Annotated in this window: 50 protein-coding genes and 3 tRNA genes (2 of these 53 cut by a window edge); 39 read left to right on the forward strand and 14 right to left on the reverse strand. The window is 63.2% G+C overall.

The annotated features are described in order from the left end of the window. The 13 genes from P272_RS0105155 to P272_RS0105215 all read left to right on the forward strand — a co-directional run. A protein-coding gene (locus P272_RS0105155) for an NAD(P)H-dependent oxidoreductase (RefSeq protein ID WP_029678480.1) crosses the window boundary here: on the forward strand, positions 1-409 show its 3' portion. The gene continues 224 nt to the left of window position 1, outside the view; only the last 409 of its 633 coding nucleotides appear in the window; its start codon lies beyond the left edge, outside the window; it ends in the stop codon at positions 407-409. Beyond that, complete coding sequence (locus P272_RS0105160) at positions 406-1569, forward strand: glycosyltransferase family 4 protein (RefSeq protein ID WP_029678481.1); 1164 nt, start codon at positions 406-408, stop codon at positions 1567-1569. Before P272_RS0105155 ends, P272_RS0105160 begins: the two co-directional genes overlap by 4 nt. Positions 1570-1578: 9 nt before the next feature. Then, the gene (locus P272_RS0105165; protein ID WP_029678482.1) at positions 1579-4785 is read left to right on the forward strand and encodes a UPF0182 family membrane protein; all 3207 of its coding nucleotides are present in this window, start codon (positions 1579-1581) and stop codon (positions 4783-4785) included. Continuing rightward, positions 4782-5312, forward strand: a complete 531-nt coding sequence (locus tag P272_RS0105170) for a GNAT family N-acetyltransferase (protein ID WP_052323206.1) — start codon at positions 4782-4784, stop codon at positions 5310-5312. The genes P272_RS0105165 and P272_RS0105170 overlap by 4 nt, the downstream gene beginning before the upstream one ends. Positions 5313-5352: 40 nt before the next feature. Then, a complete protein-coding gene (pth, locus tag P272_RS0105175; RefSeq protein ID WP_029678484.1) occupies positions 5353-5952 on the forward strand; it encodes an aminoacyl-tRNA hydrolase in 600 nt (199 codons plus the stop codon). Then, positions 5942-9544, forward strand: a complete 3603-nt coding sequence (gene mfd, locus P272_RS0105180) for a transcription-repair coupling factor (RefSeq protein WP_029678485.1) — start codon at positions 5942-5944, stop codon at positions 9542-9544. Before pth ends, mfd begins: the two co-directional genes overlap by 11 nt. A 43-nt stretch (positions 9545-9587) precedes the next feature. Next, positions 9588-10883, forward strand: coding sequence for a phosphopyruvate hydratase (gene eno / locus P272_RS0105185; protein ID WP_029678486.1), 1296 nt, complete (start codon positions 9588-9590; stop codon positions 10881-10883). A gap of 95 nt (positions 10884-10978) precedes the next feature. Beyond that, entirely contained in the window at positions 10979-11563 is a 585-nt protein-coding gene (locus tag P272_RS08680) for an FtsB family cell division protein (RefSeq protein WP_052323207.1), read from the forward strand. A gap of 166 nt (positions 11564-11729) precedes the next feature. Then, complete coding sequence (locus tag P272_RS0105195; protein WP_044097827.1) at positions 11730-12335, forward strand: DUF501 domain-containing protein; 606 nt, start codon at positions 11730-11732, stop codon at positions 12333-12335. A gap of 11 nt (positions 12336-12346) precedes the next feature. Further along, on the forward strand, positions 12347-13348 hold the full coding sequence (locus tag P272_RS0105200) for a Ppx/GppA phosphatase family protein (protein ID WP_029678489.1): 1002 nt from the start codon (positions 12347-12349) through the stop codon (positions 13346-13348). Between the two features lie 24 nt (positions 13349-13372). Further along, positions 13373-13458: transfer RNA gene (locus tag P272_RS0105205), tRNA-Leu, on the forward strand. Between the two features lie 90 nt (positions 13459-13548). Then, positions 13549-13956: an FKBP-type peptidyl-prolyl cis-trans isomerase gene (locus P272_RS0105210; protein WP_024627330.1), complete on the forward strand. Its 408-nt coding sequence runs from the start codon at positions 13549-13551 to the stop codon at positions 13954-13956. A 104-nt stretch (positions 13957-14060) separates the two neighbouring features. After that, on the forward strand, positions 14061-14540 hold the full coding sequence (locus tag P272_RS0105215) for a GreA/GreB family elongation factor (protein WP_024627331.1): 480 nt from the start codon (positions 14061-14063) through the stop codon (positions 14538-14540). 181 nt (positions 14541-14721) lie between these two features. On the opposite strand, the gene trhA is transcribed toward P272_RS0105215, so the two are convergent. Then, positions 14722-15642 (reverse strand): PAQR family membrane homeostasis protein TrhA, encoded by a 921-nt coding sequence (trhA, locus tag P272_RS0105220; RefSeq protein ID WP_155805017.1) that lies wholly within the window; start codon positions 15640-15642, stop codon positions 14722-14724. Between the two features lie 166 nt (positions 15643-15808). Between trhA and P272_RS0105225 the strand changes: the two genes are divergently transcribed. After that, the gene (locus tag P272_RS0105225) at positions 15809-17296 is read left to right on the forward strand and encodes a sensor histidine kinase (RefSeq protein WP_029678491.1); all 1488 of its coding nucleotides are present in this window, start codon (positions 15809-15811) and stop codon (positions 17294-17296) included. A 98-nt stretch (positions 17297-17394) separates the two neighbouring features. Here P272_RS0105225 and P272_RS0105230 read toward each other — a convergent pair whose 3' ends face one another. The 4 genes from P272_RS0105230 to P272_RS0105245 all read right to left on the reverse strand — a co-directional run bounded on the left by P272_RS0105230 (position 17395) and on the right by P272_RS0105245 (position 22569). Further along, positions 17395-17673 (reverse strand): WhiB family transcriptional regulator, encoded by a 279-nt coding sequence (locus P272_RS0105230; RefSeq protein ID WP_015021978.1) that lies wholly within the window; start codon positions 17671-17673, stop codon positions 17395-17397. 77 nt (positions 17674-17750) lie between these two features. Then, positions 17751-19703, reverse strand: coding sequence for an FtsK/SpoIIIE domain-containing protein (locus P272_RS08685; RefSeq protein ID WP_052323208.1), 1953 nt, complete (start codon positions 19701-19703; stop codon positions 17751-17753). A gap of 87 nt (positions 19704-19790) precedes the next feature. Then, on the reverse strand, positions 19791-21065 hold the full coding sequence (locus tag P272_RS0105240) for an LCP family protein (protein WP_029678493.1): 1275 nt from the start codon (positions 21063-21065) through the stop codon (positions 19791-19793). Between the two features lie 73 nt (positions 21066-21138). Continuing rightward, positions 21139-22569, reverse strand: coding sequence for an LCP family protein (locus P272_RS0105245; RefSeq protein WP_253269674.1), 1431 nt, complete (start codon positions 22567-22569; stop codon positions 21139-21141). A gap of 328 nt (positions 22570-22897) precedes the next feature. Here P272_RS0105245 and P272_RS0105250 point away from each other — a divergent pair, with 328 nt between their 5' ends. The 4 genes from P272_RS0105250 to P272_RS0105265 are packed head-to-tail and all read left to right on the forward strand — an operon-like array spanning position 22898 to position 27875. Next, the gene (locus P272_RS0105250; RefSeq protein WP_029678496.1) at positions 22898-23155 is read left to right on the forward strand and encodes a WhiB family transcriptional regulator; all 258 of its coding nucleotides are present in this window, start codon (positions 22898-22900) and stop codon (positions 23153-23155) included. Positions 23156-23213: 58 nt separating this feature from the next. Further along, the gene (locus P272_RS0105255; RefSeq protein WP_029678497.1) at positions 23214-26354 is read left to right on the forward strand and encodes a glycosyltransferase; all 3141 of its coding nucleotides are present in this window, start codon (positions 23214-23216) and stop codon (positions 26352-26354) included. Next, on the forward strand, positions 26351-26686 hold the full coding sequence (locus P272_RS0105260; RefSeq protein ID WP_029678498.1) for a hypothetical protein: 336 nt from the start codon (positions 26351-26353) through the stop codon (positions 26684-26686). The genes P272_RS0105255 and P272_RS0105260 overlap by 4 nt, the downstream gene beginning before the upstream one ends. Next, positions 26679-27875 (forward strand): DUF5719 family protein, encoded by a 1197-nt coding sequence (locus tag P272_RS0105265; protein ID WP_029678499.1) that lies wholly within the window; start codon positions 26679-26681, stop codon positions 27873-27875. The genes P272_RS0105260 and P272_RS0105265 overlap by 8 nt, the downstream gene beginning before the upstream one ends. A gap of 10 nt (positions 27876-27885) precedes the next feature. Here the strand turns inward: P272_RS0105265 and P272_RS0105270 are convergent, their stop codons facing one another. Beyond that, positions 27886-28320 carry a metallopeptidase family protein gene (locus P272_RS0105270; RefSeq protein ID WP_029678500.1) on the reverse strand — a complete coding sequence of 145 codons (435 nt, stop codon included), beginning with the start codon at positions 28318-28320 and terminating at the stop codon, positions 27886-27888. 65 nt (positions 28321-28385) lie between these two features. Here P272_RS0105270 and P272_RS0105275 point away from each other — a divergent pair, with 65 nt between their 5' ends. Together P272_RS0105275 and P272_RS0105280 are read left to right on the forward strand one after the other, a co-directional pair. Next, positions 28386-29225: an HAD-IIB family hydrolase gene (locus P272_RS0105275; protein ID WP_044097806.1), complete on the forward strand. Its 840-nt coding sequence runs from the start codon at positions 28386-28388 to the stop codon at positions 29223-29225. Between the two features lie 171 nt (positions 29226-29396). Further along, positions 29397-30101, forward strand: coding sequence for a ComF family protein (locus P272_RS0105280; RefSeq protein WP_029678502.1), 705 nt, complete (start codon positions 29397-29399; stop codon positions 30099-30101). On the opposite strand, the gene P272_RS0105285 is transcribed toward P272_RS0105280, so the two are convergent. The 4 genes from P272_RS0105285 to P272_RS0105300 form a co-directional block, all read right to left on the reverse strand. Beyond that, positions 30098-31450, reverse strand: a complete 1353-nt coding sequence (locus P272_RS0105285; RefSeq protein ID WP_044097807.1) for a Y-family DNA polymerase — start codon at positions 31448-31450, stop codon at positions 30098-30100. The two genes, P272_RS0105280 and P272_RS0105285, sit on opposite strands and share 4 nt — an antisense overlap. Continuing rightward, positions 31447-32064, reverse strand: coding sequence for a LexA family protein (locus tag P272_RS08690; protein WP_029678504.1), 618 nt, complete (start codon positions 32062-32064; stop codon positions 31447-31449). The genes P272_RS0105285 and P272_RS08690 overlap by 4 nt, the downstream gene beginning before the upstream one ends. A 70-nt stretch (positions 32065-32134) precedes the next feature. Next, positions 32135-33265: a sensor histidine kinase gene (locus tag P272_RS0105295; RefSeq protein ID WP_044097831.1), complete on the reverse strand. Its 1131-nt coding sequence runs from the start codon at positions 33263-33265 to the stop codon at positions 32135-32137. Positions 33266-33283: 18 nt separating this feature from the next. Then, positions 33284-34027, reverse strand: a complete 744-nt coding sequence (locus P272_RS0105300; RefSeq protein WP_029678506.1) for a response regulator transcription factor — start codon at positions 34025-34027, stop codon at positions 33284-33286. Between the two features lie 223 nt (positions 34028-34250). Between P272_RS0105300 and P272_RS0105305 the strand changes: the two genes are divergently transcribed. Both P272_RS0105305 and P272_RS0105310 read left to right on the forward strand, forming a co-directional pair. Further along, positions 34251-34871: a CarD family transcriptional regulator gene (locus P272_RS0105305; RefSeq protein ID WP_029678507.1), complete on the forward strand. Its 621-nt coding sequence runs from the start codon at positions 34251-34253 to the stop codon at positions 34869-34871. Between the two features lie 14 nt (positions 34872-34885). Further along, positions 34886-35365, forward strand: coding sequence for a 2-C-methyl-D-erythritol 2,4-cyclodiphosphate synthase (locus P272_RS0105310; RefSeq protein ID WP_029678508.1), 480 nt, complete (start codon positions 34886-34888; stop codon positions 35363-35365). Between the two features lie 6 nt (positions 35366-35371). On the opposite strand, the gene P272_RS0105315 is transcribed toward P272_RS0105310, so the two are convergent. Together P272_RS0105315 and P272_RS0105320 are read right to left on the reverse strand one after the other, a co-directional pair. Then, complete coding sequence (locus P272_RS0105315) at positions 35372-36199, reverse strand: metal ABC transporter permease (protein WP_029678509.1); 828 nt, start codon at positions 36197-36199, stop codon at positions 35372-35374. Continuing rightward, positions 36196-37071, reverse strand: a complete 876-nt coding sequence (locus P272_RS0105320) for an ABC transporter ATP-binding protein (protein ID WP_029678510.1) — start codon at positions 37069-37071, stop codon at positions 36196-36198. Before P272_RS0105320 ends, P272_RS0105315 begins: the two co-directional genes overlap by 4 nt. A 211-nt stretch (positions 37072-37282) precedes the next feature. On the opposite strand from P272_RS0105320, the gene P272_RS0105330 reads away from it, so the two are divergent. From P272_RS0105330 to pyk, 6 genes are all read left to right on the forward strand, one after another. Beyond that, complete coding sequence (locus P272_RS0105330; protein ID WP_029678512.1) at positions 37283-38203, forward strand: bifunctional methylenetetrahydrofolate dehydrogenase/methenyltetrahydrofolate cyclohydrolase; 921 nt, start codon at positions 37283-37285, stop codon at positions 38201-38203. Positions 38204-38306: 103 nt separating this feature from the next. Beyond that, a complete protein-coding gene (gene rpsA, locus P272_RS0105335) occupies positions 38307-39812 on the forward strand; it encodes a 30S ribosomal protein S1 (protein WP_029678513.1) in 1506 nt (501 codons plus the stop codon). An 86-nt stretch (positions 39813-39898) separates the two neighbouring features. Further along, positions 39899-40510 carry a dephospho-CoA kinase gene (gene coaE, locus P272_RS0105340; protein ID WP_029678514.1) on the forward strand — a complete coding sequence of 204 codons (612 nt, stop codon included), beginning with the start codon at positions 39899-39901 and terminating at the stop codon, positions 40508-40510. Between the two features lie 60 nt (positions 40511-40570). Continuing rightward, positions 40571-42682, forward strand: a complete 2112-nt coding sequence (uvrB, locus tag P272_RS0105345) for an excinuclease ABC subunit UvrB (RefSeq protein ID WP_029678515.1) — start codon at positions 40571-40573, stop codon at positions 42680-42682. 177 nt (positions 42683-42859) lie between these two features. Next, positions 42860-43858, forward strand: a complete 999-nt coding sequence (locus tag P272_RS0105350) for a TerC family protein (protein WP_029678516.1) — start codon at positions 42860-42862, stop codon at positions 43856-43858. A 115-nt stretch (positions 43859-43973) separates the two neighbouring features. Then, the gene (pyk, locus tag P272_RS0105355; protein ID WP_029678517.1) at positions 43974-45416 is read left to right on the forward strand and encodes a pyruvate kinase; all 1443 of its coding nucleotides are present in this window, start codon (positions 43974-43976) and stop codon (positions 45414-45416) included. Between the two features lie 151 nt (positions 45417-45567). Here pyk and P272_RS0105360 read toward each other — a convergent pair whose 3' ends face one another. Beyond that, on the reverse strand, positions 45568-46161 hold the full coding sequence (locus tag P272_RS0105360) for an NUDIX domain-containing protein (protein ID WP_029678518.1): 594 nt from the start codon (positions 46159-46161) through the stop codon (positions 45568-45570). A 121-nt stretch (positions 46162-46282) separates the two neighbouring features. Here P272_RS0105360 and P272_RS0105365 point away from each other — a divergent pair. The 9 genes from P272_RS0105365 (at position 46283) to P272_RS09120 (ending at position 55330) form a co-directional block, all read left to right on the forward strand. Next, a tRNA-Leu gene (locus P272_RS0105365) sits at positions 46283-46356 on the forward strand. 49 nt (positions 46357-46405) lie between these two features. Continuing rightward, positions 46406-47053, forward strand: coding sequence for an ANTAR domain-containing response regulator (locus P272_RS0105370; RefSeq protein WP_015021953.1), 648 nt, complete (start codon positions 46406-46408; stop codon positions 47051-47053). Positions 47054-47060: 7 nt separating this feature from the next. Next, a complete protein-coding gene (gene polA / locus P272_RS0105375) occupies positions 47061-49955 on the forward strand; it encodes a DNA polymerase I (protein ID WP_044097808.1) in 2895 nt (964 codons plus the stop codon). A gap of 48 nt (positions 49956-50003) precedes the next feature. Further along, positions 50004-50921, forward strand: coding sequence for a Nif3-like dinuclear metal center hexameric protein (locus P272_RS0105380; protein WP_044097809.1), 918 nt, complete (start codon positions 50004-50006; stop codon positions 50919-50921). A 35-nt stretch (positions 50922-50956) separates the two neighbouring features. Beyond that, complete coding sequence (locus P272_RS0105385; RefSeq protein ID WP_029678522.1) at positions 50957-51640, forward strand: NUDIX hydrolase; 684 nt, start codon at positions 50957-50959, stop codon at positions 51638-51640. A gap of 127 nt (positions 51641-51767) precedes the next feature. Beyond that, positions 51768-52481 (forward strand): TetR/AcrR family transcriptional regulator, encoded by a 714-nt coding sequence (locus P272_RS0105390; protein ID WP_052323209.1) that lies wholly within the window; start codon positions 51768-51770, stop codon positions 52479-52481. A gap of 117 nt (positions 52482-52598) precedes the next feature. Further along, entirely contained in the window at positions 52599-53330 is a 732-nt protein-coding gene (locus P272_RS0105395) for an ABC transporter ATP-binding protein (RefSeq protein ID WP_029678524.1), read from the forward strand. A gap of 1 nt (position 53331) precedes the next feature. Continuing rightward, positions 53332-54030 (forward strand): ABC transporter permease, encoded by a 699-nt coding sequence (locus tag P272_RS0105400; RefSeq protein ID WP_029678525.1) that lies wholly within the window; start codon positions 53332-53334, stop codon positions 54028-54030. 13 nt (positions 54031-54043) lie between these two features. Next, positions 54044-55330 (forward strand): MFS transporter, encoded by a 1287-nt coding sequence (locus tag P272_RS09120; protein WP_029678526.1) that lies wholly within the window; start codon positions 54044-54046, stop codon positions 55328-55330. On the opposite strand, the gene P272_RS0105410 is transcribed toward P272_RS09120, so the two are convergent. Continuing rightward, positions 55322-55395 (reverse strand) — tRNA-Pro (locus P272_RS0105410). The two genes, P272_RS09120 and P272_RS0105410, sit on opposite strands and share 9 nt — an antisense overlap. Before the next feature lie 117 nt (positions 55396-55512). Between P272_RS0105410 and aroA the strand changes: the two genes are divergently transcribed. Together aroA and hisN are read left to right on the forward strand one after the other, a co-directional pair. After that, positions 55513-56868: a 3-phosphoshikimate 1-carboxyvinyltransferase gene (gene aroA, locus P272_RS0105415; RefSeq protein ID WP_441293859.1), complete on the forward strand. Its 1356-nt coding sequence runs from the start codon at positions 55513-55515 to the stop codon at positions 56866-56868. Between the two features lie 11 nt (positions 56869-56879). Next, positions 56880-57671 carry the 5' portion of a histidinol-phosphatase gene (gene hisN / locus P272_RS0105420; protein WP_029678528.1) on the forward strand. 9 nt of this gene lie beyond the right edge of the window, so the window shows 792 of its 801 coding nt (coding positions 1-792); the start codon lies at positions 56880-56882; the stop codon falls past the right edge of the window.

The raw sequence follows: 57671 nt of genomic DNA on the forward strand, positions 1-57671 counted from the left end.
TGCGGACGTGCTGGCCCTGGTCTTCCCCGTTTACTGGTACAGCATGCCGGCCATCATGAAGGGCTTCATTGACCGGGTCATCTGCAGGGGATTCGCCTATAACGCTGATGGAACCCCGGGAGCTCTGGCCGGACGGCGTGTGGAGCTGGTCATGCTGACCGGCGGAGACAAGGAATGGTACCAGTCCAGCGGCATCGGAGAGGCCCTGGACAACCAGCTGCGCAGGCAGACCTTCCTCAAGTACTGCCAGGTCGCGCAGGTGGAGACCATCTATGTGGACAATCTGGATTCGGGCAACGACGAGCAGCAGGCGCGCGAGGCGGCCGACCGGCACCTGGTGGCCCTGGCCCTCAAGGGTCGTCAGCTGGCCGCAGGGACCGAGCCTGAAGCAGGCCAGGACGCTCAGTGACGCTCAGCATCGGATTCGTCTTCGATGACACCCTGGATGTGTTTGACGGGGTCCAGCAGCACATTCTGACCCTGGGACGGGAGCTGGGCAGGCGGGGCAATAGGGTCCAGTACCTGGTCGGTCAGACCGCCCATCCGCCGGTTGATGGGGTTCACTCCCTGTCCCGCAACGTCATGGTCTCCTTCAACGGCAACAGGATGCGCATACCTCTGCCTGCGCCCAAGGCGCCCATCCGCCGGGTCCTGGAGGCCGGGCACTTCGACCTGCTGCACGTCCAGGCTCCTTACAGCCCCTTCCTGGCCGGCCGGGTCATCCGCGCCGCCAACCCGGCCACGGCCCTGGTGGCCACTTATCACATCGCCCCCACGGGAAACCTGCAGCTGCTGGGCGGTCGGCTGCTGGGGATGATCAACCGCAGGACCCATAGACGCATCGACAGGGTCATCGCGGTCTCGTCCGTGGCGGCCAGCTATGCTCGGCAGACTGCCGGCGTGCCCAGCAGGGTGGTGGCCAACCCCGTGGACGTGGCTGCCCTGCGTCGGGCCCGACAGGCCGCTGGCGACCAGGAGGTGGCACGCCTGCATGGCCAGGGGCCTCATCTGGTCTTTCTTGGACGGTTCGTGGCCCGCAAGGGGGCGGGGATCCTGCTGTCAGCCCTCCAGGCGGGGGAGCGGGCCGGTATCCTGCCCGAAGGCCTACATGTGACCATGGCAGGCAAGGGCCCGTTGCTGGAGGACTGCCGTCGAAAGGCCGCCGCCCTGCGCACACCGGTGGCCTTTCCCGGTTTTGTGGACGAGAAGGACAAGCCCGCCCTGCTGGCCTCCTCCGACCTGACCGTCTTTCCCTCCACAGGGGGTGAATCCTTCGGCATCGTCCTGCTGGAGGCCATCGCCTCGGGCACGGCTCCGGTGCTGGCCGGGGACAACCCTGGCTACAGGTCCACCCTGATGGGCGATGAACGGGCTCTGGTGTCCGTCGACTCGCCCAACACCCCCGAACTGCTGGCCTGGCGAGTTACCCAGGCTCTGGGGGACCCATCCTGGAGGCGGAAGGTGCGCCATGACCAGCTTGCGCTCTTGGACCGCTACGACGTGACCACTGTGGCCGATCAGGTGGAGGAGGTCTACAGGCAAGCCATTCAAGACCGCCGTCTCATGTAGGGTAGGTACATGTCATTCTTTGATTTCTTCGGTTCCATGTTCGACCCTATGGGCGGTCCAGACGGACCAGGCCGGCGTCGCAATGAAGACGACCCGGTCATCCTGCACGTGCAAACCGATGGGGAGGGTTCCGGCCAGGAGGGCGGCGGTACGCCTCGCTTCCGCTTTTCCGGACCAGGTGACCCCCGGCTGACTTCCCGCAGGAAGGGCAATGACGGGCCTTCCCGGGGCTCGAGGATCCTGGCCGTGGTTGTGGCCGTCGTCCTGGTCGTCTTCCTGCTCCTGTTCGCGCTCAGCCGCTTCATCACTGATGTCATGTGGTTCTCCCAGCTGGGAGCGGCGCAGATTGTCTGGACCCAGCTGGGCATCAAGGTGGGACTCTGGCTGGCCTATGCACTGCTGCTGGCTGCGGTGACCCTGCTCTCGGCCATCCTGGCCATCCACAGCCGCCCCGATTCGCCTGACGGGTCCACAATCAGGGTCAAGGGCGATCTGATCGAGGTAGGCAAGGGGGTCTCCTCACGCACCGCGCTCAAGGTGGCCGTGGTGGTCTCCCTGGTCGTCGGCGTCTTCTTCGGCTTCCAGTTCAACGCCGACTGGAAGCAGGTGTTGCTGCTCTTCAACGCCCAGTCCTTCGGGGTGCGCGACCCCCAGTTCGGCCTGGACAACGGCTTCTATGTATTCATCCTGCCCGGCCTGCAGCTGCTGGTCTCCTCCCTGCTGATGATGCTGCTGGCGGCCACGATATTCAGCCTGGTCACCAACTTCCTCATGGGCGGCATTCGCTTGACCATGCCTGTGCACGGACACGGCATTCTGGAGATGACCCGTCCCGCCCGTCGCCAGGTAGCCGTCTGGCTGGTCCTGTTCATGCTGGTCTGGGCCGGTGACACCGCACTGGGCGTCTTCGGCAGGCTGACCGAGGAAGGCGATCGGATCACCGGCGCCTCCTACACCTCGGTCAAGGCGGCCATCCCCGTCACCCTGATCATGGCTGTGGTCATGGCCCTGCTGGGTATCATCCTGGCGGTCTGGATTCTGCGCTCGCGCACCTTGGAACCCGGCCGTGTCCATGCAGGTTCCCTGGGTTCGGCCGTCAAGCAGTGGCGGGTGCCCGTCCTGGCTGTGGCCGTCACCGTTGTTCTGTCCCTGCTGCTGACCGTCTTCTGGCCGGCCCTGGTCCAGCGCTTCCGGGTCAACCCCAACGCCCAGGAGATGGAGTCCGCCTACATCCAGCGCAACATCGCCGCGACCACCAACGCCTATGGGCTGGACAAGCTCAAGACCGAGGCCTATGACGCCACCACCGAGGTCCAGTCGGGCGCGCTCTCCCGTGATGCGGAGACCACAGCCCAGATTCGTCTGTTGGATCCCCAGGTGGTCTCGCCCACCTTCCGGCAGCTGCAGCAGTCCAAGCAGTACTACACCTTCGAGGACACCCTGGCCGTAGACAAGTACGACATCGACGGAGTCAGCCAGGATACGGTCATCGGCGCTCGCGAACTGGACCTGGAGGGCAACGACAACCGCAACTGGGTCAACGACCATACGGTCTTCACCCACGGCTACGGCATTGTGGCCGCCTATGGCAACAAGGTCACCCCGGACGGGCAGCCCGAATTCTTCGAGCAGGACATTCCCACCAAGGGCAAGCTGACCGACAGCCAGCACTACGAGCCGCGAATCTACTTCTCGCCCAACGCGCCCGAGTACTCCATCGTCGGCGCGCCCCAGGGCTCATCGGGCTGGGAGTTCGACTATCCCACCGGCTCCAAGGGAGCCACCAACACCTTCAAGGGCAACGGCGGCCCCTCGGTGGGCAACTTCCTGGCCCGGGTCCTCTACGCCATCCGCTTTGGATCCGACCAGATCCTCTTCTCGGACCGCGTCACCCCTGACTCGCAGATCCTCTACAACCGCTCGCCCAAGGAGCGCGTGGCCCAGATTGCCCCCTATCTGACCCTGGACGGGCGCGTCTACCCGGCTGTGGTGGACGGACGGGTCAAGTGGATTGTCGACGGCTACACCACCTCTGACGCCTACCCCTACTCCCAGAAGGTTGACCTGGGGCCCATCACCCAGGACACAACCACCCTGAGCTCCGAGGCCGTCAAGGGCCTGGGTTCCCAGAAGGCCAATTACATCCGCAATTCCGTCAAGGCCACGGTCGATGCCTACGACGGCTCGGTGGATCTGTATGCCTGGGATGCCAAGGATCCTGTGCTCAAGGCCTGGCAGAAGGTCTTCCCCGGCCAGTTCAAGCCGCTCTCATCCATTTCGGGCGACCTGATGAGCCACATGCGCTACCCGGAGAGCCTGTTCAAGGTGCAGCGCCAGCTCCTGTCCCAGTACCACGTCAACTCGGCCAGCCAGTTCTTCTCCGGTGAGGACTTCTGGCAGACCCCTGTGGATCCGACCGGTACCAGCAAGGAGCAGAAGGCCGGGATCAAGCAGCCTCCCTATTATCTGACCCTGCAGACCCCGGGGACCGACAAGCCCGCTTTCTCGCTGACCTCCACCTTCATTCCTGCGGGCACCTCCACCAGGGAGATCCTGACCGGGTTCCTGTCCGTGGATTCCGATGCCGGGTCGACCAAGGGGGTGATAGGCCCGGACTACGGAACCATCCGGCTGATGGAGCTGCCCAAGAATTCCAACGTGCCCGGCCCTGGGCAGGCCCAGAACAACTTCAACTCGGATGCTGCGGTCTCCACCGAGCTCAACCTGCTCCAGTCGGGGTCCACCAAGGTCAAACGTGGCAACCTGCTGACCCTGCCCATAGGTGGCGGACTGATCTACATCCAGCCGGTCTATGTGCAGTCCAGCGGCGCCACCAGCTTCCCCTTGCTCAAGCGGGTCCTGGTGGCCTTCGGAGACAAGGTCTCCTCCTCGGCCACGCTGGATGCGGCCCTTGACAAGACCTTCCAGGGCAACTCGGGCGCATCGGCAGGCGATGCCGACAACACCGGACGTACCAATTCCGATGCTGACCAGAGCGAGCAATCCGGTAAGGCTCCTGACAAGACCGCCGGGTCCGGCGGGACATCGACCACAGGAGGACAGGCCCTGAAACAGGCCTTGGACAAGGCCAACCAGGCCATGAGCGACGGGGATGCCGCCCTGAAGAAGGGCGACTTCAGCGCCTACGGTGAGGCGCAGAACCGTCTGCGTGAAGCCCTCAAGGAGGCCTCCGACCAGGAGGGCGGCGACAAGTGAGCGCCACCCCGCGCATCCGGCTCTGCCGTCGCGGGGACCTGGAGGCGGTCACTGCCATCTACAACCAGGCGGTCATGGATGGCGGCTCCACGGCGGATACGGCCCCGGTCAGCCTGGACCAGCGCCTGCGATGGTGGCTGGAGCACGATCCTGACCAGGGTCATCCGGTCCTGGTCCTGGAGCAGGAGGGCAGGGTGCTGGCCTTCGGTTCCCTGTCGGCCTACTACGACCGGCCCGGCTACCAGGAGACCTGCGAGCTCAGCTATTACGTGGATCGCGACAGTCGTGGACGGGGTCTGGGCGCCCTGATGGTCCATTCCTTGCTGGAGCGCGCCCAGCAGGTGGGCATGCGTCTGGCCGTGGCGATCATCTTCGATGACAATTCGGCTTCCAAGGCCCTGCTGCACCGGTTCGGTTTCAGCCGCTTCGGCCTCCTGTCCCAGGCCGCCTGGGACCGGTTCGCCTTGCATGACGTCTCCTACTGGAGCCTGTCCCTTGAGCGAAACGGGGTCGGGGAGCCTGTGTAGAATCTCACCGTCCCGTTTGAGAGCAGGAGGTATCACCTACATGGTATCCGATTTCTGGCTGATAGCCGGACTGGGCAACCCGGGTGACGAGTATGAGGGCACCAGGCACAACATGGGCTTCATGTGCGCCGATCTGCTGGCCGAACGCTGGTCGGTCAACCTGCGCGACCACAAGGGTCTGGCCCAGCTGGGCAGGGGCACCCTGGATCTTGACGGACGGCGCATACCCTTCTTTCTGGCCAAGCCGCTGACCTTCATGAATGACTCCGGCGATGCCCTGGCCTCCATCTGCTCTTACTACCACATACCTGTTGGCCGGGTCGTGGTCATCCATGACGATATGGATCTGGAGTTCGGTCGGATCAAGGTCAAGGCCGGCGGGTCCTCGGGCGGGCACAACGGCATCCGTTCCATCGACCGTTCCCTGGGCAGCAACGCCTACGCACGGGTCCGCATGGGCGTAGGGCATGCCCGGAGAGGTCCTGATGCCCACCGCCGAACTGTGGACTGGGTTTTGGGCACCTTTGTCGGCGATCAGCGCAAACGCCTGCCCGAGTTCCTGGCCGACGGCGCAGATGCCGCGGAAATCGTGATCACCAAGGGCCTCAACCAGGCTCAGGAGCAGTTCAATGGTCGATGAGGATACACAGAAGGCGGAACCCCAGGAATCGCTGAACGGGTCCCTGCGTCCTCTCCTGGACGACCTGCAGGCGGATGCTGCCTTCAAGAGGTTGGTCCAAGGAGACTCCGAACCTGCGGCTGACACCGACACCTCCCTTATGGTCCAGGCTCCCCAGGGCATCAGGCCGGCCCTGGCAGCCGCTGCAGCCGGTCGGGCTCCGGTGGTTCTGGTGGTCCCCTCAGAGCGTGATGCCCAGGAAATGACCGGCGCCATCCGCTCCTGGTATGAGGGCGACCCGGGTGATGTGGCCCTGTTGCGCTCCTGGGAGACCCTGCCTCATGAGCGGCTCTCGCCTCGTGCAGACACCGTGGCCTCCAGGATGGCCGTCTTCAGGCGGCTGGCCCATCCGGTCCAGGACGATCCCGACTTTGGACCCATCCGCATTCTGGTCATGCCCGTGCGCTCCCTACTGCAGCCTGTGGTCAAGGGTCTGCAGGATGTGGAGCCCCTGGTCTTTCTGCGTGGCCAGGAGCTGCCCTTGGACCAGGCGGTCGAAGCCCTGGTACGCAACGCCTACACCCGGGTGGACCTGGTCATGGAGCGCGGCCAGTTCGCCGTCCGAGGTGGCATCCTGGATGTCTTCGTCCCCACCATGGCCCACCCGGTGCGCATCGAGTTCTTCGGCGACGAGGTGGACACCATCCGCAGCTTCCACGCCTCCGACCAGCGCACCTATGGTCCCGACCTGGACCGGATCTGGGCGCCGCCCTGCCGCGAGCTGCAACTGACCGACCAGGTCCGCGCCCGCGCACGTTCCCTGATCGGGAGCATCCCCAACGCCGATGACATGCTGGAGTCCATCGCCCAGGCCATTCCGGTGGAGGGCATGGAATCCCTTCTGCCTGCCCTGGTCGACGACCTGGTGCCGGTAGGATCCATGCTGCCCGAGGGCGCTCTGATCCTGCTGTCCGAGCCGCAGCTGCTGGCTCGCTCCGCCCAGGACCTGGTCAAGACCGCCAACGAGTTCCTGGCCGCGAGCTGGCATGTGGCCGCCTCAGGGCAGGGCTCGGGCGCACCCATCAGCTTCGACAGGGCCAGTTTCCTGGACTACGACGAGGTCATCTCATCCCTGGAATACCGCAAGGGGGAGGTCTGGAAGCTGACCGACCTGTCGGTGGACCCGGACCGGGAGGGGGCCGAGCGTCTGGATGCCCTGGCACCGGACCAGTACCGCGGCGACGAGGATCGGGCCGCTTCGGGCATCGCCTCCCTGCTGGAGCGCGGCGACCGGGTTGTGGTGACCGCTCCGGCACAGGGAACGCTGAGCCGTCTGCGTCGGGCCGTGCAGACCACGGGAATCACCGGGCTGGAGTACCACCGCTCCCTGGCTGTGGACGGTTTCGTGGACCAGTCCGCCCACCTGGCCCTGCTGACCGAGCGTGACCTGACCGGGCGCACCAGCGTGGCCGCCGGAAGCAAGACCTCCAACCGCCGACGCAAGGCCATCGACCTGGACGAGCTCAAGCCCGGCGACTATGTGGTCCACGACCAGCACGGCATCGGCCGCTTCCTGGGTATGCGTCAGCGCAGCGTGGGCGTGGGCCCCAGCAAGGGCAGCCGGGAGTATCTGGTCCTGGAGTACGCCCCCTCCAAGCGCAACGCCCCGCCGGACAAGCTCTTTGTGCCTGCCGACCAGCTGGACCAGGTCAGCCGCTACATCGGTGCCGAGATCCCCAGACTCAACAAGTTGGGCGGATCCGATTGGTCGGCCACCAAGGCCAAGGCCCGCAAGCACGTCCACAAGATCGCCCAGGGCCTGGTCAAGCTCTACTCGGCCAGGCAACGCACCAAGGGCTTCGCCTTCAGTCCCGACACCCCCTGGCAGAAGGAGCTGGAGGATGCCTTCCCCTACCAGGAGACCCCAGACCAGCTGACCGCCATCGACGATGTCAAGGCTGATATGGAGAAGCCGGTGCCCATGGACCGGCTGATCTGCGGGGATGTGGGCTTCGGCAAGACCGAGATAGCCATCCGTGCTGCCTTCAAGGCCGTCCAGGACGGCAAGCAGGTGGTGGTCCTGGTGCCCACGACCCTGCTGGTCCAGCAGCACTATCAGACCTTCACCGAGCGCTTCGAGGGCTTCCCGGTGGATGTGGCCGCCATGAGCCGCTTCCAGACCGCCAAGGAGAATCAGGCCACTATGGAGGGCCTGGCCAGCGGGGCCGTGGACGTGGTCATCGGCACCCACAAGCTGCTCAACCCGCGCATCCGCTTCAAGGATCTGGGTCTCATGATTGTGGACGAGGAGCAGCGCTTCGGCGTGGAGGCCAAGGAGACCCTCAAGGCCATGCGGACCAACGTTGACGTCCTGTCCCTGTCGGCCACGCCCATCCCTCGCACCCTGGAGATGGCGGTGACCGGCATCCGGGAGATGTCCACACTGGCCACGCCCCCCGAGGACCGTCTGCCGGTGCTGACCTATGTCGGCGCCTACGAGGATGCCCAGGTGACGGCGGCCATTCGCCGCGAGCTCTTGCGCGGGGGCCAGATCTTCTACATCCACAACCGGGTGGAGGACATCGGCAAGGTTTCGGCCAAGGTGCAGGCCCTGGTCCCCGAAGCCAAGGTTGGTGTGGCCCACGGCAAGATGGGCGAGAAGCAGCTGGACGGGGTCATCCGTGATTTTTGGCACCGGGACATCGATGTGCTGGTCTGCACGACCATCGTCGAAACCGGCCTGGATATTCCCAACGCCAACACACTGATCGTGGACCGGGCCGACCGCTTCGGGCTTTCCCAGCTCCATCAGCTGCGCGGCCGGGTGGGGCGAGGACGGGAGCGCGCCTACGCCTACTTCCTCTACGACCCCAGCAAGCCCATGACCCAGACAGCCCACGACCGACTGGCCACCATCGCCCAGAATACGGCCCTGGGGTCCGGCTACGACGTAGCCATGAAGGACCTGGAGCTGCGTGGCACCGGCAACCTGCTGGGCGACGAGCAGTCCGGCCATATCGAGGGGGTCGGCTTCGACCTCTACGTGCGCATGGTCTCCGAGGCGGTGGAAGAGTACAAGGATCCCGGGCGGACCGAGCCGGTCACCGTCAGCATCGACCTGCCCCTGGAGGCCTCCATTCCAGTGGACTACATCGACTCGGACAAGCTGCGTCTGGAGGCCTACCGCAAGCTGGCCTCGGCCCGCAACGAGCAGGATCTGCGCGACCTGCACGAGGAGCTGACCGACCGCTACGGACGTCCGCCGGCCCAGTTCGACACCCTTTTCGCGGTGGCCAGGCTGCGGGCCAAGGCTCGCTCACTGGGCATTGCGGAGATTGCCTCCCAGGGCTCCAGGGTGCGGATCAGGCCCGTAACCATGCCCGACTCCCTCCAGGCTCGAATCGCCCGCATCTACAAGGGCAGCCAGTACCGCCCGGTGACGCAGACCCTGCTTATTCCGGCTCCCTTCGCGGGCTCCCTGGGTTCAGGCCCCATGGATTCGGCGGCCATGACCGCCTGGGTGGACACCCTGCTGGACGACCTGGCCTGGGGGCTGCCCAAGTCCTCCGACGATGGCACGCCAGCGGGTCCCTCGCCCGTCCAACAAAACTAGTATCCTGTAAGAGACATCACAACAACTTATTGAAGGAGCAGTTGTGGCAGCAATTGAAAGCGTGTTCGCGCGCGAAATTCTTGATTCCCGTGGCAACCCGACCGTCGAGGTCGTTCTGCAGACTGAGGACGGCGCCGAGGGGCGTGGTCTGGTTCCCTCCGGTGCTTCCACCGGCGAGGCCGAGGCCTGGGAACGTAGGGATGGCGACAAGAAGCGCTATCAGGGCAAGGGTGTGCTGGACGCCGTCAAGGCGGTCAATGAGACCATCGCTCCCAATGTCATCGGTATGGACGCCACCGATCAGCGCGCCCTGGACGAGACCATGATTGATCTGGACGGCACTCCCAACAAGGGCAAGCTGGGCGCCAACGCCATTCTGGGCGTCTCCCTGGCAGCGCTCTATGCGGCCGCCGAGTCCGCCGAACTGCCTCTCTACCGTTACCTGGGTGGCACCAACGGCCACATCCTGCCCGTGCCCAACATGAACATCATGAACGGCGGCGCCCATGCTGACTTCGCCACCGACATCCAGGAGTACATGATCTCCCCCTACGGCTTCGACTCCTACCGGGAGGCCCTGCGCGCCGGCGTCGAGGTCTACCACACCCTCAAGGGCATCCTGAAGAAGGACGGCCACGAGACCGGTCTGGGCGACGAGGGCGGCTTTGCCCCCAAGATGAAGTCCAACGAGGACTCCCTGAAGTACATCGTCGACGCCATTGAAGCTGCCGGCTACGAGCCCGGCAAGCAGATTGGCCTCTGCCTGGATGTGGCCTCCTCGGAGTTCTACAACAAGGACACCGACAAGTACCACTTCGACGGCGAGGACCGCGACGCCGACTACATGCTGGACTACTACCAGGGCCTGGTCGAGAAGTATCCGCTGGTCTCCATCGAGGATCCCTTCGCTGAGGAGGACTGGGGCGCCTGGCAGAAGATCACCGCCGCCATGGGCGACCGCCTGCAGTTCGTGGGCGACGACCTGCTGGTGACCAACCCCAAGAGGCTGCAGAAGGGCATCGACCTGAAGGCCGCCAACTCCCTGCTGGTCAAGCTCAACCAGATCGGCACCGTGACCGAGACCCTGGACGCCATCGAGCTGGCAACCGCCAACGGGTTCACCTCCATGGTTTCCCACCGTTCCGGTGAGACCTCCGACACCACCATCGCCGACCTGGCTGTGGCCAAGAACACCCGTCAGATCAAGACCGGTGCTCCGGCCCGTGGCGAGCGCATCGCCAAGTACAACCGTCTGCTGGAGATCGAGGAGGAGCTGGGCTCCACCGCTGAGTACGCCGGCTACAGCGCCTTCAAGGCCTGCAAGAAGTACACCAAGTAAGGCCTTGCCAGTCGGACCGGAGCCTTTGCAGGTTTTGACCCGACTGTGAAGTCTTTCACCCGTGGTAGTCCGCGTCGGCTGCCGCGGGTATTTTTATGGATATGGCCAAGAACAAACGTGACGGCACCGACCGGCGGACAAGCAGGCGGTCGTCGGGACCCATCACCTTCTTTGTAGCGGTCATCATTGTGGCTCTGGGGCTGATTCAACTGGTCTCCACCTTCCATGCCTACGCCATCAATCTTTCCGAGCTCAACGGCCTGCGCAACCAGCAGGCCCAGTTGGTCGAGCACAAGCGTGACCTGGAGAACCAGATCCGACGCTGGGACGACAAGGCCTATGTGACCGCACAGGCCAGGGATCGGCTGGGATTCGTCTTCCCCGACGAGGAGGCCATCCGGGTCCTGCATCCGGAGGCGGTCACTGGCAGCAAGGACAAGGACCAGGTCGGAAGCAAGGGGGTTCGGGCTCCCAGGAAGAACTCCCTGCCCTGGTATCAGGAGATGGCCTACTCCTTTGCCAAGGCCGACCAGGAGCCGGCTGCCAATGGGAGCAGGGGGAGCAAGGGCCAGCATTCTGGTGACGGAGCCAGCCCGAACGGATCAGCTGGTCCAACTGGTTCCAACAGTACAGGTGGCCCTGATAGTCCTTCTCCGTCCAAGGGCGGGAAAGCGCAGTGAACCCCGAAGGTTCGGATTTCGTCGCGTCAACAGTCAATGCACTCAGCAGCAGCAAACAATCAGGAAAGATGAGGACAGCGTGATCAAGGCCCAGGAAAGGCCCCAGGCAGCAGTGAAATCTCAAGCTGGAGACGTGGCCCGGGTCGAGCCTAAAACCTCCAGCCGGGTGACAGACCGGGACCTGGCGGCGGTCAGGGATCGCGTCCAGGAGCTTCTGGCGAACCCGGCCACGCCGAATCAGATAGCCGTTGTGAACCGACAACTGGGCCGCTATCCGCGGGGCATGGTGGCCGTGGGCGCCCGCTGCGTCTGTGGCAACCCCTTGGCTGTGGTCACTCGACCCCAGCTGGAGGACGGCACGCCCTTTCCGACCACCTGCTATCTGACCAGCCCCGAGGCCGTCAAGGCCGTCTCCCGGTTGGAGGCCGACGGTATCATGGCCGACTGGAATACCGAGCTCGGTGCCGATCCGGACCTGGCCAACGCCTATTGCAGGGCCCACGAGCTCTATCTGGCCTTCCGCTCCGCCCTGGCCCAGCGGTTGGGCGACGACGAGAGTCACATCGCCGGAATCTCGGCCGGTGGCATGCCCAAACGGGTCAAGTGCCTGCATGCTCTGACCGCCCAGTCTCTGGTTATGGGACCCGGGGTCAATCCTCTGGGTGACCGGGTTCTGGATCTGGTTCGCCAGGTGTTCGACCCACAGGTCTGCAGGTGCGCCCAGCCTTGGACTGAGGCATCACGGCAAGCGAACCAGCAGGAAAACCAATGAAGGGGGCTTCCATGGATCAGGTGACAGTGGCGGGCGTGGACTGCGGCACCAACTCCATACGTCTGCTGATTGCCCGGGTGGACCGGCAGGGGCTCCACCCGGTGGCTCCCAGGCTGATGCGGGTCATACGGCTGGGGGAGGGCGTGGACCGCAACCACCGCTTTTCCGACCAAGCTCTGGAACGCGCCTTTGAGGCCTGTCGGCTCTTCGCCCAGCAACTGCAGGAGCACCCGGTGGATGGCCTGCGCTTTGTGGCCACTTCGGCCACCAGGGATGCCGACAATCGGGAAAGTTTCGAAGAGGGGGTGCGCTCCATCCTGGGGGTCACGCCCGAGGTCATCAGTGGTTCCCAGGAGGCCTCGCTGAGTTTTCTGGGCGCGGTCAGCGTGCTGGAGCAGCGGGGCAGCGACGATATGCCGCCTGCGCCCTACCTGGTGGTCGATCTGGGCGGCGGATCCACAGAGCTGGTCCTGGGAGGGGACGGGAATGACCTGCCTGTCGACCAGGTCAGGGCCTCCTACTCCATGAACATCGGCTCCGTTCGGATGACCGAGCGTCATCTGCTGGGCGATCCGCCCACCCAGGAGCAGATCGACCAGGCGCTTGAGGATGTTGACAGCTGGATCGACCGGGCCTTCGACCAGGTCCCTGTGGCCGGTGTAGGCAGCCTAATCGGAGTCTCCGGCACGGTCACCACCATGAGCGCCCTGGCCCTGGGATGCCAGGTCTACGATCGCCATGCCGTCGACGGTCAGTCCATTTCGGTAGATGCGGCCCGGCGGGTTGACGACCAGGTGCTGAACATGAGCCGTCAGGGGCGTCGGGAGCTCAAGGTCATTCATCCCGGGCGTGTGGATGTTATCGGTGGCGGCGCCCTGATTTGGAGCCGCCTGCTGGAGCGTCTGGGCCAGGCCAGTCCGAGTGCTCTGGCTTCGGGAACCTATGTGGCCAGTGAGCACGGCCTTCTGGATGGCCTGGTCCTGGACTACGGTCGGACCCTCCTGCGCGAATGATATACTAAGGCGTTATGGGTTACGGCCCCGGTGGCGAAATGGTATACGCATCGGACTTAAAATCCGCCGCCTTCACCGGCTTGTGGGTTCGATTCCCACCCGGGGCACCAAGGCCTCATCGGCTTGGAGGGCAGTGTCGCAACTTGTCACCCGGCCGACGAACCGATACTCTGGTACGCAAGAAAACCAAAGGAGTTGTCATGAGTGACCAATCCATGCCCGAGGTGAACGCCGAATTCGGCGCCACGCCGACCATAACCTTCCATGGTCCGGCGCCCAGCGGGCTGCGCGCCGTGGAACTGGTCGAGGGGGATGGGCCTGTCGTCCGCAAGGGCGATACCGTAACCGTCAACTACCACGGCGTCGTTTGGGGTTCGGATCAGGTCTTCGACTCCAGCTTCCAGCGCCATCAGCCGGCCAGCTTCGGGATCGGCGTGGGGCAGGTCATTCGCGGCTGGGACCAGACGGTGCCCGGCCACAACGTGGGGTCCAGGTTGGTGGTCTCCATTCCACCGGAGTATGGATATGGTCGTCAGGGGATGCCCCAGGCGGGCATCGGCGGCGACGATACCCTGGTTTTCGTGATCGACATCATATCGACACGGTAGACAAGGGTCTCCAGGCGCCGGTGAGGGCCGGCGCCTTTTTCATACCCTTGACTTGCAGTTCAGGTCGGGCCACGAGTCAAGTGCATCAAACAAGGAGGAATCACATGGCTGAGGAAAAGACGATTCTGCTGACACAGGCCGCTTACGACAAGCTGAAGGAGGAGCTTGACCACCGTCAGGGCGAGTACCGCGACGAGATTACCGAACGCATCGCGGCGGCTCGTGCCGAGGGTGATCTGAGCGAAAACGGCGGCTACCAGGCTGCCCGCGAGGAGCAGGGCAAGAACGAAGGGCGGATCAACGAGCTGATCGTCAAGCTGCGCAACGCCAAGATCCTCAAGGCCCCCAAGGCGGGCACGGTTGGGAATGGTTCCCTGGTCACCCTGACCATGGCAGGCAACGAAATGGTCTATGTGCTGGGCTCCAGGGACCTGACCGTGGCCACCGACTACGACGTCATCAGCCCCGAGTCGCCCATCGGCGCGGCCCTGATGGGCGCCAAGAAGGGCCAGACTGTGACCTACAAGGCTCCCAATGGCAAGGACATCTCGGTCACCGTCAAGGATGCCCAGCCCCTCAAGTAGCGGGACGACCCCTCACCGTCCCAGTCCGGCCTGAATGAAGCCGTTCCCCGCCATGGTCGACGGAGGGCGGCTTCATTTATGAACGAGCGTTCTGTGAATGACTGCTGTCTGATTCTTGCGGCAGACCGAGGGTCTGTATTGGATGTTGCTCGATGAAAAGACCCTCAGGCCGGGGATGTGCTCAGCGCAGGTTGCAGACCACCAGGTAGATGGCCACGATATGGCAGGCGTAGCCGATGACCGTGCCGCAGTGGAAAATCTCATGGAAGCCGAATACCCGTGGCCAGGGGTCCGGCCGGCGCAGGCCGTAGACAACCGCACCCAGGATGTAGGCCAAGCCACCGGCCACGATCAGCCACACCACAGCCGGACCGGCCATGGGGGAGTCCCAGAAAAGCTTCAGGAAGCCCACACCAGAGACTCCGAAGACCACGTAGACCAGGGTGTAGAGCCAACGCGGGGCATCGATCCAGAAGACGTGGACGATCATGGCCACCAGGCTGGCTCCCCACATGCCCAGGATGATGATCCGCCGCCAGAAGGGGTTCAGTGCGAAGGAGATCGGCGTGTAGGTGCCGGCGATGAGCAGGAAGATGTTGACGTGGTCCAGGCGGCGCAGCACATCCGTGGTCCCCGGGGTCCAGTCGCCCAGGTGGTAGAGGGCCGAGTTGCCGAAGAGGGCCAGCGAGGCGACCATGAAGACTGCGCATGCCAGTTTGAGACCAGCGCCGTGGGCCAGGCAGATCAGCACGATGCCGGCGGCCAGGGCCAGCGGGGCCGCTACAGCGTGGATCCAGCCACGCAGCAGGGGTTTGGGGCGGCCGTGCACGTCCAGGCGGACCTTGCGCTCGATCTCCATGTCGGGGATGCCCTCAATCCTCGAGGCCTTGATCTCGGCCTTGGCCATGATCCGCGCGGCCTTGGCCTTGGCCTTGGCGCGCACCGCGTCGGCCCTGGCCTGCAGATGGGCCTCATGGGCCACCTCTGCGTCCTTGCGCAGGTAGGTCAACTCCTGGCGGCGCTGCTGGCGGCGGCGTTCGAGATCGGGATCGACCTCCTGATCCTCGGACGGTCTGCCGTCCTCGCTGGTCCTGGTTGCCATGGCCCTCCCTTGGCCCCTGACTGGTCCGGGCCCGTCGGGTCCGGTCGCCGGGGCGAAACATCCGTCAACCACCCTACCGCAGACCTATGTATTGGACGCGCATGTCATCATCGCCCTTGGCATGACCCGCCTGTCCGCTTCCGAGGGCCCTTTGTATGATGGGGGCATGGCTGATTTTTCCGAGATTCTGGCATCCTGCGACGACTGTAATGAGGAGGACCGCGAGTGGCTCCACCACCTGGTGGCCGACTGGCAGGTCATCGCCGATCTGAGCTTTGCCGACCTGCTGCTCCTCCTGCGCACGGGCGAGGGAGAGTTCACCGTGGCCGAGCAGTGCCGGCCCTCTACGGTCATGTCCCTGCGGACCGAGGATGTGGTGGGGGAGCACTTCCCGGCGGATCAACGTGAGGAGCTGGAGGCTGCCATGCGGTCCAAGGGGGTGTTGCGGTCCAACAAGCTGCGCACCATCGGCCGCGCCACGGTCTGTGATGTCTACGCTCCCATCCGACACCAGGGCAAAACCCTGGGCCTGGTGGTCCGCGAGACCAATATGGCCACCCGCGAGTCCAACGGCCGTTACGAGAGCGAGAGCATCAATGCGGGTAAGGAGCTCTTCGAGATGATTACCCGCGGCGAGTTCCCCTACGCGGATTCGGTGCTCAACCAGCGGCACAACGCCAGGGTGGCCGACGGTTTCTTTGTGCTGACGGCAAGCGGCGTGGTGCGCTACGCTTCTCCAAACGCCATCAGCTGCTTCCGCAGGCTGGGCTCGGTGGAGACCATGATCGGCCAGTACCTGAGCGAGATCGGAACCTCCCTGCTCAAGGAGAACGATCCGGTGCCCGACTCCCTGCCGCTGGTCCTGTCGGGCAAGGCGGCTGTTGATTCGGAACTGGACGCCAACGGGTCGGCCGTCTCCATGCGTTCCCTGCCCCTGTACGGCAAGCAGGGAAGGACAGGCGCCATCGTGCTCTGCCGGGACGTGACCGAGCTGCGCCGCCGGGAGAAGGAGTTGCAGACCAAGGATGCCACCATCTCCGAGATCCACCACCGGGTCAAGAACAACCTCCAGGCCGTGTCGGCTCTGCTGCGACTGCAGGCCAGGCGCACCAAATCCGAGGAGGTCCGCAAGGAGCTGGAGGAGGCCCAGCGCCGCGTCCAGACCATCGCCGTGGTTCACGAGGGGCTCAGCCAGACCGCCGACGAGATTGTGGACTTCGACAAGGTGATCGCCAACCTGCTGAAGATGAGCGTGGACCTGGCCACCACCAGCGACCAGCACATCACCATCTCCTACGTGGGCAAGTTCGGGATGATGCCCGCCCAGGACGCCACACCTCTGTCCCTGGTGCTGACCGAGCTGGTCAACAACGCGGTCGAGCACGGTTTTGAGGGCCGCGACGAGGGACATATCACCATATCGGTGGGCCGTGGCGGCAACAACCTCAACGTGGTGGTCGAGGATGACGGCAACGGTTACAGCACCGAGTCGGATCAGGGCCAGGCTCGTTCCACCGGGTCCGGTCTGGGGACACAGATCATCAACACTTTCGTCACCAACGACTTCGGCGGCACGGTCAAGTGGGAGCCCCGTCGGGATGGCGGCACCCGGGTGGTCATCAACATCAAGCTGCGAGTGGCCCAGGACGTGTGATGCCGGGAAGCTTGTAGCAAGGGGTACGTTTCGGAAAAAGAAAGGGGGCGACGGCATCAAGCCGTCGCCCCTCTGCTGTTTGGCGCAATCGGGAAGATTCAGGACTGCATCTGCATGGCCTGGGACCTGCGCGCACGCATGGCCCGGCGCTTCAGAGCCCTGCGTTCGTCTTCGCTCAGTCCGCCCCAGACGCCGTAATCCTGATTGGTGTCCAGTGCGCACTTCAGACAGGCGTCAATGACCTTGCAGGTCCGGCACACGGCCTTGGCCTCCTCGATCTGTTGATAGGCTGCACCTGTGTTGCCGACGGGGAAGAACAGCTCAGGGTCCTTGTCACGGCAAGCAGCCTTAGCGCGCCAATCAAACGCATTACTCATCTACCTAAGCCTCCAAGAAGTTTTTATCGGTGCTTTATCACTACCCTATGCAAGATAAGCACGATGAGTGACTTTTTTCAAGGGTCCGTTTGTTTTACGGCTAAAGAGAACACCTGTAGCGGAATGGCGAGACCTGCCTCCAGGACCAGACACCGTCCAGGAATGGCGCTGGCTCGGGAGGATAGGGTGGCCAGCTGATCGGCGGGGATGCCGGCTGCCAGGTCAGCCCCTCGTTCGCCACAGGGGAACACCAGGCGACGGCTGAAACGCTCAGGTCTGCGCAGGGCACTGGCCGTCTCCACGGCCAGAACCACCGTAGTTCCCTCCTGTCCCAGAGCCTCCTGCAGAAGAGGGGCCAGAGGATCCTGACAGAGCGGATCCAGCAGGTCCTGTGCATCGTCAAGGATCCAGACCAACCCTCGACTGCCATTGTGACCACCTCCAGGCGGTGCGGGCACCGGACCCGGGAAATCCCGGCTACTGTAGCCGTGGCCTGTCCGGCGGGTGATACGCAGGTCGAAGTCGGGCTCTGGTCGGGCTCCCGGTTGCATCAGGGTGAGCAGGGAACGAGCCAGCAGGGCCAGCAGGGTGCTCTTGCCTCGGCCTCGAGTTCCGATCAGAGCCGTATGGCCTTTGAGTGGCAGGCGATAGAGGTGGAGCAGGACCCCGTCGTCGGTGCGTCCCAGGGGTATCAGAGGCCGTCCCGACTTCCAGATGATCTTTCCGTAGGCCGGATCATGTTCTGGAAGGGGAGGGGAGAAGAGCGGTGCCGGCGGTCGGCTGCCGCAGAAGCGACTGGCTTTGACGATCTGGTCCACCAGGGCCTGCGGATCGGCCGCTGGGCAGGTGCGGAAGGCCTGGGGGCCCCGACCCTGCTCCAGAAAGCCCAGACCAGGATGGGCGGGGTCGATGGCCGTGGCGCAGGAGGAGCCCAGCAGCTCCCTGGACTGCAGGGGATCCCGCACCCGCAGACAGATGCCCAGGTTCATGTTGGCCCGCATCTGGGCGCTGATCTGCCCCATTGTCTGCTGGGTGCAGGCCACCAGGTTCATGCCCAGGGACCGGCCCTGGGAGGCCAAAGAGGTCAGCCTGTCCAGATAGTCGGGCAGGAGTTGGCGCAGGGCCTGGAACTCGTCGATGACCACCACCAGACGTGCCGGCGGATCGGACATCAGGGCAGTGTCCTCCACTCCTGCTCCGGCGACCAGGCGCTGGCGGCGTTCCAGCTCACGCTGAAGTCCGTTCAGCGCCCGTGTGGCCCGGTCCAGATCCAGATTGGTCACGCAACCCACGGTTTGCGGTAGTCGGGCCAGCAGGCCGAACCCGGCACCGCCCTTGAAGTCCAGCAGGACCAGATTGAGCCGGTCCGGCGGCTGGCTGGCGGCCAGGGCCAGACACCAGGTCTGCAGAAAGACCGATTTGCCTGATCCGGTGGTGCCAGCCACCAGCGCGTGTGGTCCGTCGCGCGGCAGGTCGATGACCAGCGGGCTGTGATCAGGACGGATGCCGATGACTGCCGGCGCTGTAGGACCGGATGCGGCAAGCCAGGAGTGGACGATGCCCTGCCAGAGCAGGCCATGTGCTCCCGGAGTCCTTGATCCTAACAGTCGGGACTCCAGCTGAGGGCCCGGGCCGGAGACCAGTTGAGCCAAGTCTTGCTCGATCTGGTCCCCAGTGGTTGTCGATGGTGATGCACGATCCGATGCCGGGCTGTATACCAACTGTGTGCGGGCAGGGGGAGGGGGTGATGGCTGACGATGCGCTCGCAGCAGGCTTAGAAGCACCATGGCCAGGGTGCCGGTCAGGCTGGGCAGCAAAAGGAGGAGTAGCATCCAGCGGCCCTGGCCGACCACGTACCAGATCATGCCCGCCTGTGCCAGGGCCGGAGCCGTCTGGGCAACCAGGGTCAGAACGACCTGGACTCTGCTCTTGTTGGCAGAGCGCGGATGGTCACTCTCGACCTTCTTAGAGGTCTCTTGGCCGACTGTCACCGACGAGGGGAGTGTAGTAGTCGAATGGGCCTTGGTCATGCTTCCAGCATGAAAGAACTGATACTTGAATGCCAGGGCGAACTAGGTATGTGGTTGAATGTGGATGGTGACTGCCGGATGGTGCAATCAGTTGCCGCCGACGGTGCCTGGGTCGTGACTGCCCTGGACCAGCTGGTCGAACAGCTCGGTGTTACGGGCCTGATTCAGTAGAACGGTGGAACCGACCCGCCTGTTGGGGAAGTAGTTGGGATTGGTCCAGTACAGGCTCCCGGTGACTCCCTTTGGGCCGCTGGCGCTGCGGAAGGCCAGGACCATGCGTACCAGGTCTATGGCGTTGGCCCGCTCATCCACCACCAGGGAATCCAGACCTGCCGAAAGGACCTTGCCGGCCGTGACGGGGTTGAGCAGGACCGAAGGCTGCAGGGCCTTGGTGGTGATGGCCGAGATGGCTTGACGCTGCCGTTCGGCCCGCCCGAAGTCACCCTTGGGATCCGAGTAACGCATGCGGGTGAAGGCCAGGGTCATGCCGCCGTCGGCCTGATGGCAGCCCCTGGACCAGACCATGCCTGATCTGGGGTCGTTGACATCCGCGTCATAGCAGAGGTTGACACCACCCATGGCATCGACCACCTTGCTCAAGCCTCCGAAGCGTATCAGGGCCACATGGTCGACCTTATGACCAGTGATGTCCTCGATCTGGCTGGTCAGGGACTGGTAGCCCGAGGTGTATGCAACGGCGTTGATCTTCATGTATCTCCCGTCCTCCTTGACCAAGGAGTCGCGGGGGACTGAGATCAGTGAAGCTGCTCCGTGCCGAGGCTTGGTCAGCACCAGGATGGTGTCGGTCCGGAAACCGGTGATGCTGGTGTCCTGGCCGGCCCCTGGGGATCCGTCACGTTGGTCCGACCCCAGCAGAAGCCAGGTGGTGGCCCCAGAGCCTGGGGCGTCCGTCAGCATTTGCTCGCGGTTGAGCCTGGCATTGATCCAGAACCACCCGCCGCCTGCCAGTACGACCAGAGCCAAGAGGATGATCAGCAGCAGTATGCCTATGAACCTGCGCACTGGATGCTTATGGGCCAGGGCGGTACCGGAACGCAAGCCCCGATTGCCTCGAGCACCGCCGTTACCCCAGCCGTTCCGACTGGGAACAGGCTGGGCCGCTGGTCTGGGCGTGGTCCGCGAGGAGCCGCTGGTGCGTCTGGCTGTCCGGGTCCTGCCGACTTGCGTCGGCTGAGTTGCGCCTCTTGAGGAAGGCGAGAAGCTTGGAAGCTCCTGCTGTCTGCGGCTGTGCCTGGCCGAGGCGGTGGGAGCGCTGGCAGCAGTTTCGGGACGACGGTGCCTGGAGGGCATGAAGCTGGGTGGCTCCTGCTCTTGTCCGCCTTGGTCTGAACCAGTCCGCATGCCTTCAACCTCCGTAGCTTTGACCGACTAGGCAAGCAATAGCATGTCTGAACGACCCATGGCAGTTAATCGGCTATCTCTGCGCCGGAACCGCACAGACCGTGGCGAACAGGTAGCGATCGGCCATGCCGATGTATTGGCCGGTGTTCGCGTCCTTGATGGTCCCGTCATTCGGGTCGACAATCCCCCCTGTGCTCGGATCAATCAGGGTCTTATTGGGCATGGTAATCAGTCCCGTGCGCGGGTCCGGATCGGGCAGAGCGGTGGCGGAGGCGGAGGGAGTCTGGGTGGAGGACTGTGTCTCAGAGCTCCTGCTCCGTGTTTGAGCCTTGCCTTGCGCCCTTTGGGTGCCTCGGGTCTGATTATCTGACGAGGAGGTGCTTGACAAGGAGGCTTCTTCAGCTTCCTCATTGGCCTGTGTCAAGGGCTTGCCCTGACGCAGCAGGCGCCAGATGGTTTCGGCCTGCTCGGTCCAGACCACCCGATAGCGGTCCTGGGACCATTCCTTGACTGGTATGGTTCGCGCGTAGATGTGCGCAGTGTCTATGTGTTTGAGCGAGTTGCCCAGGCCCAGCAGGGTCTGGAAGCTGCCCAGACCCTCGCTCAGCTGCAGGGTTGACATGGAGGTTGTGGCCAGACGGTAGGCCTTGGGCAGGTCTGAATAGATATCGACGTTCCTGGCCTCGTTGACCAGGCTCTTGATCAGGTACTGCTGGCGGGTGGTGCGCATGATGTCCGATCCGTCGGCGCCGGTGCCATGACGCATGCGGGCGTATTCGGTGGCCTGGGTCCCGTCCAGATGGTGCAGACCGCGCTTCAGGTCAATGCCGGTGTAGCTGTCCTTGGTGTCCTTGGGGATGCATACGTCGACCCCGCCCAGGGCGTCGATGATGGATTTGAATCCGTTGAAGTCGGCCACCACGAACTGCTGGATGTCCAGGCCGGTCAGGGAGCGGACCGCAGCCAGGGAGCAGCTGGCGGCCGAATTCGCATCGCCGCCTTGGTTGTAGCCCTCAGCGAAGATGGAGTTGAACATGACCTGACGGCGGGCCGGGATGGTCTCACCCTTGCTGGTGACGCAGGCCGGGGCGTTCACGATGGAATCCCTGGGGATGGAGACGACGTTCACATAGGAGCGGTCGGCCGCGATCTGGACCACCATGGCCGTGTCGGACTGGTGGTTCTCCTCCAGGCCGTCTCCGCTGCCGCCGACCTCCGAATTACCCTTGCCGTCGCGGGTGTCCTGGCCAAGCACCAGGACGTTCAGGGTCTTGCCCTTGTAGATGTCTTCCGGGGCCTTGTGGGCCTGGGTCAGGTTGATGGGCTCGAGCACGTGCATGTGCCCGTTGATGTCCGTCCAGAAGGCTGCCACAGTCGAGGCCAGGAAGCAAAGAACGAAGGTGAGGGCCAGACAGATGCCCGTGCGCAGGGAGTGGCTGCTGCGGAACCCGTCGCTGTGCTGGGGTTTACCGTTCCTGCCCGCCTTGATGTTGGGCAGTCCCATCTTTCTGGTTGGGGACGTCAATGGTATGCCTTCCTCATCGGCTGTCGCTGTAGGGGCCATTCCGGCAGGAAGAACCGGGATGGCGCTGGCGCGTGCTTGAACCAGTCACAGTATAGTCTGACCCCCCCATCCGCAGCTCCTCTTCGGGCGATACGGTCTCCTCCACGTGTTGTTAAGTTGCGCTTGCAGTCATTTGGGGGTTGACAGAAGACCCCCGCAGCGGCTGTAATAAAAGTGTGTAAAACACACTAGGGACTGGGGGGTCGCTATGAGTGGTTTTGTAGACACTCGATACAGCAATACAACTAAAAACAGGCTGACGCCGCTGATGCAATGGTTCGAAGTCAACATCGGGCCATCCTGGCGAAGCGAGGCGCTCTGTGCACAGACCGACCCGGAGGCATTCTTCCCGGGCAAGGGAGGCTCCACCCAGGAGGCCAAACGGGTCTGTGCCGACTGCACCGTCCGAAAGCAGTGCCTGGACTGGGCGGTCGAACACGACGAGCGCTTTGGCATCTGGGGCGGCATGAGTGAACGGGAGCGCCGCCGTTACAAGAAGAGGATGCGCGCGCAGCGTCAGGTCTGAATCGCCGCAGGTGCCCGAGCGAGGCATCCGGTGACCTGGATTGCGTAGACTGGAACGCATGAGTTTCGTCGCACCTCAAGCCCAGGATGTTCGGCAGGTCCTCTCTGCAGTCATGAACGAATGTTCGCCTGCCGCCAGCCCTCATGTTGAGGATGCCGTGGCGGCGGTGATCACTGTCGAGCATGACCTGACCTACCTGCCCGAAACCCTGCGTGCCCTCTTGCGACAGAGCCTCTTGCCCAGGGTCTTGGTAATCGCCGACTGCTCGGGGGCCACCGTGGAGCCTCTCTATGCGCAGTTCCCGGTGGACGGACCCGCGCGGGTGGAGGTGCAGGTGGTTCGCGCCCGAGGCGCCTCCTCTTTTGGCGATGCCGTGGACAAGGCGCTTGGCTATGCCCGTCTGCCTGGTCGGATCCGCGCTCTTTGGCTTCTGCACGACGACTGCCGTCCATTGGATAATCATTGTCTGGACAAGCTTGTGGACACCTGGCACAGCAATCCCACGGCCTCTCTGCTGGGTGCCAAGCAGTATGACTGGCAGGGCGAGGGTCTGCGGGACGTGGGTCGGTATGCCTACCATCACCGGACGGTGAGCCTGGTAGTGGATAGCGAGCCCGATCAGGAGCAGTATGACGCGCGTCAGGATGTCTTTGCGGTGAGCCTGGCCGGCGCCCTGGTGCCCATGCAGACCATGAAGGACCTGGGTGGACCAGGCGTCTGGGCCGGCACTTTCGGTCAGGCCGACGACCTCTGCCGTCGCATCTGCCTGTCGGGGGGACGGGTGGTGGTGGTGCCCAGCGTTCGCATGGCCCATGCCAGCGCCCGGATGAGCGGATTGCGTGACCGGAATGGACGGCCGGTGCCGTCTGACCACTGCTTGGATGCCTCCATGGGTCCCATACTGGCTCGGGAACGCTACCTGTTGACCGACTTTGCCCTGCCCTGGTGGCCGTTGGTCTGGCTCTGGCGGGTTCTGGCGGCATTGTGGTTCATGGCGGTTGATCTTATCGGCAAGCGACCCTACCGGGCCCTCTGCCGCCTGTGCGCGCCCTGGCGGATCCTGGCCCGTCCTGCAGCCTTGCTGACCATGCGTCGTCGTCTGACTTCCGCCTGCCATGGCGGTCCCCGCCGATTGGACATTCTGCAGGCCAACAGTCAGCAGATCCGGCAGTGGCGGCAGCGCAGGCAGGCCTTCCACGACCAGCAGGAACATCCCATGCTCAGCCACCTGGCTCTGGCTCATCTGCGACAGCAGTTTTTGCGTCGCCTGGCCTGGGCTTCAGGGATGACCATAGCGGTCTTGGTGGCCCTGGTGGCCACCCACTGGCCACTCTGTCGTGCCATCTTCTCGGGAGGTGCCATTCATGCTCCCTCCCTGCCCTCGTCAGGATCTGACTGGTCCCGTCTCTTGGCGGCGGCCACGACCTCCTGGTCCTGGGCCGGAGGCGTGGGACAGCCCGTGGTTCCTGCTCCCTTCCTCCTGGTGCTTCTGCCCTTTGCCCTGCTGACCGGCGGTCATGTGGCCCAGGCCATGGCCCTGATGCTCCTGGCGGAGACGGGACTGGCCGCCCTGTCTTTCTGGGCCCTGGCCGGCGTGGTCACCAGGTCCAACCCCATCCGCGCCCTGCTGGGACTGCTCTGGGCCTGTCTGGCATTCGCCCTGGGCATTGTGGACGGCCTGCAGCTGCCCATGCTGACGGTCATGGCCTTCATGCCTGTCGCCTTTGCCTTCGTTTTCAAGGCCGTGGGGCTGTACCAGACCGAGGCTCCCGTACACCCCAAGGCTTCGGTGCAGCAGGCGGCTCTGGCCTCCATCTGCTTCCTGCCGGTCCTGGCAGCCGAGCCTCAGCTCATAATGGCCATGATTCCTCTCTTCATCATGGCGATCTGCCTGGTGCCCTCCCATAGGATCATGCTGCTGCTGATGCCTCTGCCTTCGGTGCTGGCCCTGGCGCCCACCCTGGTCAATTCCCTGCATCATGCCAAGGATGGGCTTTGGAGGCAGCTTTTCGCAGACCTGATGGTTCCTTCGGCAGACCTGACTGGCCGGCCCAGGACCGGGAGTCTGGGGGAACTGCTGTCCAGTCTGCTGGGCCTGGATGTTTCGGCCCTCTGGCCTATCAGGTGGCGGCCTGAACTCTGGCGTCCGGCCACGCTGGTCTGCTGCCTGCTGACGGTGGCCCTGCTGGCATTTGTTGCCCTGGTTGTGCCTCGGGCGCTCAAGGCGGCCAGGATTCTCTGGATCGACGTCCTGCTGGGCCTGGTTCTGGCGATGGTCTCGCAGGCGGTCTGCACCGGTCTGGACGAAACCGGTCCAGTGGCTGGTTCGGTCCTGCCCGGCATGATGATGGCCTTCATGGGGCTGCTGACCTGTCTGGGCCTCTTGGCTGGCAGGGCCGTCCGTCCCTTCTCGCCCCTGGCTCCTGGCCATGATCAGGTCCCTGATGGCGATGCTGATCGTCCGCCCCTGCCTCCTGCTCAGTCGTCCCCAACGTCAGCAGTTGCAGTCGATGGTGGCGGACGGGTTTTGAGGCTCTTGCTGGGCCTGGTCCTGGCCCTGGTCACTGCAGGCGTGGCAGTGGCGGGTCTGGCTGCGCCAGTCGGCGGCCCCCTGTCAGCGGATGGCCGGCAGCTTCCGGCAGTGGCCGTGGACTACCTGGACAAGGATCCGTCCCATCGGGTGCTGGTGCTGACCTCGCCCTCCCATGGCCGTGTGGCCTACACCGGTCTGCACACCTCACGAGGGGAGCTGATCGATGCCTCGCCTGCCCTGCGCATCCAGAGGGTCAACGGCAGTAAGCTGACCGGCGAGGATCTCCTTTCGCATTCGGCGGCGGCCCTGATGGCCAATGCCGACTCCAAGGCCGTAGCCGCGGTGACCGGCCTCGGCTTCGGGGGAATCTATGTGCCCGTCGACCGTTCAGGAGCCGCCGGCTTGGGGTCCACGCCCAACGATGACCTGGTTTCCAACATCACCGCCAGCGATGGCGCCCAGCAGGTGGTGGCCAATGCCCAGGGAACCTATTTCCGTCTGAGCCCGCAGTCCGACAAGGATGTGGGCGTTGACATGGCTGGTGTCACGCAAGCGGAGGCCAGCACCTGGAGGAGGGCCTGGCTGTGGACCCTGGGCCTGATCCTGCTGGGATACTGCCTGGTGGCTCTGCCGCGTCCGAGCTACTTCGGAGGGGAGCAACTATGAGTGCACGAAGCAAGGGATCCCTGGTGGCCGCTCTGGTCACGGTGCCCCTGGTGGCGGTTTTGATCGCCGCTCTGCTGATCTGGACGCCCCCTGCCTCCTTGGCTGATGGTGCCAAGGGCTCGACTGTTGTGGCCAGCCGCGTCAGCCAGCGGGAGGTGGCGGCCTACTGCCCGGCTCGCATGGCGGTAGCGGACGAGGACAAGGTCGGCGATGACCAGTTCAAGGCATCGGAGGGCGATCTGAGCTCCCGTGTCACCGCCGCCGCCTTTGGAGCCATCGGCAGTTCCAGCCTGACCCCAAGTGGGGGGAGGGCAACGCACCACGGTGACTGATCCTGATCTCCTGGACGGGCAGAAGGCCATGGCCGCCTCGCTCGATCCTGGGGCCTCGGCCACTGCCTTCGATTCCAGGATGCTCAAGTCCCAGCCGGGCACGGGGGCTGCCGTCGGCATGGTCTCATGGGCCACCAAGGGCGATCTTAGGGGGATTCAGGCGTTGGCCTGCCCCCGGGCCGTCATGAATGCGGACTTCCTGCTGCCCGCCACCAGCAGAGGGACCACCCAACGGCTGGTGGCCTACAATCCGTCATCCAAGGCCACGGTGATCAGTATCGAGGTCCAGGGTTCGCACTCCTCGGGCCACCTGTCTTTGGAGACCGGCAAGACAATGACAGTGGCGCCTGGCGGCCATGCTTCATATGACCTGTCTGCGGCGGCTCCTGGCCAGCAGGCCATCTACGTCCGGGCTCGCAGTTCCCAGGCCCCGGTGGCCATGTCGGTCTCCGTCAATGTCATGTCTGGGTTTGATCCACGCGGGTCGGATCAGGTGACCGCCTTGCCGGCTCCCGGTCGTGATCTGGTCATTCCCGGCCTGCGAGGTGCAGACCAGGCAACTCTGCTTCTGCAGGGCTCCCATGCCACGGCGGTGGACCTGTCCTGGGTGGATGAAGGCGGTCAACAATCCTTGCGGCGCGTGGATCTGCAGGGCTCTCAGGCCACGGCGGTGGACCTGGGTGGCGTGCCTGACGGCAAGCTGGCCCTGCAGGTACATGCCGATCGGCCTGTCCGTGCAGTCCTGCAGGTGACCACCCAGGGCAGTCAGGATCAGTCGCAGTCCGACCTGGCTCTGATTCCTGCGGGAACTGCTGCCGCCTCTTCGGCCCTGACCATATCCCAGCCTGCCCAGGCTGCGCTGACCCTGGTCAACCCGTCGGCTGATCCGGTCAAGGCCGAACTGGTTGGTTTCGACGAGAAGGGCAACAAATTGGAAGAGCGCTCGCTGACTGTTGAGGCAGGTCGAGCCAGCGAGCTTTCGACTCACGATTTGGGCGACCAAGTAGCCGCCGTGCGACTGAATGAGGACTCTGGGCATGCCTCTTCCCGGCTGATCTGGAATGCACGCCTGAATGTGGACGCAGTCAACCAGGCTGGCCTGGCCGGTCTGGCGGTCATGGCCCCTGACGGGCTCATGCCTACCACCACCGTGATTCGCTCCGGCCCCGACTCCACCGTCCTGCCCTGAGATTCGGCCTTCAGCGTCCCCACATGGGGTCGATCTCCTCGGGGTCGCGTCCGTAAAGGTCGGCCAGCTGCAGGACCAGCTCGTCGCGGATGATCAGTTCCAGCTCCGTGCGGTCCCTGGTCTTGCTCTGGATGGGCATCCGGTACAGGACGATTCTGGCGGGGATGCCGCGACCTGCCGGGAAACTGCGTGAGAAGAGGTCCGACCGGTCCTCCCAGGGGGTGGGGTCGGAGGGCGGCACATCCTCGACCGCGAATTGGACGGGCTTGACCAGTTGAGGCCAGCCGGCGCCCAGCCGCCGGATCTGGGCTGCGGTCAGATCGTCGAAGATTCCACACCTGGTGCGATAGCGGGGCAGGCGGGTGCCGAAGGTGGGCCGACGGATTCCCCGGCCATGACTGTCCCGGTAAACGGTGCGTGCCCAAGGCGGCTGATCGTTGATCATGACACTCACCATAGCCCCTCAACTCAGTGGCAGTTTCGATTCAGGGTGTCTTGTAGCATGGAGCGATGATCGACAAGCGGATGGGAGCAATCATGGCGAAGGACGGTGCGATGAACGTGGCCTGGTGGGGCGACCAAGACATAAGGTCCATCTGCGCACGGGCCCGGGTGCTGGCCTTCGATCTGGACAATACCCTGGCGCTGTCCAAGACCCGCATGGATCAGACCATGGCTGTTCATTTCGCCGCCCTTACCCAGCTCCGGCCTGTGGCCATCGTCTCGGGCGGACGGTTCAGTCAGTTTCGCGACCAAGTGCTTGACGCCCTGCCCGACGATACCCGTTTCGACCAGCTGCATCTGATGCCCACCAGCGGCACCCGCTACTACCGCTGGCAGGAAGGAAGCTGGAATTGCGTCTACGCCCACGACCTGAGCGCCCAGGACCGTCAGGCTGCCGAGGCCAGTCTGGAGCGCAGGGCCAAGCAGCTGGGCGACTGGGAGGAACAGGTCTGGGGTCCTCGCATCGAGGATCGCGGCAGCCAGATAACCTTTTCAGCACTGGGCCAGCAGGCACCCGTGGAAGCCAAGGAAGCCTGGGATCCCGACAACAGCCGCAAGGATGCCCTGGCCCGGGCTGTGGCTGCTGACCTGCCTCACCTGCAGGTGCGCTCCGGCGGCTCCACCAGCGTGGACATCTCCGCCAAGGGCATCGACAAGGCCTACGCCATGACCTCCCTGGCCAAGATACTGGGCGTGGATGTCGACCAGATCGCCTTCGTGGGCGACCGGATGGATCCGGACGGCAACGATTATCCGGCAGCTGAGGCCGGGGCCATGGCTCTGCGTGTGCACAATCCTGCCGATGCCCTGGACCTGATCCGGGCCCTGGAAGCTGACCTGGCCTGAACCTACTGAACCTGTCCGCAGACCAGTCTGTGAACGGCGAGCCTGTGAACAGATGCCTGTTCATGCACATGGCTTTCTTCTGCTTGCCTATTCTCGCTGTTCCAGGGTTGGCTGGACGATATGCGCAACCATTCATTGCCATCCGGCCGACTCCGCCAGGCCATTTGTGCTGTGACTACGGCCTTGGCGGGCTCGGCCCTGGATCTGCTGGCTCCTCGAGCCTGCGCCGGCTGTGATCGCCCCGATCTTCTGCTATGCCCCACTTGCAGATCCCTGCTCCTCCGGCCCCTGTCGTTGCCTGCGCCTGCCTATGCCGCTGGTCTGGCCCTGGCCTGCGCTCCATATCGGGGACCCGTCCGGCGGATCATTCTGGCCTGGAAGGACCACGACAACCGGCCCTTGGATGAACCCTTGGGCCAGGCCGTGGCCGGCCTGTCTCCGGCCCTGTCCAGGTTGATCGACCCTCTGCTCCGGTCCAAGCCAGCGAAGGCGATTCTGGTGGTTCCCGCCCCCTCCTCGGCCGCCTCCCTGCGAAGGAGGGGGCGGGTTCATCTGAAGCCGATCCTCTTGTCTTTGGTCCAGGCCCTGCAGCGGCAGGGTCTGACTGCCCGGGTGGAACCGGCGCTGGTCATGAACTCCGTGAGAACCAAGTCTGTCCAGGCGGGCGGCCGTCGAAACCGTTCGCGTCGGTTGGCGGGCCGGATTGCGGTTTCGGATCCCTCACAGCTGGCCGGTCATCCCGTCCTGGTGGTGGACGACATCATCACCACGGGATCCACCATCCGCCAGTGCGCTTGTGCCTTGGAGGCCGCAGGCGCCCTGCCGCTGGCCGCCTTGGCTCTGGCGGCTGTTCCTCCAGGCCATGAGGATCTCTAGCGGGCCCGGGCCACGGCCATCTCATCCCAACGGGTGGTGGACCGGGGGGAGAGCATGCCCCGGTTCATGGCCCAATCGGCCCCCGTGTCCTCGTCGCCCCGGCCCTGGCCACGGATGCCTCCGTAGCCTACGCCCACACGGAAGGGACCAAAACGACGGGTGGCATCCTCCAGGACATCTCCCAGACCATGGGTGTCCCGGGCTGCATCCAGGCCTTCCAGGGTGTGGAAGTGGTCGGCATCGGTCAGATCCAGCAGAACCACTCCGGCCCGGATCCAGCGGGCGTGCGGATCCACCCGGCCCTTGAGCGCCCGGCTGGCTGCACCTGCAATGACCAGCGGGTCGTCGCTGGGATCCTCCAGGACGACGGTCCTGCCGGCTGCGCAGAACTGCTGGGGTGCATAGGGGCTGGTGGAGCAGAAGACCTGTACTTTTCCGCACAGACCGTGCTGTCGACGCAGACGGCGGCAGGCCTTCTGGGCGTATATGCTCAACGCCTGGGCCAGGGTGGCGTAGCCCTCTATAGGGTGGGAGAACATGCGCGAGCACAAAATCTGATTGGTGCGTACGCCCCTGGCGGCATCTCCTTCGGGCTCGATGCAGGGCCGTCCTCTCAATTCCAGCACGGTGCGCTGCAGCATGACGGAGAACCGGTGCCGGATCAGAGAGGGATCGGCCTCGCGCAGATCCAGAGCGGTAGTGATGCCCATGCCCATGAGCCTGCCGGTCAGCCGTCGACCCACCCCCCAGACCTGGTCGACGGGCACTGATGCCAGAGCCTGGTCGCCATACTGGGCCTCCACCTGGCTCCAGAGGGTGATCCCCTCGGTCGAGGGGTGATCCTTGGCCCAGTGGTTGGCCACCTTGGCCAGGGTTTTGGTAGGCGCCACCCCCACGCTGACGGGAATGCCGGTGGACCGCAGGACCGCGGCACGCAGCTCCCGGCAGATTTCGACAGTGCGCTTGTCGTTCCAGATGCTGTCCATGAAGCACTCGTCGATGGAGTAGACCTCCTGGTTGGGCAGGAAATGGGCCATGATGGCCATCATGCGCCGGGAGAGGCTGGCGTAGAGCTCATAGTTGGAGCTGCGGGCCACCACTCCGTCCTGCAGGGCCCGTTCACGAATGGTGAACCAGGGTGTGCCGTTGGTGATGCCCAGGGCCTTGGCCGGGCGGTTGCGGGCCACCACGCAGCCATCGTTGTTGGACAGCACGACCACAGGGCGGTCGGCCAGGGAGGGGTCAAAGACGGCCTCGCAGGAGGCAAAGAAAGAGTTGGCGTCGGCCAGGACCACCTGACTGGTCAGAGCGGTCCCGGATGCAGGGTCGCCCGGCCTCTGCGCGCTCATGCCGACCCCCAGCCCGTGGAAGGATAGACGGGCCTCCGGCCTTGACCTCCCGTGCGCCCGCGTACGTGCGGGGTGTGTCCGGGATAGGTGACCTGCGGCAGGGGAGAGTCACTCCGGGATCCACCCCTGGCGTCCACCCGCTGCCAGTGGTAGTTGCCGATGACCACCCCCCAGATGACCAATTCCTCGCCCTCCTGAGGCATGAAGTCGGGGTAGGCGGGATTCTCGGCCCGCAGCATGGTCCGTCCCTTGCATCTGGCCAGCCGCTTGACCAGCAGCTCGTCGTCCAGGATGGCGATGACGATGTCCCCCTCGCGCGGCTCCAGGGACCGGTCGACCACCAGCAGGTCCCCATCGAAGATGCCGGCGCCGGTCATGGAATCGCCGGCCACGTGGATGATGAAGGTGGAGTCGGGATGGACGATGACGTTCTGGTCGAAGCTGAAGTCGCCGCTGAAGTAGTCCTGGGCAACTGAGGGGAAGCCGGCGTGAACGGCCTCCAGTGCCTGTGGGACAGGGCTGGGGTGTCCTCGGAAGAGGCTCAGGGCATCGACCCGGCACTCCGGCAGGGAAGCAGGGGCCGCATCCGGCGACCCATGAATGGTAGCGACCATGGCACACCTCGAACTCGATGACATTCGAACAAATGTTCGATTTCATTATGAGCCGAAGTGCGCCTCCCAGTCAATGCGGCGCGTCGGGCCCGCCGGAGCGGTTCCCGTCCCCCTCGTCTTCGTCGGGGTCGCGGTGATATCTGGGCAGGGTGATCTCGAAGTCCGCTCCGCGCGGATCGTCCACCACCTGCACCTGGCCTCCATGCAGCTGGGCCGCCCAGCGGGCGATGGACAGCCCCAGCCCGGTTCCGCCAGACTCCGTGCCAGGCCCGGCCTTGCCCTTGACAAAGCGCCTGAAGATGTCGGTGCGGGCCTCGGGGGGTATCTGCGAGCCGAAGTTGACCACGTTGGTGACTATGGTCTCCTGCTGCCGATCCTCGTGGGCCTGGATCAGCACCGTGGTGCCGTCGGCCGAGTGCTTCAGGGCGTTGCTGATGACGTTGGTGAAGAGCTGACGCAGCCGGTCCTGGTCGCCCTCCATTCTCAGCCCCTTCTCCAGGTCCACCTGGATGTCGTGGGCGTGCCCGGCGTCGGCTATGGCCAGGGGCTGGAGGGTCTCGTCGATGAAGTCCCCGAAGTCGAAGTCCTCGATCTGCAGGCTGGCGGCCCCGGCCTCCATCCTCGACAGGTCCAGCAGGAAGGCGATCAGGTCGGACAGGCGGTGGGTCTGCTCCAGGATCCCCTCCAGGTTGGCTGGCGTGGGCTCGGTCACCCCGTCCGCCATGTTCTCCACCATGGCCTGCAGGGCCGAGACGGGGGTGCGCAGCTCGTGGCTGACATTGGCCACCATGTCCCGGCGCATCTGGTCGGCGTGCTGGAGCTCCTCGGCCATCTCGTTGAAGGACTGGGCCAGGAGTCCGACCTCGTCATGGCTGGTCGTGGTGGCGTGGACCCGGACCGTGTAGTCCCCGTCGGCCATGGCCTCGGCCGCGTCCCGCATCTGCCGCAGGGGAGCGGTGAGCCCCCGGGAGAAGAAGTAGGTAATCCCCAGGGCCACCACCAGGGTCAGCGGCATGGCAATCCAGCCGCTCCAGCCCATCTTCAGCAGGAACCAGGCCATGACGAAGGCGATGGCTGTGGAGATGATGATCAGGACGCTCAGCTCCACCTTCAATGAGGCGAAGGATCCGATGGGTCGTTCGCGGTCCACCCGCACACTCAGACCTGGTCCCTTACGCCGGCTTTTGCCGTCCTTGCTCATGGTGTGCATCCGCGGCCGTTACCGCTGGTCCTGGTCCTGTTCCTGGTCCTCGGGCGGTTCGAAGGCGTAGCCCACACCATGCACGGTGCGAATCATCTGTGAACCCAGCTTATGGCGCAGAGCCTTGACGTGGGAGTCCACCGTCCTGGTGCCCGAGGCATCCACCCAGTCCCAGACCTCCTCCAGCAGCTTCTCGCGGGTGAGCACGGACTTGGGCCGACGGGCCAGCGTGGCCAGCAGGTCGAATTCGGTGGGGGTCAGGTGAATCTGCTCCCCGCGCAGGGTCACGATGCGCTGGGCCGGGTCGATGACCAGGGAGCCGAAGTCCAGCACCTTCTCGTTCTCGGAGTTCTTGGCGATGACCTTGGCTCGCTCCACCCGACGCAGAAGGGCCTTGCAGCGGGCGATCAGCTCGCGCATGGAGAAGGGCTTGGTCATGTAGTCGTCGGCCCCGGCACCCAGGCCGGTCACCTTGTCGGCCTCGTCGTCCCGGGCAGTCAGAATCAGCACCGGCACCGGTCGCTCGGCCACAATCCGCTTGGTGGCCTCCAGTCCGTCCATGATGGGCAGCATGATGTCCATGATGACCAGGTCGGGTTTGATCTGGGATGCGGCCTGCACGGCGCTGGCACCGTCCGAGGCCACCCGTGCCGTCCACCCTTCGGCGGTGATGCGCTGGGCGATGGCGGTGGCCAGGGTGGGTTCGTCCTCAACCACCAGGATGGTGCTGGGTGTAGTGTAGCGGCTTGTGTTTTTGATCATGCCTACCTCTGTTTTCGATCACTGATCCGCAAAACGATGCTCGTCATGCGGGGTGGAGCCTTGTCGGCATTCGTTCCACCACCGTCGTTTCTTCCAGAATAGTCTTCAGAGCTTCCAGGGGAAGTGTGCTCGCGGAGAATCGCGTCGCCTCCGGGCCCCGTCGGCAAGTCCATGCGCAATGACATTATTATATGGTATTTTATCGACTCGTTCTGGAGGACATATGGGTTACAAGGTCGGTGACATGGTCGTCTATCCGCGTCATGGGGCCGCCAGGGTGGATGCCATCACCGAACGGACCGTCAAGGGCGTCACCCGCAAGTACCTGCAGCTGTCCGTACTTTCCTCTGATGGGCTGGTCATCAACGTCCCCGTCGAGAACGCGGCCAAGGTGGGCGTCAGGGACATCGTCGACGCCAAGGCGGTGGCCAAGGTCTTCGAAATCCTGCGCACTCCGGTGGTCGAGGAGAAGGAGATGAACTGGTCCCGCCGCTACAAGCTGAACGTGGAGAAGATCGCCACCGGCGAGGTCAACAAGATCGCCGAGGTGGTGCGAGACCTCTCCCAGCGCGACGTGGACGAGCACGGGCTGTCGGCGGGCGAGAAGCGGATGCTGATCAAGGCCCGCAAGATTCTGACTTCCGAGATCGCCCTGTCCGAGAAGCTGGACGAGGACGAGGCCCAACGCTTGTTGGACGTCAACCTGGGCTATGCGGAGCCCATGCCCGGTGACGACAAGCACCATACCAAGTCCCCCAAGGAGCCGGCTTCCAAGACCCTGGCACGGGTGGCCCAGGAGGCCGCCAAGAACAAGGGCAAGGGTAAGACCAAGGGCAAGCGCTGAGGCCGGATCCGGTCATGGGCCATCCAAGCGTCGGACTGGGCTTTGACGCCCATCGCTTCGACCCGACTGGCGGGCGTCCCCTCTGGTTGGCCTGTCTGTCCTGGAATGACGGAACTCCCGGCCTGCTGGGTGATTCTGACGGCGATGCGGCCGCCCATGCCCTGATTGATGCCATCCTGTCAGCCGCCGACCTGGGTGACATCGGCACCCTGTTTGGCCTGGGAGCGCAGGCACCCGGAGCGGGCATGCATGGGGCGGCCATGCTGGAGAAGACCGTGGCCTGCCTGCACGAGCATGGTCGCAGGCTGCTCAACGCCTCCCTGGTCATCGTCGGTCAGCGTCCCAGAATCGCCTCCCGCCGTCACCTGGCCCAGCAGGCCATGAGCCAGGCCGTCGGGGCCCCGGTTCGGTTGACCGCCACCACCACTGATGGTATGGGCTTTACCGGCCACAACGAAGGCATCGCCGTCATGGCCACCGCCCTTGTCGGCTGACCGGCATCAGGCGCGCAAGGCCGCCCATCCCTTGGCCAGAGCCCAGAAGAGGGTGGACAGGGTCACGATGATGAAGCTGGGAGGGGCCGGCACCATGGCTGAAATGACCAGGCCTCCCCAGATGGAAACCAGACAGATCAATCCCGACAGAAGCATGGCCCGCAGGGGAGAGGCCACCAGGATGTTGGCCGTGGCCGCCGGGGTGACGACCAGGGCGAAGATGAGCAGGGTCCCCACTGCCGGCACGGCGATGGTGATGACCCCGGCCATGATGGCCATAAAGGTCAGGTTCATCAGCCCGATGGGCACGCCGCGGGCCTGGGCCACCTGCTCGTCCAGGGAGCTGAAGAGCAGGGGCCGGTAGATCAGGGCCAGCAGGATCAGCAGGATTGCATCGAAGATTATGAAGCCGACGACCTGGCCCCGGGTGACGGTCAGGATGGATCCGAAGAGGATGGCCTGCATCTGCTGGGAGGCCGAACTGGACATCCTGGCGAAGAAGAGCCCCAGGCCGGTGGCGAAGGCCAGGACCGTGCCCGTGGCGATCTCCCGCTGGGAGGCCCGCTTTCCCAGGGCTCCGATGACCAGCGCCCCGCCCAGGGCGAACAGGCCCATGCCGGCAGAGACCGGCAGTCCCAGCAGGACGGCACCCGTGGCGCCGGGCAGGCCGATGTGGGCCAGGGCGTGGGCGGCGAAGGTGGAGTGCCTGGCAATGGTGAAGTAGCCCATGGCACCGGCGGCCACGGCGATGCACAATCCAGCCACCATGGCGTTGCGCATGAAGGGGGCGGCGAGGATCTCCGTCCAATGAGGGTCGAAGACTGGTGTAGTCATGAGGTCCTTTCCCGGTCCGTCCCGTGCAGGCGGGCCACCTGGCTGGGTTGATAGCGATTGTGGACGGGGCCAATCGGCTCGTCCATGTCGGGGGCCACGAACATGTCCCCCTGGGGAGTGGTGACCACCTCCACCTTGGTGCCGTAGAGGTGGGTGAGCAGGTCCGAGTCCAGCACGTCGTCCATACGGGCGTAGTGGGGATGTCCGTCCAGCAGGTAGACCGCCCCCGTCAGCACAGGCAGCAGCATGTTCAGGTCATGGGCCACCACCTGGATGGTCATGCCCAGACGGCTGTTGAGCTGTGCCAGCAGGTGGACGGTGGCCCGCTGCCCGGCCAGGTCCAGATTGGCCAGGGGTTCGTCCAGCATGAGCAGATCAGGATCGCAGACCAGGGCCTGGGCGATGGCCACCCGCTGGCGCAGGCCTCCGGAGAGCTGGGACAGACGCAGGTGGGCCCTGTCCTCCACGCCGACGAAGCGCATGGCCTTTCTGGCGCGCTCGCGGTCCTGCCGGGTGACGGGGTGGATGCCGAAGCGGGTGCCGGTCAGCCCCAGCAGGACGGACTGTTCGGCCGTCAGATTGGAGTCGATGTCCGAGGTGTAACTCTGTGGCACGTAGCCGATACGGTCGTTGGCCTGGCCGGCCGGCTGCCCCAGGACCTGCAGACTGCCGGCATCCAGGGGGAGCAGACCCAGCTCGGCCTGCATCATGCTGGTCTTGCCGGTGCCGTTGGTTCCCACGATGGCGGTCACGGTCCCCGAGGGAATGGTGAAGGTCCCCTCCGACCAGATCAGTCGACCGGATCGGCGGATGGCGGCATGGTCGAAGACGATGCAGGCCTGCGTGGATGTTTTATCCGTGTCCTTATCCATGGCGTCCTTCTTGGCAGGAGTTCCATTTGACGGTTCTGCTCTTATTGAGCATGATTCTCATTATCGCTGGGGAGGGGACAGCTTGCAACCTGATCAGCCGAGTCTTGCAGACCGGCTCTTGGACGGCGGTTCCTGTCGGGGAGGAATCTGCGCTAGTCTGGCCCAGACGACTTCGGCAAGGGTTTGCGCCCGCTTGGATGATGGAGATGTATTGACTGCAGTGAAACTGGACGGCAAGGCGGCGGCCGCGGAACTCAAGGAGGACCTGCGCGCTCGCGTGGCGAGGCTGACGGCCATGGGACGTACTCCTGGTTTGGGGACCATTCTGGTGGGGGAGGACCCCGGCTCGCTCAAATATGTAGAGGGCAAGCATCGGGACTGCAGCCAGGTGGGTATCCGGTCGATTAGGATCGATTTGCCCGCCGATGCCGGCAAGGAGCGGATTCTTGCTGCGGTGGATCAGCTCAACCATGATCCCGACTGCACTGGTTACATCGTCCAGCTGCCCCTGCCCGAGGGCGTGGATCCCACGGAGATCATCGATCGTATCGATCCGGCCAAGGACGCCGACGGCATGCATCCATACAACCTGGGCCAGCTGGTCCTGCATACCGACGGCCGGATGCGGACCCCCCTGCCCTGCACCCCGCGGGGGATCCTGCACCTGCTGGACCATTACGGGATTGACCTGACCGGCAAGGAGGTCTGCGTGTTGGGCCGCGGATTGACCGTGGGCCGCACCATCGGACTGCTCCTGACCAACCGCGGGGTGGATGCCACCGTGACCCTCTGCCATACCCGCACCAGGAATGTTGACGCCCATCTGCGCAGGGCTGACGTGATCATCGCAGCCGTGGGACAAGCCGGGCTGGTTGGCGCGGACCAGGTTCGCCAGGGTGCCGTCCTGGTGGATGTAGGTGTCTCCCGGATTTGGGATCAGCAGGAGGGGCGCTGGCGAATCAAGGGCGACATCGATCCGGCCGCCAGGCTGTCTGCATCCGCCTATACGCCCAATCCCGGCGGGGTGGGGCCCATGACCCGGGCCATGCTCCTGGTCAATGTGGTCGAATCCGCTGAGCGGGCCGCCGGAATCCCTGCCTGCGACACGCCCGAGGTCTCCCGGCGACAATGACCGTGGTGTCTCCTATCATGGAGAATGTTCGCGCCTGTCGGCGGGAACGCATAACTCAATACGGAAAAAATATCCACCAACTATACAAGAAACAATTTAATTAATGGCAGAGAACAAGAAGGAAGTCCCCCAGGTCGCGGTCAATGACATCGGGTCCGAGGAAGACTTCATCAAGGCAGTCGATTCCACCATCAAGAACTTCGACGATGGGGATCTGGTCGAGGGGACGGTCGTTAAGATCGACCATGACGAGGTTCTGCTGGACATCGGCTACAAGACCGAGGGCGTGATTCCCTCCCGCGAGCTTTCCATCAAGAAGGATGTCGATCCCGACGATGTGGTCCAGGTCGGTGACACCATCGAGGCTCTGGTCGTCACCAAGGAGGACAAGGAAGGTCGTCTGATCCTGTCCAAGAAGCGTGCCCAGTACGAGCGCGCCTGGGGCGACATCGAGAAGATCAAGGATGCTGACGGCGTCGTTGAGGGCACCGTTATCGAGGCCGTCAAGGGCGGACTCATCGTCGACATCGGCCTGCGTGGCTTCCTGCCCGCATCCCTGGTCGAGATGCGCCGCGTGCGCGACCTGTCTCCCTACATCGGGCAGAAGATCAAGGCCAAGATTCTGGAGCTGGACAAGAACCGCAACAACGTGGTCCTCTCCCGCCGCCAGTACCTGGAGGAGACCCAGTCCGAGGTGCGCGAGACCTTCATGGCCCAGCTCAAGAAGGGCCAGATCCGCGAGGGTACGGTCAGCTCCATCGTCAACTTCGGCGCCTTCGTCGACCTGGGCGGTGTGGACGGCCTGATCCACGTCTCCGAGCTCTCATGGAAGCACATCGATCACCCCAGCGAGGTCGTCAAGGTGGGCGACAAGGTCACCGTCGAGGTGCTGGATGTCGATATGGACCGCGAGCGCATCTCGCTGTCCCTCAAGGCCACCCAGGAAGATCCCTGGCAGCGTTTCGCCCGGACCCACGTGCCCGGACAGATCGTCAAGGGCAAGGTCACCAAGATCGTGCAGTTCGGCGTCTTCGTCTCCGTCGAGGACGGTATCGAGGGCCTGGTCCACATCTCCGAGCTGGCCAACCGCCATGTGGAGAACCCCGAGACCGTGGTCAAGCAGGGCGAGGAGATCTTCGTCAAGGTCATCGACGTCGATCTGGATCGCCGCCGCATCTCCCTGTCCCTCAAGCAGGCCGACGACTCCGTCGACCCGACCTCCGAGGACTTCGATCCGGCCATCTACGGCATGCCTGCCGAATACGACGAGGAAGGCAACTACAAGTACCCCGAGGGCTTCGACCCCGAGAGCAACGAGTGGATTGCCGGCTACGAGAAGCAGCGGGAGGAGTGGGAGTCCCAGTATGCGGCCGCCCACGACCTCTGGGAGCAGCACAAGGCCTTCGTGGCCAAGGAGCTGGAGAACGCCGAGGCTTCGGCCGCCGAGGACAGCCGGTCCTCCCAGGCGCCTGCCTCCGGTTCGCGCTCTCGCCGTCAGAACTCCGAGGAGACCACCAACTACAGCTCGGAGTCCAGCTCCGAGGGCACCTTGGCCTCCGACGACCAGCTGGCCGCCCTGCGCGAGCAGCTGCTCAAGGAAAAGAAGTGAGCATTAAGCGGTGAATGGAGGGGTCCGGCCTCGGTCGGGCCCCTTCATTTGTATCTGCTGTCATAAGGTATACGTGGGAGGTTGGGATGATACGTGTGGGATTGACCGGCGGGATTGCGGCCGGCAAGAGCACGGTGGCGGCTCGGCTTGCTCAGGACGGGGCCAGGGTCATCGATTATGACCAGCTCTCTCACGAGGCCATCGCTCCGGGCGGGCCCGGCGTGGGGCCGGTTTTGGAGCGTTTCGGCTCAGACTGCGGGGACGGCCGGGGAGGAGTGGACAGGTCAGCCTTGGCGGCACGGGTCTTCGGCGGGCCGACGGCCGACAGGGGTCGCAGGGACCTGGACGAGATCATCCATCCGCTGGTCTATGACCTGGCTGCCAAGGCCGAGCAGCCCTGGCTGGAGGGTTCCGAGGTGGTGGTCCATGAGGTGCCCCTGCTGACCGAGGTAGGCTCAGCCATTCCTTTTCATTTCGACAGGGTCCTGTTGGTGGAGACTCCAAGCCAGGTGAGGATTGCGCGTATGGTGAATCAGCGGCATATGACCAAAAGCCAGGCTGTTGAACGCATAGATTCCCAGACCAGCAGCAGTTTGCGACGTGCTCAGGCCGATCTGCTGGTGGACGGATCCCAGCCTATCGAACAAATGTTCGAGTCTGTTGATAGAATATACGAAGAGCTAAAGACCTTGGCCTAGGGGTCCTCGCACAGCGACTGAGGAGCCTTGGGCGAATGACGCATCCTGGAAGGGAGTTTCATGGGGTTCAACATTGAGCGGACCGACAAGCCCTTCGTGGTCAAGTCTCCCTATAAGCCCTCCGGCGACCAGCCAGAGGCCATCGAGGAACTGGCCACCCGGATCGAGAATGGCGAGAACGATGTGGTGCTCATGGGCGCCACCGGCACCGGCAAGACCGCGACCACGGCCTGGCTGATCGAGCGCCTGCAGCGGCCCACCCTGATTCTGGAACCCAACAAGACCCTGGCCGCCCAGCTCTGCGCCGAGTTCCGCGAGCTCATGCCCGACAATGCGGTCTCCTACTTCGTCTCCTACTACGACTACTACCAGCCTGAGGCCTACATTCCTCAAACAGATACCTACATTGAGAAGGACTCCAACATCAACGACGACGTGGAGCGGCTTCGGCACGCTGCCACAGCCAATCTGCTGACCAGACGGGACTGTGTGGTGGTGGCCACCGTCTCCTGCATCTACGGCTTGGGCACGCCCGAGGAGTACGCCGGTCGCATGCTCTTCCTGCACGAGGGGGACCGGATCAACCGGGACGACCTGCTGCGCAAATTCGTGGACATGCAGTACAAGCGCAACGACATCGCCTTCACGCGAGGCACCTTCCGCGTGCGCGGCGACACGGTCGAGATCATCCCCGTCTATGAGGAGCTGGCCGTCCGCATTGAGTTCTTCGGCGACGAGATCGACCGCATCTCCACCCTGCACCCGCTGACTGGGGACGAGATTGCCCATGAGACCTCCGTGCACATCTTCCCTGCCTCCCACTATGTGGCCGGTCCCGAGCGGATGGAGCGCGCCCTGAAGACCATCAAGGAGGAGCTGGATTGGCGTGTGGGCCAGCTGCGCAAGCAGGGCAAGGAGCTGGAGGCCCAGAGGCTGACCATGCGCACCACCTACGATCTGGAGATGCTCACCCAGATCGGCACCTGCTCCGGAGTGGAGAACTACTCCCGCCACTTCGACGGGCGCGAACCCGGGACGCCGCCCCACACCCTGTTGGACTTTTTCCCTGACGACTTCCTGCTGGTCATCGACGAGTCCCACGTGACCGTTCCCCAGATCGGAGCCATGTACGAGGGGGATGCCAGCCGCAAGCGGACCCTGGTTGAGCACGGTTTCCGTCTGCCCTCGGCCATGGACAACCGTCCGCTGAAGTGGCCCGAGTTTCTGGACAAGGTTGGCCAGACGGTCTACCTGTCGGCAACGCCGGGCGACTATGAGATGGGCCTGTCCGACGGGGTGGTGGAGCAGGTCATCCGGCCCACTGGCCTCCTGGATCCCGAGGTGGAGGTAAGGCCTGTCAAGGGCCAGGTGGACGACCTCCTGGACGAGATCAAGACCCGAGTGGCCCGTCACGAGCGGGTCCTGGTGACCACGCTGACCAAGAAGATGGCCGAGGACCTGACCGACTATCTGCTTGAGCGTGACATCAAGGTGGAGTACCTGCACTCTGACGTGGACACCCTGAGGAGGGTGGAACTCCTACGCGAGCTACGCGAGGGCAAGATCGACGTCATCGTGGGCATCAACCTCCTGCGTGAGGGGCTGGACCTTCCCGAGGTCTCCCTGGTGGCCATTCTGGATGCGGACAAGGAGGGCTTCCTGCGCTCCTACCGCTCACTGATCCAGACCATCGGCCGTGCGGCCCGAAACGTGTCCGGCAAGGTCATCATGTACGCCGACGAGGTCACCGACTCCATGGACAAGGCCATCAGCGAGACCAACCGTCGCCGGGCCAAGCAGATCGCCTACAACAAGGAGCACGGCGTGGATCCCAAGCCGTTGATCAAGAAGATCAGCGACGTCAACGACATGCTGGCCAAGGAGGATGTGGACACCCAGACACTGCTTGCGGGCGGCTACCGCAATGCCAACAAGGCCGGCAACTCCCACCTGGGTGTGCCCCTCTACGACAAGGAGGAGGCCGACAAACGGCATCAGGAGATCCTCCAGGCCGGTCTGCCGGCACAGGACCTTGCCGATCTGATCCGTCAGCTGAGCGACCAGATGCACACGGCTGCGCAACAGCTGCAGTTCGAGCTCGCAGCCCGTCTGCGCGATGAAATCAAGGATCTGAAGAAGGAGCTGCGGCAGATGACCGAGGCCAAAAAGTAAGTCCGGCCCTTGGCTTGGAGGAGGCCTTGGCCAGTAGACCATACCGGCCATGCTTCGGGTCTGTGATGTCAGGCAAGAGCATCACAGACCCGTCCTGTAAACCCCGCTCTGTGCGGTTGTTCAGACACGCGGACCAGGGAGATGGCACGTCATATCTTGCAGCTAAAGTCAGGTGATATGTCCGAGACACCTCTGCCGTTCATGGTTGTGAGCCTGGTTGTGCTGGCCGTCTTCTTCGTAGTCGATCTTCTGGTGATCGGACGTCGGCCACATGTGCCCTCGACCGGTGAATGCGTGCGGCACATCGGCTTCTTCGTGGTCATGGCCCTGATTTTCGGTGCACTGATCTGGAAGGTTGCCGGATCCAAGCCGGCCATCGAGTTCTACTCGGGTTGGCTGACCGAGTATTCGCTCAGTATCGATAACCTCTTTGTTTTCGTGATCATCATGGGCAATTTCGCCGTGCCCCTGCGTCTTCAGCGCTATGTGCTCAGCGTCGGCATCACCATCGCCCTGCTGCTACGCGGTGTCTTCATCCTGGCCGGGACAGCGCTGATCACCCGCTTCACCTGGGTCTTCTTCATCTTCGGCTTCTTTCTGCTCTATACCGCTTGGAATATGGTCTCCAGCCGGGGCGAGAAGGAGGAGTACCACGAGAACGGGCTGATCAGGGTCCTGCGCCGGGTCATCCCCATCACCAGCCATTACGACGGTGAGCGTCTGCGGACCACCTTTGAGGGCAAACGCTACTTCACACCCATGCTGGTGGTTTTCCTGGCCATCGGCACCACTGATGTCATGTTCGCCTTCGACTCCATTCCGGCCATCTTCGGACTTACCAAGGATCCCTTCATCGTCTTCACCTCCAATGTCTTCGCCCTGCTGGGCCTTCAGCAGCTCTACTTCCTGTTGGGATCCCTGCTGGACAAGCTGGAGTATCTGCCCCTGGGGCTGTCTGTGGTCCTGGCCTTCATCGGGGTCAAGCTGATCATGGAGGCTCTGCACGGCAACACTTTGCCCTTTATCAATGGAGGACGGCCCCTGGAAGCCGTGCCGGAGATACCGACCTGGGCATCCCTGCTGGTCATCGTCCTGGCCATCGGCATAGCCGCCCTGGCCTCATTGCTCAAGAGCCGCCATCAGTCCCTTGAATCAGCTTCACAGGGAGAAAAGTGATTGACAATCCCTTGAGCCACAAGGATTGTTAGCGCTAACGGGAAATACTGGTTCACATCGGCTTGAGTCTGTACAATAGAACGGTAAGTAAGAAAAAAGAACAGGCAGGTAGCATATGCGCAAAGCCAAGATCGTCGATACCATCGGGCCGGCTTCGGAGTCGCTGGAAAACATCACCAAGCTGGTCAAGGCCGGCATGGATGTAGCCAGGCTCAACCGGTCCCATGGCACCCCCGAGGATCACCTCAAGGTTTACAACAACGTGCGTCAGGCCAGCAAGGAGACTGGACGCAACGTGGCGGCCCTGGTCGATCTGCAGGGTCCCAAGATCCGTTGCGGTTGGTTCAAGAAGAACGAGCAGGGCGAAGACAAGGTCATCCTCAAGGAGGGCCAGGAGTTCACCATCACCACCGACGATGTCGAGGGTGACGAGCACATCACCTCCACTACCTTCAAGGGTCTGCCTGGTGACTGCCATCCCGGCGATCCCATCCTGATCGACGACGGCAAGGTCCGTCTGGAGGTCACCAAGGTCGAGGGCAACCAGGTCCACACCAAGGTGGTCGTGGCTGGTCCGGTCTCCTCCCACAAGGGCATCAACCTGCCCGGCGTGGCCGTGAGCCTGCCGGCACTGACCCCCAAGGACGAGGAGGACCTGCGCTGGGGCATCCGCACCGGCGCCGACATCATCGCCATGTCCTTCGTCCGCTTCGCCACCGACATCGACCGCGCCCATGAGATCATGGACGAGGAGGGTCGCCGCATCCCCATCGTGGCCAAGATCGAGAAGCCCCAGGCCGTTGAGAACCTGGAGGAGATCGTCAAGGCCTTCGACGGCATCATGGTGGCCCGCGGTGACATGGCCGTGGAGATGCCCTTCGAGCAGGTTCCCCTGGTGACCAAGCGCTGCATCGAGCTGGCCCGTCAGTACGCCAAGCCGGTCATTGTCGCCACTGAGGTCTTGGGCTCCATGGTTCATTCGCCCATTCCCAGCCGTGCCGAGGCCTCCGACTGCGCCAACGCCGTCCTGGACGGCGCCGACGCCACCATGACCTCCAACGAGACCGCCGTGGGTGATTATCCCGACACCACGGTTTCCACCATGGCCCGGATTTCCGAGTACGCCACCACCCACGGGTTCGACCGCATCCCGGATATGCACAACCTGGACATGTCCAACTCCGGTGCCGTCTCCTCCGCTGCTGTGGACCTGGCCGACAAGATCAATGCCAAGGCCATCGTGGCCTTCACTCAGACCGGCAACACCGTGCACCGCGTCTCCCGCGAACGCCCGGCTGCCCCCATCTATGCGCTGACCACCGATGAGCATACCTATCATTGGCTGGCCCTGAGCTGGGGCACTGAGGCCTTCATGTGCGAGCAGGACTACCACGACTTCAACCGTGCAGGCCTCATGTCCTTCGTGGACTCCACCCTGAAGAAGCAGGGCAAGGTCTCCGACGGCGATTGCCTGGTGGTGCTCAGCAGCGCCCAGGGCGAGTATGAGCCAGGAAACACCGACTGCATCTACGTGCACACGGTTGGCGCCAACGACTGATTCTCCGGTCTCCCGCCTTGCTGTCGATTGAGTCAGTCGGGCGGCTGGCCGTTAGATTGGCTCGGCACTAATACACAACGAACCGGTGGTCTTTCCCCCGCCTGCAAAGGTAGGGGAGAGGCCACCGGTTCGCTATGTGAGGGTTCCTGTCTCAGTGCAGGTCGGACAGTCCAATCTTTGCCCGCAGGATGGCGATGGTGGTCTTGGCGTCCAGTATGGTCCCTGCAATCACCATGTCATAGGCCTCATCCACAGTGAAGAGCCGCACATTCTGGTGGGGGGTCTCTGGTGCCAGGCTGGCAGGCTGGACCGGGGTCAGGCCTTCGGCATAGAAGAGCGTCGTGTGCTGCGTGGAGAAGCTGGGGGTGTTGATGAACCTTGCGAACTGGTTAAAGGAGGCAGCCTTGTATCCGGCCTCCTCGCGCAGTCGTCTGGTGGCTACATCGATGGGGGCTTCTGTGTCGTTGAGCGGATGGCCGGCCGGCAGCTCAAGGGTCCAACGGTGGGTAGGCAGACGGTACTGCTCGACCAGGGGTATCCTTCCGTCGTCGGTGATGGCCAGGACGGCGATGGTATCCCCGTGCTTCTCACTGACGATGCTGCGATCGAAGGTCTGATTGTCGCTTGATTCAAAGGTGACCCTGTCGACGCTGAAGTAGTGGCTGTCCATAATTTGCTTGCGGGCCTTCTCCTGGACGGGGGAGGTGCGCCAAGGATCGAACCGTCGATAGATCTGAGTGGTCATCATGCTCTCCTTCGACTGCTGATGTGCCTGTATACATAACTGTCTTCATTCTAAGGCAGATTCAACACGAATAACCTTGCGTCGTCGCCAAAGTATGGTAGATTCTCTGTGGTAATGAAAAGCCCCCGTATCCCAATTGGTAGAGGAAACGGCCTCAAAATCCGTGCAGTGTGAGTTCGAGTCTCACCGGGGGCACGATAAAGCGAACCCCATCCGCCCCTCATCGATTTTCGGTGAAGATCGGATGGACTTTCAGGAAACGAGGTTGAAAGTGGCTTCAGAGAGTAAGAACCGCAGCGATTCCCCCGAAGGGCGGACCGTGGTTGTGGCGGAGGATGAGGCTTTGATCAGGCTCGATACCGTTGAAGCTCTCGAGGATGCCGGCTATGACGTAGTCGGCCAGGCGGCCAGCGGCCAGGAGGCCATTGATCTGACTCGCGAGCTGAGGCCCGACGTAGTGGTTATGGATGTGAAGATGCCCGGCACTGACGGTATCACCGCCGCCACTGAGATTGGCAAGGAGAACCTGGCCCCGGTGGTTATGCTGACGGCGTTCTCCCAGCAGAGCCTGGTCGAGAAGGCGGCTGATGCAGGAGCCATGGCTTACGTGGTCAAGCCCTTCGCTCCGGAAAAGCTGCTGCCGGCCCTTGAGGTGGCTATTTCCCGCTTTGACCAGATCAACGCCCTGAAGGACGAGGTCACCGATATGAAGGCCCGTTTCGAGGCCCGCAAGCGGGTGGACCGGGCCAAGGGCCTGCTCATGGAGAGCATGGGGATGACCGAGTCCGAGGCCTTCCGTTGGATTCAGAAGACCTCCATGGACCGTAGGCTGACCATGCAGGAGGTGGCCGACGTGGTCATCAACAACGTGGCCAACCAGAACGACCGCTAGCCCTCCCATGGAAGACCAGACGAAGAATCAGGACAAGGACGGCCGCACCCTGCTGGTCGTCGATGGACATTCGCTGGCCTTCCGGGCCTTCTATGCCCTTCCCGTCGAGAGTTTCACCACCTCGACAGGGCAGCCCACCAACGCGGTGTGGGGCTTTGCCACCATGCTGGCGGATGTCATGGCCAAGGAGAAGCCCACTCATATGGGCGTGGCCTTTGACGTCAAGGGCGGCACCTTCCGCAATGCCATGCTGCCCCAGTACAAGGGTACCCGTGAGGCTGCTCCCAAGGAACTGCTGAGCCAGCTGCCCCTGATCCAGGACCTGCTCAAAGGTCTGGGCATCACCTATATCGAAAAGCCCGGTTACGAGGGCGACGACATCATCGGCACGCTGGCCACCATGGGGGAGCAGGCCGGGTTCAAGACCCTGGTCCTGTCCGGGGACAGGGATGCCTTCCAGCTGGTGGATGACAACATCACCGTGCTCTACCCGGGTCACCACTTCAAGAACCTCAAGCACATGACGCCTCAGGCCATCATGGATCGCTACAAGGTGACCCCGCAGCAGTACCCGGATCTGGCCGCCATGCGCGGCGAGGGAGCCGACAACATTCCTGGCGTACCGGGCGTGGGCGACGGTTACGCCGCCAAGTGGATCAACAAGTACGGATCGCTGGATTCCATTCTGGAGCACGCCGATGAGATAGGCGGCAAGAAGGGTCAGGCCCTGGCGGAGAACGCCGACCAGGTGCGGCTTAACCGAAAGGTCAACGCCCTGGTTCGCGACCTTGACCTGGGCGTGAAGGTGGAGGACCTGCGTTTCGGCACCATCCATACGGATCAGGTCCTGCCCATCTTCGAGCAGTTGCAGTTCGGTCCACAGACCCGAAAGAAGATCCTGCGCGGATTCAACACGGTTGCCGATTACGATTACTCTTCAGCCTCGGCACTGGTCGATGTCAGCAACAAGCAGGAGGAGTTCACACAGCCTGAGCGCGATAAGGCGGAGTCCGCCGACCAGCTGCGGGACTGGTGCGAGAAGCATCTGCCGGACAAGGCCCTTTGCCGACGGTCGGCTGACCATGTCAAGGCCATGGCCGATTCCCTGGACAAAATCAAGGACATCGGCGATACCGACCAGAACGCCATGCGCTGCAGCGAGGCCATGAAGGCGCACTGGGTTCTCCATGCCATCGGCTGGGCCAAGCATGGCGACTACGGCCTGGAGGAGCTGGCCATTCTCTCCATGGACGGCCACGGTCTGGTCCTCATGGCGGAAGACATTGACGAAGACATGCGCGCGGCCATCCAGGAGCTGATTGACCAGCGGATCGGCACCTGTGTGGTCCATGGTTACAAGGAACATTTGCACTTTTTGGAGAGCCAGGGGTTGCACATGCCCCTGCCACTGTTCGACACCAATCTGGCAGGCTATCTGGCTGAGCCTGATTTCCATGCCGACAATCTGGAACAGGCCGTCGCCCATTTCCTGGCCATCCCCGTAGAGGAGGAGCCTGAGGCGACTCAGGGAGCTCTGGCCTTGGATGGGCGAGAGGATGAGGACGAACGTCGGCGGGGGACTCGGATTCTGCGCCAGGCGCAGTACGTCATGATGGTCTCCGAGCGCCTGCAGGAGCTGATGGACGAGCGTCACCAGTACGGCCTGCTGCGCACCATAGAGCTGCCCACCTCCGCAGTCCTGGCGCAGATGGAGACCGAGGGCGCCAAGGTGGACGATGCCCGTCTGAAAGAGATGCATGACCGGTTTGCCGCTGAGGCCCGTCAGGCTCAGGAAATCGCCTGGGATAAGGCTGGCAGCCGTGTCAACCTGCAGAGCCCCAAGCAGCTGAGCAAGGTGCTCTTCGATGACATGGGCCTGGTGCCCACCCACAGGACCAAGACCGGATCCTATTCGACCAACGTCTCGGTCCTGCAGGACCTCTACATCAAATCGGTCAACAATGAGCGGGCCAACGATTTCCTGGGTGCGCTGCTCAAGCACAGGGAGACCAACAAGCTCAAGCAGATTGTGCAGACCCTGCGCGAGGCGGTCAATCCCCGGGATGGGCGGCTGCATACCACCTACGAGCAGACCGTGGCCGCCACTGGTCGGCTGAGCTCGGTCGATCCCAACCTGCAGAACATTCCCAACAGGGATGCCCGGGGCCGCGAGATTCGTTCGGCCTTCATACCTGGTAGCGGGTACGAGGCGCTGCTCTCCTCGGACTACTCCCAGGTGGAGCTGCGGATCATGGCCCATCTTTCCGGGGATCAGGCCCTGATCGACGCCTTCAAGTCTGGCGCTGACTTCCATCGGTACGTGGCCAGCCTGGTCTATGACATCCCCATGGAGGAGGTCACCGGGGACCAGCGCTCCCATGTGAAGGCCATGAGCTACGGCTTGGCCTATGGGCTGAGCACCTATGGCCTGGCCCAGCAGCTCAAGATCAGCCCGGCAGCGGCCGACGTGCTGCGTGCCAAGTACTTTGCAACCTTCGGCAAGGTCCATGAGTACCTGGAGTCCCTGGTGGCCGATGCGCGGGAGAAGGGCTACACCGAGACCATGTTCGGCCGGCGACGCTACTTCCCCGGGCTGCGCTCCAAGCGTCGTCCCACTCGCGAAGCCGCCGAGAGGGCCGCATTGAATGCGCCCATCCAGGGCTCAGCTGCCGACATCATGAAGATCGCCATGATCAAGGCCAGCCGTGCATTGTCCGATCAGGGGCTGAAGAGCCGCATCTCCCTGCAGATCCACGATGAACTGCTGGTGGAGATCGCTCCAGGCGAGACCGACAAGGCAACCAAGCTGGTCAAGGATTCCATGGAACATGCCGTTGAATTGGCGGTGCCCCTGGACGTGTCCACTGGCATCGGCCAGGACTGGGAGCTGGCTGCTCACTGACCTGACATGGGGTGGCCTGGGCCCAACAGAATCCGAGGAGGGATCGTCATGCCTGATGAACAGGATGAGGTTCAGAGGCCTTCGGTGCCTTTGGGCCAGGTGGTGGATTTGCTGGAGGGGCTCTACCCCTTGGATTACGCAGAGGACTGGGACCATCCAGGGTTGGTGGCAGGAGATCCCTCCTGGCCAGTCAGACGGATCTGGTGCGCCGTGGACCCTCGGCCCGATGTGGTACAGGAGGCTCTGAACCACAAAGCCGACCTGCTGATCACCCATCATCCGCTCTTCTTCAGGTCGGTCCACCAGGTCTCCGGACTGGACTTTAGAGGGGATATGATAACCAGGCTGATCGAGGGACACTGCGGCCTCTGGGTGGGGCACACCAATGCTGACGCTGCCTACCGCGGCGTGGCCCAGGCCGCAGCCGATGCCTTGGAACTGCAGGAGACACGACCGTTGGCCCCACAGCCGGTCTCAAAACGTGATCTGCACGCCGATCAGGGAATCCAGGTAGGCCTGGGCCGCTGGGGACGGCTTCCCAAGCCCACGCCATTTGAGGATTTGGTCCACACCGTGGCGGGCCTCCTGCCCAAGACTGCTCTGGGTGTTCAGGCGGTCGGACCGTCCAAGGCCATGGTTTCCACTGTTGCCCTGCTGCCCGGATCGGGGGACTCCGAGTTTGACCTGGTCCGGTCCACGGGGGCTGATGTCTACATCACCAGCGATCTGCGTCATCACCCTGCCACGGATGCCTACCAGCAAGCCCTCTATGAGGCCCGGATGGCCGGTCGGCCCAATCAGCCCAGGCCCATGCTGATCAACACACCGCATTCGGCCATCGAGGGCCTTTGGTTCCGATACGCCAAGGGAGACATTGCCAGGACCCTGGAGATGGCTACCGGTGTCCGTCCACAGGTGGAGGTCTCACCCATCGTCACTGATCCCTGGACCATGGTGTTGCGCTAACTGCCGAGGATAGACAACTGAGAAGGATTGATTTCATGAGCGATGAAGCACAGGATCTGCAGGCACGATTGGCCGCAAGACTGGCCGGCCGAGATGGACAGGGACCCAAGGGCATCGATATGACCCGCGCTCCCGAGCTGATGGATGACAAGGAGGTCTTCCGCGGCCCGATATTCGTTATCGACCAGCAGCAGGTGGCCATGTTCCGGCGTGACGGTTCCAAGGAAACCATTGACAGGCAGCTTATACGCCACGCCCCCTGCGTGGTCATGCTGGTGCACGACTGCGTTGCCGATGCCTATCTGCTGACCCGGGAGTACCGGGTGGGTGCCCAGGGCTACGTCTTTGGCCTGCCTGCCGGCTTCATCGACCCGGGGGAGAGCCCGGTCAAGGCTGTTCTGCGCGAGCTGCGTGAGGAGACTGGTCTGGTGCCCGGGCCGGAGGGTGCTCGGGGCTCCGAAAGCCATCTGGACCCTGAGGACGGTTGGATTGATGCCGCTCCCGATGTCTACTCCTCCCTGGGCATGAGTGACGAGCTCGGACACATTGCGGTCCTGCATCTGCGTCGCTGGCATCAGGGGCCCACCGACTTCGACCCTGGCGAGCATATCCAGTCGGCCTGGGTCTCCTGGCAGGAGCTTTGTGCAGCTGGAGTTGCCGATGCCAAGGCGGTGGTGGCCATCCAGCACGAAGCCATCCGTCGCCTGCAGAAGGATTAATGCCAAGTTGGCAACTGATATGAATGGATAGACAAAACATACCAGTGGTATGATAGACACTTGTCAGAAAAGATGGTCGGGCCAGGATGGTCAGACATTGATGCACTGACAAGGAGGGAGGCACGGCATGGGCACGCCGAAGGACCCCGAAGGGCATCGCAATCAGATCCTTGATGTTGCCCAGCGGCTCTTCCTGGAAAAGGGCTACGACGGAACCAGCATCCAGGACATCGTCGATGGCCTGGGCGGTATGACCAAGGGAGCGGTCTACTACCATTTCCCCTCGAAGACGGCCATTTTCCACGCGGTTACCGAACGTATGGCCTCGTCCTCATCCCAGGAAGACTGGCTGGGGGACTGGCCTGGCAAGACCGGGTTGGACAAGCTGCGTAACGAGTTGATCGCCTCCCTGTCGGCATACTCACGTCTCGATGTGACCTTCTCCGCCAGAACCCTGCTGAAGAGCCCCCGCATGGTAGGGGAGATGTACCTGAAATCCATGGACAGGATTGTGGATGTGATTACCCCCTACGTCCGCGAAGGCGTGGAGGATGGTTCCATCGCCCCCTGCAATCCCGAGGATCTGGCCCAGGTGCTCTATATCCTGCTCAACATGTGGATAGGGATTCGATTCTCTACCATGACCCGGGACCAGGTGGTCTCCAAGTTCACCCTCTTGGCCGATATGCTCAAGGGGATAGGGGCGCCGGTCATCGATGATCGGGTCATCCGCGCAGCCGTGCACCTGCATGCGCATCTGAAGAGCAATCCTCTGACTGCGGCAGGCGGGGAGTCCACGCAAGAGGAATCTGACGTGAATCAGGATCAAGGGGTCTCTTAGAGCCGATGGATTTCTTAAGGCCCTGACGGCTATGGCCATTAGCAGGATTCGGGCACTCAACAAGTGAATGATTTTTGTTTCCATAAACATACCGATGGTATTTTTGGAAGGAGTTTTATGAAGGTGCTGGAGGCGGACGGTATCGTCCAAGTATTTGAAGGCAGGGAGGTGCTGGCTGGTCTGGACCTGACCCTGGGGCAGGGCGAGATTCTGGGCTTGCTGGGAGCCAACGGGGCTGGCAAGTCCACGCTGTTGAAGATTCTGACCGGAATGCAGAGACCTGTCAGTGGACGGGTCCGTTTCCTGGGGAAGCCTCTCAGCGAAGGCTATCCGGGCAGTTTGGCGAGGATGGGGGTGTCCATCAACGAACCTGTCTTCTATGAATCTCTGAATGCCAGGGAGAATCTGGAGATTGACCTTGCCTACCTGTCCCTGGCAAACGAGGAGCATAGGGCGGTCGAGTTCGCCGGGATCAGCCAACTTTTGGAAAAGGCCGGATTGACAGCCGATTCTGCCACTGCTGTTGGCAGGTATTCCATGGGTATGAGGCAGAGGCTGGCCCTGGCCAGGTGCATGGGACGTCATCCCGACCTTTATCTACTGGACGAGCCGCTCAACGGACTGGACCCGATAGCTGTCGGACAGTTGCGAGACAGCCTGCGAAATCTGGCTGCCCAGGGGAGTGCGATTCTCTTTTCCAGCCACATCCTCTCCGAGGTGTTGCACACTGCCGACCGTGTCATGGTCATATCGGGCGGCAGGGTGAGCCTGCGGGCCAGCGTACCGGAGCTCCTCAATAAGGGCCAGGAGGGTGCCGAGCAGACCCTGATCAAGGCTATGGAGGGCTGATATGAAGACGTTGCTGAAATTGGAGCTGAAAAAGACAAGACTCTGGCCCTGCATCCTTGGAGGGCTGGCAGTGGTGGCCGCAGCCTTGGCCCTGGGAAGCATGTTCCTGGCCATTGGCCACACGACGAGCGGTCGGTCTGACCCACGACTGTCCAGCCTGGCCTTCGTGCTGCAGATGGCCATGGTCATCCTTCTGGTGGGTTTCTCTTTGGTGGCCGCTGCCCTCTGCAATCTGGTCTTCATCGAGCCCTACACGGGTAGGAATCTGGCGCTCACCCTGTCGTGCCCTATCTCGCGGGACCGAATCCTGCTGGCCAAGCTGATTTTCGTTGGTCTCTTCACAACCCTCTCCTACTTGGCGGGAACGGCCGTTACCCTGACCGTCTTGCTGCTTGTCGACCGCCTTGTGGGCTCTCTCGGGACGGATTCGTCGGGCAGTTTGCTCGTGCAGGTTCTCCTCATGATGGTTACCAGTCTTGCGGGACTGATAGGGCTTGTAGGCATCGCCCTTTCCCTGGGCTTCTGGAGGCGCTCGCTGCCTATCATGTTTGCAGTCCTGCTCCTACTGGACGCTGTGGTGGGCAATCTGCTCTCCCTCTCCCCGCTGCTGTCGGCGCTTGTGCTTCTGATCATCTTTCTGGCCTCTCTGCCGGCCTGGTGGCTGCTTCACCGGACTCTCATGAAGATCGAACTGCCCTGATCGGCGGCTGACCATGCAGGAGCTTCTGAAGAACAAGCCTTTCGTGACCATGGTTCTGGCAAGTCTGTTGAATACGGTCGGAGGCGAGCTCTTCAACATCGTCTTCGTCGTCTATGCCCAGACCATGCCCTTTGCCGGACTGGCTGTCTCTGTAGCCTCAATGGCCTGGGTGGCTCCAGCCCTGACCGCCATCCTGACCGGATACCTGGCCGACAGGACCGTGCACAAGACGCGGATGCAGCTGGTGATCAAGCTGATTCAGGTATGTGTCTATCTGGTCATGGCCATGACGATTGGCAGGTCCAAGAGCCTGCCTGTCTTTCTGCTGTTGGTAGCCATGGACATGGCATCCTCCATGCTGGAGGGGTATGCAGGCAGTCTGTGGATGCCTGTCCTCAAACATCTGGTCCTGCCTGGCCAGCTTCACCAGGCCACTTCGATCACCTCGGCCGCCTCCAGTGTTGCGGCCATCATCAGTGCAGGCGGAGGCGCAGTGTTGATTGCGCTCCTGGGCAACAGATTCGCAGTATTTGCGCTGATCAACGCCGCCACCTTCCTCCTGGCGGGGATTCTGGTGGCCATCGGCTATCGGGAATTCACGAGGGTTGAGGTTGCGAGCAGTGGTTCACCGGCAGACAAGCCTTCGGGCCTGGCATCCAGTCTCCGCGTGACCTTGGGGGAGTTCCGCAGCTCTACCTTCCTGATTCTGATGGTGGGCTTCGGCTGCCTGGTCAACCTTCTGGGCACGGCTCTGCAGCCCCTGCTCAACCTGGGGCTGATTTCCATGCCCGGGGTCTGGTGGGGAAGCTACGGCACGACCATAGCCGCCGTCAACGGCATCTCCTCCCTGGGACTCATCCTTGGTGCACTCCTTGCCGCAGATCCGCTCCGACGGCTGCCCATAGCCCCCCTGCTGACCGGAGTCATGGCTGCAGCTGCCGTGGCAGGGGTCAACCTGGTCTGGCTGCGCAGCCCTGTCTTGCTCTTCGTTCCACTCTTGGTCATGAATTATCTTCTTGGCAAGATCAACCCAAGGTTCATGACCATGCTCATTAGCACAGTGGCTGAGGACCATCTGGCTGCGACTATGGGCATTGTACAGACCGTCATGATGATCGGGGCGCCTCTGGGGCAGATGGTCTTTTTGACGCTGGGCAATCTGGTCGGCATCGCCATTACCATGTCCATTTATGCGGGCCTGACGGGCCTTCTGGCTCTCGTGATTATCATTACGGGATTGATGGGCATGAACGCCAAGGATCCGACTCCCGAAATGGGACGAAGGCTAAAGTCGGGCTAGCCGGATTTGAACCGGCGACATCCTGCACCCAAAGCAGGCGCGCTACCAAGCTGCGCTATAGCCCGGCGCTCATAAGTATCAACGTATGAGCACAATGTATCAATATAGCACAGGGTCGGGTCCCGGCTGGTCCTGAGGGGTGAGCAGGGAGGGAGAACAGCTCTGCGCCTGCGGTTACCATGGTGACCATGACAATGGAAGAGACATGGGCGGCGCCACAGGCCGATGGGCCCTTGGATGCAACGGTGACCATACCGGGAAGCAAGTCCCTCTCGAACAGATATCTGATTTTGGCGGCCCTGGGAAGCTGCCCTGTCAGGCTGACTGGTTTGCTCAGATCTCGTGATACAGACCTTATGATCGGGGCCCTGGAGGCTCTCGGCGTGAACTGTCGGGTCGATCCGGACGACCCTACGAATGTAACAGTTGTTCCACCGGAAGGGGGACGTTTTCGCGGCGGCGCCCGGGTGGACTGCGGACTGGCTGGAACCGTCATGCGTTTCGTGCCGGGCCTGGCCATGCTGGCCGATGGCGCCACGCACTTCGATGGAGACCAGCAAGCCTATCGGCGCCCCATGAGGCCTCTCTTGGACGGCCTAACCCAGCTGGGAGCCAGAATCGAATACCTGGGCCAGGAAGGCTTCCTGCCCTTTGTGCTCACACCGCCGGATCGCCTGGTGGGCAGAGAGGTGACCATAGACTCCTCGGCATCCTCGCAGTTCGTTTCCGGCCTCCTGCTCCTGGCTGCCAGAGCTGAGGGCACTATGACCATCGTCCACTCTGGACAGCATCTTCCCAGCCTCCCACACATCGCCATGACCGTTGAGGACCTGCGTCAGGCTGGAGTCCAGGTCCAGGCCAATCCCGACCGCTGCAGGTGGAGCGTTGAAGGCAGAGGATCTGCCGGGACGCAGCTGCCCAATCAGGTCCAGGTGGAGCCCGACCTGTCGAATGCGGCTCCCTTCCTGGGAGCGGCCCTGATAGGAGGCGGACAAGTCAGCGTACCCAACTGGCCAGACCGGACCACCCAGCCAGGCGGCCTGTTGCCCAAGTATCTGGGGACTTTAGGCGCGAAGGTGGAGATGGTTTCCGACGAGCAGGGTGGCGCCACCTGCAGAGTGACTGGCGGGGAAGCCATCCATGGGCTTGGTGACTTCGATCTGTCCCCGGCAGGGGAGATCGTGCCCTCAATTGCGGCCATCCTGGTCTTTGCCGATGGACCCAGCCGCCTGCACGGCATTGGCCACCTGCGCGGTCATGAAACCAACCGGCTGAAGGCGCTAGCCATGGAAATCACCAGAATAGGTGGCCGAGCCAGTGAATTGGATGATGGTCTAGCCATCGAGCCTGTGCCTGTTCAGAGTATGCACGGGGCTGTCATGGAGACCTATGCCGACCATCGAATGGCTACTTTCGCAGCCATGATTGGGCTCAAGATACCTGGCATCCGAGTGCGCAACATTGGCACTACAGCCAAGACCATGCCCGACTTCCCGGGTATGTGGAAGCGGATGCTGGCAGGCGAGATTCGAGCGTAAGGAGCCGTGTCATGAATATCGAGGCTGAAAGGCAGACCTGGCAGGAGGATCTGGATCTGGCCATTGCCATGGCCGACCAGGCGGATCAGGTCACCATGGGCTACTTCAAGTCGCCGGATCTTCATGTGGAACGCAAGGCTGACAATACTCCGGTCACCCAGGCTGACAGGGAGGCGGAGGCGGTGATTCGTCGCGTTCTGGCCCAAGCCAGACCGGACGATACCATCTACGCCGAGGAGCTGGGAAGACAGAAGTCCAACGGCAGACGGTGGATTATTGATCCCATTGACGGGACCAAGAACTATGTGCGCGGAGTCCCGGTCTGGGCGACCCTGATTGGTTTGGAGGCAGGCCATCAGATGGTGGTCGGCGCCGTCTCTGCCCCCATGCTGGGTACCCGCTGGTACGCCGCGCAGGGTCAGGGAGCCTACATGGCGCGCCAGGGTGAATCTCCCAAGCCCATACACGTATCGAGAGTGGACCGGATGGAAGACGCCTCCATGTCCTTGTCGTCGCTGACCGGGTGGAAGGCCATAGGTCGCCGGGAGCGGCTTCTGGATTTGACCGATCGGATCTGGCGCCTGCGTGGTTTTGGCGACTTCTGGCAGTACATGCTTCTCGCCCAGGGAGCCATCGACCTGGCTGCCGAGCCGGAACTGGACCTCTATGACATGGGTGCGCTGGTTCCCATCGTGACCGAGGCAGGGGGGAGCTTCACCGACCTGGCAGGCAACCCAGGTCCCTGGGGTGGTAATGGCCTTGCCAGCAACGGTCTTCTGCACGAGGAGGCCTTGGCGGCCCTA

This window comes from Bifidobacterium sp. 7101, from assembly GCF_000499285.1.
Taxonomy (GTDB): domain Bacteria; phylum Actinomycetota; class Actinomycetes; order Actinomycetales; family Bifidobacteriaceae; genus Bombiscardovia; species Bombiscardovia apis_A.

Excerpts from the sequence above, each read along its gene's own strand:
- P272_RS0105165 (WP_029678482.1), top strand. The coding sequence starts at position 1,579 with ATGTCATTCTTTGATTTCTTCGGTTCCATGTTCGACCCTATGGGCGGT.
- pth (WP_029678484.1), top strand. The coding sequence starts at position 5,353 with ATGGTATCCGATTTCTGGCTGATAGCCGGACTGGGCAACCCGGGTGAC.
- mfd (WP_029678485.1), top strand. The coding sequence starts at position 5,942 with ATGGTCGATGAGGATACACAGAAGGCGGAACCCCAGGAATCGCTGAAC.
- P272_RS08680 (WP_052323207.1), top strand. The coding sequence starts at position 10,979 with ATGGATATGGCCAAGAACAAACGTGACGGCACCGACCGGCGGACAAGC.
- P272_RS0105200 (WP_029678489.1), top strand. The coding sequence starts at position 12,347 with ATGGATCAGGTGACAGTGGCGGGCGTGGACTGCGGCACCAACTCCATA.
- P272_RS0105210 (WP_024627330.1), top strand. The coding sequence starts at position 13,549 with ATGAGTGACCAATCCATGCCCGAGGTGAACGCCGAATTCGGCGCCACG.
- P272_RS0105215 (WP_024627331.1), top strand. The coding sequence starts at position 14,061 with ATGGCTGAGGAAAAGACGATTCTGCTGACACAGGCCGCTTACGACAAG.
- trhA (WP_155805017.1), bottom strand. The coding sequence starts at position 15,642 with ATGGCAACCAGGACCAGCGAGGACGGCAGACCGTCCGAGGATCAGGAG.
- P272_RS0105225 (WP_029678491.1), top strand. The coding sequence starts at position 15,809 with ATGGCTGATTTTTCCGAGATTCTGGCATCCTGCGACGACTGTAATGAG.
- P272_RS0105230 (WP_015021978.1), bottom strand. The coding sequence starts at position 17,673 with ATGAGTAATGCGTTTGATTGGCGCGCTAAGGCTGCTTGCCGTGACAAG.
- P272_RS08685 (WP_052323208.1), bottom strand. The coding sequence starts at position 19,703 with ATGACCAAGGCCCATTCGACTACTACACTCCCCTCGTCGGTGACAGTC.
- P272_RS0105240 (WP_029678493.1), bottom strand. The coding sequence starts at position 21,065 with ATGCGGACTGGTTCAGACCAAGGCGGACAAGAGCAGGAGCCACCCAGC.
- P272_RS0105245 (WP_253269674.1), bottom strand. The coding sequence starts at position 22,569 with ATGGGACTGCCCAACATCAAGGCGGGCAGGAACGGTAAACCCCAGCAC.
- P272_RS0105250 (WP_029678496.1), top strand. The coding sequence starts at position 22,898 with ATGCAATGGTTCGAAGTCAACATCGGGCCATCCTGGCGAAGCGAGGCG.
- P272_RS0105255 (WP_029678497.1), top strand. The coding sequence starts at position 23,214 with ATGAGTTTCGTCGCACCTCAAGCCCAGGATGTTCGGCAGGTCCTCTCT.
- P272_RS0105260 (WP_029678498.1), top strand. The coding sequence starts at position 26,351 with ATGAGTGCACGAAGCAAGGGATCCCTGGTGGCCGCTCTGGTCACGGTG.
- P272_RS0105270 (WP_029678500.1), bottom strand. The coding sequence starts at position 28,320 with ATGATCAACGATCAGCCGCCTTGGGCACGCACCGTTTACCGGGACAGT.
- P272_RS0105275 (WP_044097806.1), top strand. The coding sequence starts at position 28,386 with ATGATCGACAAGCGGATGGGAGCAATCATGGCGAAGGACGGTGCGATG.
- P272_RS0105285 (WP_044097807.1), bottom strand. The coding sequence starts at position 31,450 with ATGAGCGCGCAGAGGCCGGGCGACCCTGCATCCGGGACCGCTCTGACC.
- P272_RS08690 (WP_029678504.1), bottom strand. The coding sequence starts at position 32,064 with ATGGTCGCTACCATTCATGGGTCGCCGGATGCGGCCCCTGCTTCCCTG.
- P272_RS0105295 (WP_044097831.1), bottom strand. The coding sequence starts at position 33,265 with ATGAGCAAGGACGGCAAAAGCCGGCGTAAGGGACCAGGTCTGAGTGTG.
- P272_RS0105300 (WP_029678506.1), bottom strand. The coding sequence starts at position 34,027 with ATGATCAAAAACACAAGCCGCTACACTACACCCAGCACCATCCTGGTG.
- P272_RS0105305 (WP_029678507.1), top strand. The coding sequence starts at position 34,251 with ATGGGTTACAAGGTCGGTGACATGGTCGTCTATCCGCGTCATGGGGCC.
- P272_RS0105310 (WP_029678508.1), top strand. The coding sequence starts at position 34,886 with ATGGGCCATCCAAGCGTCGGACTGGGCTTTGACGCCCATCGCTTCGAC.
- P272_RS0105315 (WP_029678509.1), bottom strand. The coding sequence starts at position 36,199 with ATGACTACACCAGTCTTCGACCCTCATTGGACGGAGATCCTCGCCGCC.
- P272_RS0105320 (WP_029678510.1), bottom strand. The coding sequence starts at position 37,071 with ATGGATAAGGACACGGATAAAACATCCACGCAGGCCTGCATCGTCTTC.
- rpsA (WP_029678513.1), top strand. The coding sequence starts at position 38,307 with ATGGCAGAGAACAAGAAGGAAGTCCCCCAGGTCGCGGTCAATGACATC.
- coaE (WP_029678514.1), top strand. The coding sequence starts at position 39,899 with ATGATACGTGTGGGATTGACCGGCGGGATTGCGGCCGGCAAGAGCACG.
- uvrB (WP_029678515.1), top strand. The coding sequence starts at position 40,571 with ATGGGGTTCAACATTGAGCGGACCGACAAGCCCTTCGTGGTCAAGTCT.
- P272_RS0105350 (WP_029678516.1), top strand. The coding sequence starts at position 42,860 with ATGTCCGAGACACCTCTGCCGTTCATGGTTGTGAGCCTGGTTGTGCTG.
- pyk (WP_029678517.1), top strand. The coding sequence starts at position 43,974 with ATGCGCAAAGCCAAGATCGTCGATACCATCGGGCCGGCTTCGGAGTCG.
- P272_RS0105360 (WP_029678518.1), bottom strand. The coding sequence starts at position 46,161 with ATGACCACTCAGATCTATCGACGGTTCGATCCTTGGCGCACCTCCCCC.
- P272_RS0105370 (WP_015021953.1), top strand. The coding sequence starts at position 46,406 with ATGGACTTTCAGGAAACGAGGTTGAAAGTGGCTTCAGAGAGTAAGAAC.
- polA (WP_044097808.1), top strand. The coding sequence starts at position 47,061 with ATGGAAGACCAGACGAAGAATCAGGACAAGGACGGCCGCACCCTGCTG.
- P272_RS0105380 (WP_044097809.1), top strand. The coding sequence starts at position 50,004 with ATGCCTGATGAACAGGATGAGGTTCAGAGGCCTTCGGTGCCTTTGGGC.
- P272_RS0105385 (WP_029678522.1), top strand. The coding sequence starts at position 50,957 with ATGAGCGATGAAGCACAGGATCTGCAGGCACGATTGGCCGCAAGACTG.
- P272_RS0105390 (WP_052323209.1), top strand. The coding sequence starts at position 51,768 with ATGGGCACGCCGAAGGACCCCGAAGGGCATCGCAATCAGATCCTTGAT.
- P272_RS0105395 (WP_029678524.1), top strand. The coding sequence starts at position 52,599 with ATGAAGGTGCTGGAGGCGGACGGTATCGTCCAAGTATTTGAAGGCAGG.
- P272_RS0105400 (WP_029678525.1), top strand. The coding sequence starts at position 53,332 with ATGAAGACGTTGCTGAAATTGGAGCTGAAAAAGACAAGACTCTGGCCC.
- P272_RS09120 (WP_029678526.1), top strand. The coding sequence starts at position 54,044 with ATGCAGGAGCTTCTGAAGAACAAGCCTTTCGTGACCATGGTTCTGGCA.